The organism is Pseudomonas sp. UBA6753, from assembly GCF_002453565.1.
Lineage (GTDB): Bacteria > Pseudomonadota > Gammaproteobacteria > Pseudomonadales > Pseudomonadaceae > Aquipseudomonas > Aquipseudomonas putida_Z.
In genome coordinates, this window is record NZ_DKHD01000026.1 from 1,906 (window position 1) to 58,084 (window position 56,179).

Annotated in this window: 54 protein-coding genes (1 of these 54 cut by a window edge); 40 read left to right on the plus strand and 14 right to left on the minus strand. The window is 62.9% G+C overall.

The annotated features are described in order from the left end of the window. Positions 1–171 precede the first annotated feature (171 nt). The 8 genes from B2790_RS09650 (at position 172) to B2790_RS09685 (ending at position 9,755) form a co-directional block, all read left to right on the plus strand. On the plus strand, positions 172–1,260 hold the full coding sequence (locus B2790_RS09650; protein WP_085691465.1) for an efflux RND transporter periplasmic adaptor subunit: 1,089 nt from the start codon (positions 172–174) through the stop codon (positions 1,258–1,260). Further along, positions 1,257–2,324 (plus strand): efflux RND transporter periplasmic adaptor subunit, encoded by a 1,068-nt coding sequence (locus tag B2790_RS09655; RefSeq protein WP_286918720.1) that lies wholly within the window; start codon positions 1,257–1,259, stop codon positions 2,322–2,324. Before B2790_RS09650 ends, B2790_RS09655 begins: the two co-directional genes overlap by 4 nt. Then, a complete protein-coding gene (locus tag B2790_RS09660) occupies positions 2,321–5,374 on the plus strand; it encodes an efflux RND transporter permease subunit (protein WP_286918721.1) in 3,054 nt (1,017 codons plus the stop codon). Before B2790_RS09655 ends, B2790_RS09660 begins: the two co-directional genes overlap by 4 nt. A gap of 248 nt (positions 5,375–5,622) precedes the next feature. Next, positions 5,623–5,805 carry a sulfur starvation response protein OscA gene (oscA, locus tag B2790_RS09665; protein WP_003258557.1) on the plus strand — a complete coding sequence of 61 codons (183 nt, stop codon included), beginning with the start codon at positions 5,623–5,625 and terminating at the stop codon, positions 5,803–5,805. A 48-nt stretch (positions 5,806–5,853) separates the two neighbouring features. Next, positions 5,854–6,861, plus strand: a complete 1,008-nt coding sequence (locus B2790_RS09670) for a sulfate ABC transporter substrate-binding protein (RefSeq protein WP_085621607.1) — start codon at positions 5,854–5,856, stop codon at positions 6,859–6,861. A 198-nt stretch (positions 6,862–7,059) separates the two neighbouring features. After that, positions 7,060–7,878: a sulfate ABC transporter permease subunit CysT gene (gene cysT, locus B2790_RS09675; RefSeq protein ID WP_046613605.1), complete on the plus strand. Its 819-nt coding sequence runs from the start codon at positions 7,060–7,062 to the stop codon at positions 7,876–7,878. Positions 7,879–7,889: 11 nt separating this feature from the next. After that, positions 7,890–8,762, plus strand: coding sequence for a sulfate ABC transporter permease subunit CysW (gene cysW / locus B2790_RS09680; RefSeq protein ID WP_025341027.1), 873 nt, complete (start codon positions 7,890–7,892; stop codon positions 8,760–8,762). A gap of 3 nt (positions 8,763–8,765) precedes the next feature. Continuing rightward, a complete protein-coding gene (locus tag B2790_RS09685; protein ID WP_286918722.1) occupies positions 8,766–9,755 on the plus strand; it encodes a sulfate/molybdate ABC transporter ATP-binding protein in 990 nt (329 codons plus the stop codon). An 81-nt stretch (positions 9,756–9,836) separates the two neighbouring features. Here the strand turns inward: B2790_RS09685 and B2790_RS09690 are convergent, their stop codons facing one another. Then, positions 9,837–11,450: a hypothetical protein gene (locus B2790_RS09690; RefSeq protein ID WP_286918723.1), complete on the minus strand. Its 1,614-nt coding sequence runs from the start codon at positions 11,448–11,450 to the stop codon at positions 9,837–9,839. A 371-nt stretch (positions 11,451–11,821) separates the two neighbouring features. Then, positions 11,822–12,571, minus strand: coding sequence for a hypothetical protein (locus B2790_RS09695; RefSeq protein ID WP_286918724.1), 750 nt, complete (start codon positions 12,569–12,571; stop codon positions 11,822–11,824). Between the two features lie 369 nt (positions 12,572–12,940). On the opposite strand from B2790_RS09695, the gene B2790_RS09700 reads away from it, so the two are divergent. The 10 genes from B2790_RS09700 to B2790_RS09745 all read left to right on the plus strand — a co-directional run bounded on the left by B2790_RS09700 (position 12,941) and on the right by B2790_RS09745 (position 20,825). After that, the gene (locus tag B2790_RS09700) at positions 12,941–13,732 is read left to right on the plus strand and encodes an energy transducer TonB (RefSeq protein WP_025341026.1); all 792 of its coding nucleotides are present in this window, start codon (positions 12,941–12,943) and stop codon (positions 13,730–13,732) included. A 30-nt stretch (positions 13,733–13,762) separates the two neighbouring features. After that, entirely contained in the window at positions 13,763–14,482 is a 720-nt protein-coding gene (locus B2790_RS09705; protein ID WP_085615853.1) for a MotA/TolQ/ExbB proton channel family protein, read from the plus strand. A gap of 1 nt (position 14,483) precedes the next feature. Further along, entirely contained in the window at positions 14,484–14,885 is a 402-nt protein-coding gene (locus B2790_RS09710; protein WP_025341024.1) for an ExbD/TolR family protein, read from the plus strand. Positions 14,886–15,166: 281 nt separating this feature from the next. Then, positions 15,167–15,748: an alpha/beta hydrolase gene (locus tag B2790_RS09715; protein WP_286918725.1), complete on the plus strand. Its 582-nt coding sequence runs from the start codon at positions 15,167–15,169 to the stop codon at positions 15,746–15,748. A gap of 64 nt (positions 15,749–15,812) precedes the next feature. Then, positions 15,813–16,643: a sigma 54-interacting transcriptional regulator gene (locus B2790_RS09720; protein ID WP_274078254.1), complete on the plus strand. Its 831-nt coding sequence runs from the start codon at positions 15,813–15,815 to the stop codon at positions 16,641–16,643. 175 nt (positions 16,644–16,818) lie between these two features. Beyond that, positions 16,819–17,604 carry a MetQ/NlpA family ABC transporter substrate-binding protein gene (locus B2790_RS09725; protein WP_025341021.1) on the plus strand — a complete coding sequence of 262 codons (786 nt, stop codon included), beginning with the start codon at positions 16,819–16,821 and terminating at the stop codon, positions 17,602–17,604. A gap of 276 nt (positions 17,605–17,880) precedes the next feature. Further along, a complete protein-coding gene (locus B2790_RS09730; protein WP_075047059.1) occupies positions 17,881–18,546 on the plus strand; it encodes an amino acid ABC transporter permease in 666 nt (221 codons plus the stop codon). Beyond that, a complete protein-coding gene (locus tag B2790_RS09735; RefSeq protein ID WP_025341019.1) occupies positions 18,527–19,186 on the plus strand; it encodes an amino acid ABC transporter permease in 660 nt (219 codons plus the stop codon). Before B2790_RS09730 ends, B2790_RS09735 begins: the two co-directional genes overlap by 20 nt. Then, positions 19,183–19,956: an amino acid ABC transporter ATP-binding protein gene (locus tag B2790_RS09740; RefSeq protein WP_286918726.1), complete on the plus strand. Its 774-nt coding sequence runs from the start codon at positions 19,183–19,185 to the stop codon at positions 19,954–19,956. The genes B2790_RS09735 and B2790_RS09740 overlap by 4 nt, the downstream gene beginning before the upstream one ends. Beyond that, positions 19,953–20,825, plus strand: coding sequence for a transporter substrate-binding domain-containing protein (locus B2790_RS09745; RefSeq protein ID WP_286918727.1), 873 nt, complete (start codon positions 19,953–19,955; stop codon positions 20,823–20,825). Before B2790_RS09740 ends, B2790_RS09745 begins: the two co-directional genes overlap by 4 nt. 123 nt (positions 20,826–20,948) lie before the next feature. Here B2790_RS09745 and B2790_RS09750 read toward each other — a convergent pair whose 3' ends face one another. Beyond that, the gene (locus B2790_RS09750; RefSeq protein WP_286918728.1) at positions 20,949–21,767 is read right to left on the minus strand and encodes an alpha/beta fold hydrolase; all 819 of its coding nucleotides are present in this window, start codon (positions 21,765–21,767) and stop codon (positions 20,949–20,951) included. Positions 21,768–21,831: 64 nt separating this feature from the next. Further along, positions 21,832–24,195 (minus strand): penicillin acylase family protein, encoded by a 2,364-nt coding sequence (locus tag B2790_RS09755; protein WP_286918729.1) that lies wholly within the window; start codon positions 24,193–24,195, stop codon positions 21,832–21,834. An 86-nt stretch (positions 24,196–24,281) separates the two neighbouring features. Here B2790_RS09755 and B2790_RS09760 point away from each other — a divergent pair, with 86 nt between their 5' ends. Continuing rightward, entirely contained in the window at positions 24,282–24,848 is a 567-nt protein-coding gene (locus B2790_RS09760) for a sugar O-acetyltransferase (RefSeq protein WP_137162620.1), read from the plus strand. On the opposite strand, the gene B2790_RS09765 is transcribed toward B2790_RS09760, so the two are convergent. Next, positions 24,827–25,396, minus strand: a complete 570-nt coding sequence (locus B2790_RS09765) for a DUF6436 domain-containing protein (protein WP_286918731.1) — start codon at positions 25,394–25,396, stop codon at positions 24,827–24,829. The genes B2790_RS09760 and B2790_RS09765 overlap by 22 nt on opposite strands. Positions 25,397–25,612: 216 nt before the next feature. Between B2790_RS09765 and B2790_RS09770 the strand changes: the two genes are divergently transcribed. Next, entirely contained in the window at positions 25,613–26,539 is a 927-nt protein-coding gene (locus tag B2790_RS09770; protein WP_286918732.1) for an alpha/beta hydrolase, read from the plus strand. On the opposite strand, the gene B2790_RS09775 is transcribed toward B2790_RS09770, so the two are convergent. After that, positions 26,540–27,292, minus strand: coding sequence for a DUF2059 domain-containing protein (locus tag B2790_RS09775; RefSeq protein WP_003258544.1), 753 nt, complete (start codon positions 27,290–27,292; stop codon positions 26,540–26,542). 113 nt (positions 27,293–27,405) lie between these two features. Between B2790_RS09775 and B2790_RS09780 the strand changes: the two genes are divergently transcribed. After that, positions 27,406–28,038: a 2OG-Fe(II) oxygenase gene (locus B2790_RS09780; protein WP_084785356.1), complete on the plus strand. Its 633-nt coding sequence runs from the start codon at positions 27,406–27,408 to the stop codon at positions 28,036–28,038. Beyond that, a complete protein-coding gene (locus tag B2790_RS09785; protein ID WP_286918733.1) occupies positions 28,025–28,528 on the plus strand; it encodes a DUF523 domain-containing protein in 504 nt (167 codons plus the stop codon). The genes B2790_RS09780 and B2790_RS09785 overlap by 14 nt, the downstream gene beginning before the upstream one ends. Positions 28,529–28,650: 122 nt before the next feature. Here B2790_RS09785 and B2790_RS09790 read toward each other — a convergent pair whose 3' ends face one another. Further along, positions 28,651–29,139 carry a substrate-binding periplasmic protein gene (locus B2790_RS09790; protein WP_286918734.1) on the minus strand — a complete coding sequence of 163 codons (489 nt, stop codon included), beginning with the start codon at positions 29,137–29,139 and terminating at the stop codon, positions 28,651–28,653. A 223-nt stretch (positions 29,140–29,362) separates the two neighbouring features. Between B2790_RS09790 and B2790_RS09795 the strand changes: the two genes are divergently transcribed. Next, complete coding sequence (locus B2790_RS09795; protein WP_286918735.1) at positions 29,363–29,839, plus strand: DUF4399 domain-containing protein; 477 nt, start codon at positions 29,363–29,365, stop codon at positions 29,837–29,839. A 166-nt stretch (positions 29,840–30,005) separates the two neighbouring features. Here B2790_RS09795 and serA read toward each other — a convergent pair whose 3' ends face one another. Further along, positions 30,006–31,235, minus strand: coding sequence for a phosphoglycerate dehydrogenase (gene serA / locus B2790_RS09800; RefSeq protein ID WP_003258542.1), 1,230 nt, complete (start codon positions 31,233–31,235; stop codon positions 30,006–30,008). Between the two features lie 170 nt (positions 31,236–31,405). Between serA and B2790_RS09805 the strand changes: the two genes are divergently transcribed. The 4 genes from B2790_RS09805 (at position 31,406) to B2790_RS09820 (ending at position 35,590) form a co-directional block, all read left to right on the plus strand. Next, a complete protein-coding gene (locus B2790_RS09805) occupies positions 31,406–32,803 on the plus strand; it encodes an FAD-binding oxidoreductase (protein ID WP_286918736.1) in 1,398 nt (465 codons plus the stop codon). 25 nt (positions 32,804–32,828) lie between these two features. Then, positions 32,829–33,494 carry a fumarylacetoacetate hydrolase family protein gene (locus B2790_RS09810; RefSeq protein WP_019472496.1) on the plus strand — a complete coding sequence of 222 codons (666 nt, stop codon included), beginning with the start codon at positions 32,829–32,831 and terminating at the stop codon, positions 33,492–33,494. Positions 33,495–33,676: 182 nt separating this feature from the next. Next, the gene (locus B2790_RS09815) at positions 33,677–34,597 is read left to right on the plus strand and encodes an SdiA-regulated domain-containing protein (RefSeq protein ID WP_085614576.1); all 921 of its coding nucleotides are present in this window, start codon (positions 33,677–33,679) and stop codon (positions 34,595–34,597) included. Between the two features lie 90 nt (positions 34,598–34,687). Further along, entirely contained in the window at positions 34,688–35,590 is a 903-nt protein-coding gene (locus B2790_RS09820) for an SdiA-regulated domain-containing protein (RefSeq protein WP_075046682.1), read from the plus strand. 104 nt (positions 35,591–35,694) lie between these two features. Here the strand turns inward: B2790_RS09820 and rpiA are convergent, their stop codons facing one another. Then, positions 35,695–36,369, minus strand: a complete 675-nt coding sequence (gene rpiA / locus B2790_RS09825) for a ribose-5-phosphate isomerase RpiA (protein ID WP_013974672.1) — start codon at positions 36,367–36,369, stop codon at positions 35,695–35,697. Positions 36,370–36,503: 134 nt separating this feature from the next. Here rpiA and ilvA point away from each other — a divergent pair, with 134 nt between their 5' ends. Together ilvA and B2790_RS09835 are read left to right on the plus strand one after the other, a co-directional pair. After that, a complete protein-coding gene (gene ilvA / locus B2790_RS09830; RefSeq protein ID WP_085664328.1) occupies positions 36,504–38,018 on the plus strand; it encodes a threonine ammonia-lyase, biosynthetic in 1,515 nt (504 codons plus the stop codon). A gap of 148 nt (positions 38,019–38,166) precedes the next feature. After that, entirely contained in the window at positions 38,167–38,592 is a 426-nt protein-coding gene (locus B2790_RS09835) for a DUF2269 domain-containing protein (RefSeq protein WP_286918737.1), read from the plus strand. 130 nt (positions 38,593–38,722) lie between these two features. Here B2790_RS09835 and B2790_RS09840 read toward each other — a convergent pair whose 3' ends face one another. Next, on the minus strand, positions 38,723–39,379 hold the full coding sequence (locus tag B2790_RS09840) for an HAD family hydrolase (protein WP_286918738.1): 657 nt from the start codon (positions 39,377–39,379) through the stop codon (positions 38,723–38,725). A 141-nt stretch (positions 39,380–39,520) separates the two neighbouring features. Between B2790_RS09840 and B2790_RS09845 the strand changes: the two genes are divergently transcribed. Then, positions 39,521–40,000 carry an RNA pyrophosphohydrolase gene (locus B2790_RS09845; RefSeq protein ID WP_003249017.1) on the plus strand — a complete coding sequence of 160 codons (480 nt, stop codon included), beginning with the start codon at positions 39,521–39,523 and terminating at the stop codon, positions 39,998–40,000. 22 nt (positions 40,001–40,022) lie between these two features. Further along, a complete protein-coding gene (gene ptsP, locus B2790_RS09850) occupies positions 40,023–42,302 on the plus strand; it encodes a phosphoenolpyruvate--protein phosphotransferase (protein ID WP_013974668.1) in 2,280 nt (759 codons plus the stop codon). Positions 42,303–42,452: 150 nt separating this feature from the next. On the opposite strand, the gene B2790_RS09855 is transcribed toward ptsP, so the two are convergent. Further along, positions 42,453–43,199, minus strand: coding sequence for an NRDE family protein (locus B2790_RS09855; protein ID WP_286918739.1), 747 nt, complete (start codon positions 43,197–43,199; stop codon positions 42,453–42,455). Positions 43,200–43,328: 129 nt separating this feature from the next. On the opposite strand from B2790_RS09855, the gene B2790_RS09860 reads away from it, so the two are divergent. Genes B2790_RS09860 through B2790_RS09870 form a run of 3 tightly spaced genes read left to right on the plus strand, consistent with a single transcriptional unit; the run spans position 43,329 to position 45,957 of the window. Continuing rightward, on the plus strand, positions 43,329–44,111 hold the full coding sequence (locus B2790_RS09860; RefSeq protein WP_024087873.1) for a sulfite exporter TauE/SafE family protein: 783 nt from the start codon (positions 43,329–43,331) through the stop codon (positions 44,109–44,111). Between the two features lie 16 nt (positions 44,112–44,127). Then, a complete protein-coding gene (lgt, locus tag B2790_RS09865; RefSeq protein ID WP_013974665.1) occupies positions 44,128–44,934 on the plus strand; it encodes a prolipoprotein diacylglyceryl transferase in 807 nt (268 codons plus the stop codon). A gap of 51 nt (positions 44,935–44,985) precedes the next feature. After that, complete coding sequence (locus tag B2790_RS09870) at positions 44,986–45,957, plus strand: thymidylate synthase (protein WP_238067043.1); 972 nt, start codon at positions 44,986–44,988, stop codon at positions 45,955–45,957. Positions 45,958–46,075: 118 nt separating this feature from the next. On the opposite strand, the gene cadR is transcribed toward B2790_RS09870, so the two are convergent. Continuing rightward, a complete protein-coding gene (gene cadR, locus B2790_RS09875) occupies positions 46,076–46,519 on the minus strand; it encodes a cadmium resistance transcriptional regulator CadR (RefSeq protein ID WP_016712550.1) in 444 nt (147 codons plus the stop codon). A gap of 84 nt (positions 46,520–46,603) precedes the next feature. On the opposite strand from cadR, the gene B2790_RS09880 reads away from it, so the two are divergent. The 6 genes from B2790_RS09880 to B2790_RS09905 all read left to right on the plus strand — a co-directional run bounded on the left by B2790_RS09880 (position 46,604) and on the right by B2790_RS09905 (position 54,426). Next, on the plus strand, positions 46,604–48,817 hold the full coding sequence (locus B2790_RS09880) for a heavy metal translocating P-type ATPase (RefSeq protein WP_286918740.1): 2,214 nt from the start codon (positions 46,604–46,606) through the stop codon (positions 48,815–48,817). A gap of 9 nt (positions 48,818–48,826) precedes the next feature. Beyond that, complete coding sequence (locus B2790_RS09885) at positions 48,827–49,696, plus strand: LysR family transcriptional regulator (protein ID WP_238067041.1); 870 nt, start codon at positions 48,827–48,829, stop codon at positions 49,694–49,696. A gap of 219 nt (positions 49,697–49,915) precedes the next feature. Beyond that, on the plus strand, positions 49,916–50,974 hold the full coding sequence (locus B2790_RS09890) for a putative 2-aminoethylphosphonate ABC transporter ATP-binding protein (RefSeq protein WP_286918741.1): 1,059 nt from the start codon (positions 49,916–49,918) through the stop codon (positions 50,972–50,974). Position 50,975: 1 nt separating this feature from the next. Further along, complete coding sequence (locus tag B2790_RS09895) at positions 50,976–52,700, plus strand: putative 2-aminoethylphosphonate ABC transporter permease subunit (RefSeq protein WP_286918742.1); 1,725 nt, start codon at positions 50,976–50,978, stop codon at positions 52,698–52,700. A gap of 18 nt (positions 52,701–52,718) precedes the next feature. Next, the gene (locus B2790_RS09900; RefSeq protein WP_085592463.1) at positions 52,719–53,744 is read left to right on the plus strand and encodes a putative 2-aminoethylphosphonate ABC transporter substrate-binding protein; all 1,026 of its coding nucleotides are present in this window, start codon (positions 52,719–52,721) and stop codon (positions 53,742–53,744) included. Positions 53,745–53,877: 133 nt separating this feature from the next. Further along, positions 53,878–54,426: a phosphonate degradation HD-domain oxygenase gene (locus B2790_RS09905; RefSeq protein WP_286918743.1), complete on the plus strand. Its 549-nt coding sequence runs from the start codon at positions 53,878–53,880 to the stop codon at positions 54,424–54,426. Between the two features lie 109 nt (positions 54,427–54,535). On the opposite strand, the gene B2790_RS09910 is transcribed toward B2790_RS09905, so the two are convergent. Both B2790_RS09910 and B2790_RS09915 read right to left on the minus strand, forming a co-directional pair. Beyond that, positions 54,536–55,900, minus strand: a complete 1,365-nt coding sequence (locus B2790_RS09910; protein WP_286918744.1) for a GTPase/DUF3482 domain-containing protein — start codon at positions 55,898–55,900, stop codon at positions 54,536–54,538. After that, positions 55,893–56,179, minus strand: the 3' portion of a protein-coding gene (locus B2790_RS09915) for a DUF2868 domain-containing protein (protein WP_286918745.1). It continues 1,105 nt past the right edge of the window; 287 of the gene's 1,392 nt are visible here — the last part of the coding sequence; its start codon lies beyond the right edge, outside the window; its stop codon occupies positions 55,893–55,895. The genes B2790_RS09910 and B2790_RS09915 overlap by 8 nt, the downstream gene beginning before the upstream one ends.

Genomic DNA, 56,179 nt, shown 5'->3' on the forward strand with positions numbered 1-56,179 from the left:
TGGCTACTGACAGAAATGCCAGGTTTTCCACGAACAAGTTGCGCCGAGCCTGCCCTGTGACACCGGCCTCGAATGTCTCCCTTGCGCATGTGGCCAGTGCCGTTTGTCCAACCCTGAACTACGCTGACAGTCGCATCCCACGAATCATTTGCGCGCAAGCAAGGAGCCTGCATGACGTTGATACGTCCGCTGTTGGTCGTCTGCCTGGGGCTTGTGTCCCTGCTGTCGGGCTGTAGTAAGGAAGAAACCACCGAAACACTGCCACGCGTAGGCGTGCAACAGGTATCACCCACCGATTTCGCTGCCAGGGTCACCCTGACCGGCGATGTGCAGGCGCGGGTGCAGACCGACCTGTCGTTCCGGGTGGGCGGCAAGATCATTTCGCGCAGTGTCGATGTCGGCGACCACGTCAAGGCCAACCAGGTGTTGGCGCGGCTGGACCCGAAAGACCTGCAGAACAATGTCGACTCGGCCAAGGCCGAGGTGTTCGCCGCGCAGGCGCGGGTCACCCAGACCAGCGCTGCCTTCGTACGCCAGCAAAAGCTGTTGCCCAAGGGCTACACCAGCCAGAGCGAATACGATTCCGCCGAAGCCGCGCTGCGTAGCAACCAGAGCGCGCTCAAGGCCGCACAGGCGCAATTGGCCAATGCCAACGAACAACTGAGCTATACCGCGCTGGTCTCCGAGGCCGATGGCGTCATCACCGAGCGCCAGGCCGAGGTCGGCCAGGTGGTGCAGGCGACCATGCCAATCTTCAGCCTGGCCACCGATGGCGACCGTGATGCCGTGTTCAATGTCTACGAATCGCTGCTGGTGGCTCCGCCAAGCGACGCCGGCGTGATCGTCAGCCTGCTGGACGACCCCAAGGTCCAGGCCCGTGGCTTCGTGCGCGAAATCACCCCCACGGTGTCCGCGCAAAGCGGCACGGTACAGGTCAAGGTCGGGCTGAGGGATGTGCCGCCAGGGATGCAACTGGGTGCACCGGTGACGGCCACCACCAATGCCCAGGGCCGGCCAAGTATCGAGCTGCCATGGTCGGCACTGACCAAGGCCCTGCATGAGCCCGCCGTCTGGGTAGTGGGCGAGGGTGACAAGGTAGAGCTGCGCAAGGTCGAGGTCAGCCGTTACCTCACCGGCAGGATCGTGGTCGCCAGTGGCCTGAAAGGCGGCGAGACCGTGGTGGTCAATGGCGGGCAGTTGCTGCACCCCGGCATGCAGGTGCTGAAGATCGATGCCAAGGCCAACGGGGGTGAGCTATGAAGCGCCTGCTGCTGATGCTGTCGGCCGGCGTGCTGTTGGCCGGCTGCAGTAGCGAGGATGAAGTGCCGGAGCCGATTCGGCCGGTACTGTCGGTCAAGGTCGAACCCCAGGTGCAGTCGCAGCTGGGCCGTTTCGCCGGCAGTATCCAGGCACGTTTCGAAAGCACCTTGGGCTTCCGGGTATCCGGGCGTATCGCCCGGCGCTGGCTGGATGTGGGCGCCCAGGTTAAACCGGGGGACACCCTGGCCACCCTCGACCCGACCGACCAGCAGAACCAGTTGCGTGCCGCCGAAGGCGACCTGGCCAAGGTGCAGGCGCAGTGGATCAACGCCCAGGCCGATGCCCGCCGCCAGCAACAGCTGTACGACCGTGGCGTAGGCGCCCAGGCCCAGCTGGATATCGCCCAGACCAACCTTAAAACCACCAGTGCGGCGTTGGAGCAAGCGCGCTCTGCACTCAGCCAGGCGCGTGACCAGCTCGACTACAGCACCCTGCGCACCGACCACGCCGCGGTAATCACTGCCTGGCAGGCCGAAGCCGGGCAAACCGTCACCGCCGGCCAGGCCGTGGTAACCCTGGCCAGGCCGGATGTGAAGGAAGCGGTGATCGACCTGCCGATCGGCCTGGCCGAGCAGTTGAGCAAAGGCTTGACCTTCACCGTTGCTTCGCAGCTGGACCCGACCATCAACACCACCGCCAGCCTGCGGGAACTGGAACCCCAGGCCGACGCCACCACCCGCACCCGCCGCGCGCGCCTGACCCTGGCCAGCACCCCGGCGGCCTTCCACCTGGGCACCGCCATCAGCGTGACCCTGAGTTCGGAGGTGTCGCCGCGCAGCGAACTGCCCTTGAGTGCCTTGCTCGAGCGCGACGGCAAGACCCAGGTATGGGTGATCGATACGCAGCAGAAGACCGTGGCCACTCGTGACGTGGCCCTGATCGGCCGCACCACCGACAGCGTCGTCCTGAGCTCGGGCGTACAGCCCGGCGAGCGGGTGGTGACTGCGGGCGTGAACAGCCTCAAGCCTGGCCAGAAGGTCACCTTCGACGAGGATGCGCAATGAAAGGAAGCTTCAACCTGTCCGACTGGGCACTCAAGCATCAATCGTTCGTCTGGTACCTGATGTTCGTTGCCCTGCTGATGGGGATCTTCTCCTACTTCAACCTGGGCCGTGAGGAAGACCCGTCGTTCACCATCAAGACCATGGTCATCCAGACCCGCTGGCCCGGCGCGACCCAGGACGAAACCCTGTACCAGGTCACCGACCGTATCGAGAAGAAGCTCGAGGAACTCGACTCCCTCGACTACACCAAAAGCTACACCCGCCCCGGCGAATCCACGGTCTACGTGTACCTGCGCGACACCACCAAGGCCAAGGACATCCCGGAAATCTGGTACCAGGTGCGCAAGAAGATCCAGGACATTCGCGGTGAATTCCCTGCGGGAATCCAGGGGCCCGGGTTCAACGATGAATTCGGCGATGTGTTCGGTTCTATCTATGCCTTCACCGCCGACGGGCTGACCCTGCGCCAGCTGCGCGATTACGTGGAACAGGCGCGGGCCGAAGTGCGCGATGTGCCCAACATCGGCAAGATCGAGCTGATCGGCACCCAGGACGAAGTGCTTTACCTGAACTTCTCTACCCGCAAGCTGGCAGCCCTGGGCATCGATCAGCGCCAGGTCATGCAGGCGCTGCAATCGCAAAACGCCGTGACCCCTGCCGGTGTGATCGAGGCCGGGCCGGAACGTATCTCGGTGCGTACCTCCGGGCAGTTCACCTCGGAAAAGGACCTGCAAACCGTCAACCTGAAGATCAACGACCGCTTCTTCCGCCTGGCCGACATCGCCGATATCGAGCGCGGCTACGTCGACCCTCCTTCGCCGATGTTCCGCTACAACGGCCAGACGGCGTTGGGCCTGGCCATCGGCATGAAGGCCGGCGGCAATATCCAGGTGTTCGGCGCGGCGCTGAAAAAGCGCATGGACAAGGTGATCGAAGACCTGCCGGTGGGCGTTGGGGTGCACACTGTTTCCGACCAGGCGGTTGTGGTCAAGCAAGCGGTCGGCGGCTTCACCAGTGCGCTGTTCGAGGCGGTGGTGATCGTGCTGGCGGTGAGCTTCGTCAGCCTCGGCGTGCGTGCCGGGCTGGTGGTGGCCTGCTCGATCCCGCTGGTGCTGGCCATGGTGTTCGTGTTCATGGAATACAGCGGCATCACCATGCAGCGGATTTCGCTGGGGGCGCTGATCATCGCCCTGGGCCTGCTGGTGGACGATGCGATGATCACCGTGGAGGTGATGGTCACACGGCTGGAGATGGGCGAAAGCAAGGAGCAGGCGGCGACTTTTGCCTATACCTCCACAGCCTTCCCCATGCTTACCGGCACCCTGGTGACGGTGGCCGGCTTCGTGCCGATCGGCCTCAACGCCAGTTCGGCGGGTGAGTACACCTACACGCTGTTTGCGGTAATTGCCGTGGCGCTGATGGTGTCGTGGGTGGTAGCGGTGTTTTTCGCCCCGGTGCTCGGCGTGCACATTCTCAGCAGCGCCAAGCTCAAGCCCCACGAAGCCGAGCCGGGCCGTGTCGGCCGAATCTTCGAGCATGGTTTGTTGTGGTGCATGCGCAACCGCTGGCTGACCATCATCGGCACCGTGGTGCTGTTCGCCCTGGCGATCTTCTGCGAGCGCTTCGTGCAGAACCAGTTCTTCCCGTCCTCGGACCGCCCAGAAATCCTCGTCGACATCAACCTGCCGCAAAACGCCTCGATCGAAGAGACGCGCAAGGTGGTCGACCGCTTCGAGGCGCGGATCAAGGACGACCCGGACCTTGTGCACTGGAGTACCTATATCGGCCAAGGCGCGATCCGCTTCTACCTGCCCCTCGACCAGCAGCTGCAGAACCCGTACTACGCGCAGTTGGTCATCGTCAGCAAGGGCTTCGAGGAACGCCAGGCCATGATGGACCGCCTGCAGAAGATCCTGCATGAAGAGTTCGTTGGCGTCGGCACCAACGTGCAATCGCTGGAAATGGGCCCGCCAGTGGGCCGGCCGATCCAGTATCGGGTCAGCGGCGCCAATATCGACCAGGTACGCAAGCACGCCATCGAGCTGGCCACCTTGCTCGACCAGAACGAGCACATCGGCGAGATGATCTACGACTGGAACGAGCCGGGTAAGGTGCTGCGCGTGGAAATCGCCCAGGACAAGGCGCGCCAGCTGGGCCTGTCGTCGGAGGACGTGGCCAATGTGATGAACAGCATCGTCAGCGGCGTGCAGATCACCCAGGTCAACGACAACATCTACCTGGTCGACGTGGTCGCCCGTGCCGAGGACAGCGAGCGTGGCTCGCCCGATACCCTGCAGAACCTGCAGATACTGACGCCCAACGGCACCTCGATCCCGCTGCTGGCGTTCGCCACCGTGCGCTACGAGCTGGAGCAGCCGCTGGTGTGGCGCCGTGACCGCAAGCCGACCATCACCATCAAGGCATCGGTCAACGGCGACATCCAGCCCACCGACCTGGTGGCCCAGCTGAAGCCGAAGATCGACGAGTTCGCCAGCAAGCTGCCGGTGGGCTTCGAAGTGGCCACCGGCGGTACGGTGGAGGAGAGCGCCAAGGCGCAGGGGCCGATCCGCAAGGTCATCCCGCTGATGCTGTTCCTGATGGCGACGTTCCTGATGATCCAGCTGCACAGCGTGCAGAAGCTGTTCCTGGTGGTCAGCGTGGCGCCGTTGGGGCTGATTGGCGTGATCATTGCGCTGGTGCCAACAGGTACGCCCATGGGCTTTGTGGCGATTCTCGGCATTCTCGCGCTGGCGGGCATCATCATTCGTAACTCGGTGATCCTGGTGACCCAGATCGACGAGTTCGAGGCCCAGGGCTTGTCGCCGTGGGATGCGGTGGTGGAGGCCACCAACCACCGGCGCCGGCCGATTCTGCTGACCGCGGCGGCGGCGAGCCTGGGCATGATCCCGATTGCCCGCGAGGTGTTCTGGGGGCCGATGGCCTACGCCATGATTGGCGGGATCATCGTGGCGACCCTGCTGACGCTGCTGTTCCTGCCGGCCCTGTATGTGGCCTGGTACAAGATCCGCGAGCCACAGAAAAATTCCTGAGACCTTCACGGCCCTATCGCCGGCAAGCCAGCTCCCACAGGAAACTCACTGCTCTTGAGTATTGTGAGGCCCCTGTGGGAGCTGGCTTGCCGGCGATAGGGCCCTCACATCATAAAGATAATTCAGTTATATAAACATTCTTAAACAGTATTTTTAAGAATAACCCCACCTCACTACTATTGCCCTCAAGCCAGGCGCAAATCCCCTTCAAACCTCAGCCCGGCACCCTCACTCCAAGGAGAACGAGCATGAGTGCATCTCTGCGTAGCATCGACGGTCAGGACGAAGCCACCATTCTGCGTGAAATCCAGAGCGCTCTGCGCGACCTGCGATTCGGTGCGGTGGAGATTACCGTGCACAACGCTCAGGTCGTACAGATCGAGCGCAAGGAGAAGTTCCGCCTGCAGCAGCCCGGCAACAAGACCGGCTGATCGCACCACACATTCAAAACTAGAAAAATGCCAATCGGGAGCTTCACCATGTCCATCCGCCGTTATGCGCTCGCCGCCCTGGCCAGTGCTGTTTTTGCCGGTTCCGCCATCGCCAAGGACTACGAACTGCTGAACGTGTCCTACGACCCGACCCGCGAGCTGTACCAGCAGTACAACGCCGAGTTCATCAAGCACTGGCAACAGGCCCACCCGGGCGACAAGGTGAAGATCCAGCAATCCCACGGCGGTTCGGGCAAGCAGGCCCGTGCGGTGATCGATGGCCTGCGTGCCGACGTGGTGACCCTGGCCCTGGCCGGCGACATCGATGAAGTCGCCAAGCTTGGCAAGACCCTGCCGGACAACTGGCAGACCCGCCTGCCGGATGCCAGCACCCCGTACACCTCGACCATCGTGTTCCTGGTGCGCAAGGGCAACCCGAAAGGCATCAAGGACTGGGGCGACCTGATCAAGAAGGACGTGTCGGTCATCACCCCCAACCCGAAAACCTCCGGCGGCGCCCGTTGGAACTTCCTGGCTGCCTGGGCCTATGGCCTGAAGACCGGCGGTAGCGAAGAGAAAGCCAAGGCCTACGTGCAGGAGCTGTTCAAGCACGTGCCGGTGCTGGACACCGGCGCCCGTGGCTCGACCATCACCTTCGTCAACAACGGCCAGGGCGATGTGCTGCTGGCCTGGGAAAACGAAGCCTTCCTGGCACTGAAGGAAGACGGTGGCGCCGACAAGTTCGAGATCGTCGTGCCGTCGCTGTCGATCCTCGCCGAGCCGCCGGTGGCGGTGGTGGACAAGAACGCCGAGAAGAAGGGCAATACCGAGATTGCCAACGAATACCTCAAGCACCTGTACAGCCCGGCCGGGCAGAAGATCGCCGCCGAGAACTTCTACCGCCCGCGTGACGAGAAGGTCGCTGCCGAGTTCGGCAAGCAGTTCCCGAAACTGGACCTGGTGACCATAGACAAGGACTTTGGTGGCTGGAAGACTGCACAACCTAAATTCTTCAATGATGGCGGTGTGTTCGACCAGATCTATCAGGCACAGTAAGGGCCAAGGAAAAGCGGGGCCGCGCTGCGGCCCATCGCCGGCAAGCCAGCTCCCACAGGATTACCACAGGCCCCAGGGCTGCGCGATCCTTGTGGGAGCTGGCTTGCCTGCGATGGGCTGCAAAGCAGCCCCAGGATTCAGAAGCTTGCACCGGCCCGGGATCTGTCCCGGGTTTCGTGCGTTCAACCAGGGATATTTATGTCACGCCGCATTTCCCCCGTCATACCCGGCTTCGGGCTGACGCTGGGCTACACCTTGGTGTACCTCAGCCTGATCGTGCTGATACCGCTGGCCGCCATGTTCGTGCATGCCGCGCAGCTTACCTGGGAGCAGTTCTGGAACGTCATCAGTGCGCCGCGGGTGATCGCCGCGCTCAAGCTGAGTTTCGGCACCGCCCTGTTCGCCGCCATTATCAACGGAGTGATCGGCACCCTGCTGGCCTGGGTGCTGGTGCGCTACACCTTCCCCGGGCGCAAGATCATCGATGCGATGATCGACCTGCCGTTCGCCCTGCCCACGGCCGTAGCCGGTATCGCCCTTACCGCCCTGTACGCGCCTTCGGGCTGGGTCGGTCAGTTCGCCACCGACCTGGGTTTCAAGATCGCCTACACCCCGCTGGGCATCACCCTGGCGCTGACCTTCGTCACCCTGCCGTTCGTGGTGCGGACGGTGCAGCCGGTACTGGCCGACATTCCGCGTGAAGTGGAGGAGGCCGCCGCCTGCCTGGGCGCCAAGCCGCTGCAGGTGTTCCGCCATGTGCTGGCGCCAGCGCTGCTGCCTGCCTGGCTGACAGGCTTTGCCCTGGCCTTTGCCCGCGGCGTGGGCGAGTATGGTTCGGTGATCTTCATTGCCGGCAACATGCCGATGAAGACCGAGATCCTGCCGCTTCTGATCATGGTCAAGCTCGACCAGTACGACTACACCGGCGCGACCGCCATCGGCGTGCTGATGCTGGTGGTTTCCTTCATCCTGCTGCTGCTGATCAACCTTCTGCAGCGCCGCATCGAAACCCCTTGAAGGAGGCCGGCATGTCCAGTTCATCCCTGAATGCAACCGCCGCCGCCAACGCCGCCCGTCGGGGCAGCGCCACTTCGCGGCGTATCCTGATCGGCCTTGGCTGGCTGGTGTTCGCGCTGTTCCTGCTGCTGCCACTGGTGATTGTGGTATCGCAGGCGCTGAAGAACGGCTTTGGCACCTTCTTCGAAGCGATCTTCGAGCCTGACGCGTTGTCGGCGCTGAAGCTGACCCTGCTCGCCGTGGTCATTTCGGTACCGCTGAACCTGGTGTTCGGCGTCAGCGCCGCCTGGTGCGTGAGCAAGTACACCTTCCGTGGCAAGAGTATCCTGGTCACCCTGATCGACCTGCCGTTCTCGGTATCGCCGGTGATCGCCGGCCTGGTCTACGTGCTGATGTTCGGTGCGCAAGGCCTGTTCGGGCCGTGGCTGCAGGACCACGATATCCAGATCGTGTTCGCCCTGCCGGGCATCGTCCTGGCCACCATCTTCGTCACCGTACCGTTCGTGGCCCGTGAGCTGATCCCGCTGATGCAGGAGCAGGGCACGCAGGAAGAGGAGGCCGCGCGCCTGCTCGGCGCCAATGGCTGGCAGATGTTCTGGCACGTGACCCTGCCGAACATCAAATGGGGCCTTATCTACGGCGTGGTGCTGTGCACCGCGCGGGCGATGGGCGAGTTTGGCGCGGTGTCGGTGGTGTCCGGCCACATTCGCGGCGTGACCAACACCTTGCCGCTGCACGTGGAGATCCTCTACAACGAGTACAACCATGTCGCGGCCTTCAGCGTGGCCAGCCTGCTGCTGATCCTGGCGCTCTTCATCCTGCTGCTCAAGCAGTGGAGCGAGAACCGTATTAACCGCCTGCGCCACAGCGCCGCGGAGGAATGATTCATGTCGATCGAAGTTCGTAACGTCAGCAAGCGCTTCAACAGCTTCCAGGCCCTGGACAACATCAACCTGGACATCAACAGCGGCGAGCTGGTGGCCCTGCTCGGCCCGTCCGGCTGCGGCAAGACCACGTTGCTGCGCATCATCGCCGGCCTGGAAACCCCCGATCAGGGCAATATCGTGTTCCATGGCGAGGACGTGTCCGGCCATGACGTGCGCGACCGCAACGTCGGTTTCGTGTTCCAGCACTACGCGTTGTTCCGCCACATGAGTGTGTTCGACAACGTTGCCTTCGGCCTGCGCATGAAGCCCAAGGGCGAGCGCCCGAGCGAGAGCAAGATTGCCGAGAAGGTGCATGAACTGCTGAACATGGTGCAGCTGGACTGGCTGTCCGACCGCTACCCCGAGCAGTTGTCCGGTGGCCAGCGCCAGCGTATCGCCCTGGCCCGTGCGCTGGCGGTGGAACCCAAGGTGCTGTTGCTGGACGAGCCTTTCGGTGCGCTGGATGCCAAGGTGCGCAAGGAGCTGCGCCGCTGGCTGGCACGCCTGCACGAGGACATCAACCTGACGTCGGTGTTTGTCACCCACGACCAGGAAGAAGCCATGGAGGTGGCCGACCGCATCGTGGTGATGAACAAGGGTGTGATCGAGCAGATCGGCTCGCCGGGCGAGGTGTACGAGCACCCGGCCAACGATTTCGTCTACCACTTCCTCGGTGATTCCAACCGCCTGGCCCTGAGCGAAGGGCATCATGTGCTGTTCCGCCCGCACGAAGTGTCGCTGTCGCGACACGAGACCGAAGGGCACCATGCGGCCGAGGTGCGCGACATCCGGCCGTTGGGCGCGACCACGCGGGTGACCTTGAAGGTGGAAGGGCAGAGCGAGCTGATCGAGGCAGAGGTGGTCAAGGACCATGACAGCCTGACCGGGTTGGCGCGGGGGGAGACATTGTTCTTCCGGCCGAAGGTTTGGCAGAAGGTGGCGGATATGTGAGTGCTTTATAATAGTTATTGAGTTTAGGGCTCTTGAGATATAGGGGTTTCGCGGCAAGTTGCGCAACCCCTTTTTCTATCTCTATTCTTGCTCGACCTCAACAAACATTGGGAAGGATGTGAATGTTTTGCTGGACTCACCTAAGGAGCTAATAATTAAGTTTGGTAATTTTTGGCTGAGCTCAGAAGCATTTTTTTCGCTTTTTCTGTCGCATGGTTTTACAGTGACATCTTGATCGTTCTTTTGGATTTTATCTAGCCAAAAGCACTCTATGCCATGAGTGAGTTCTGCGTTATCGTTCCAGAATATTAATGGAAATAACGATAATGTGTTTTTGGTCTCTGTGTCATAGAGGAGTGCGGTCGTTCTGCTTATTTGTTTGTTGCACTCATAAGGGAAAGAGTGAATGAACGGAGGGACATCATTTGCTACTTTGAATATCCCTTGAAAAATGTTTTCTTCAAAGGCTTTTGGCTCTGTGTCCATGACATAACCAAATAATTTCTCGGATATTAATTTCGTGCATGCTGAGATTATCAAGGACAGATGTCCATGGTAGTCAAAATCCTTATCCTCCAATTTCTCATGCTTATGATTATTGAAGTCTTCAATGGCTTTGTTTAGGCTGGCATCATTTTTCTCTAAGAAGGTTCTTGTTGGCTTAGAGAATTTACAGTTTTTTCCAAGTTTTTCGATAGTTTGACGGAGAACCTGTTTCAGCGGCCCCATCGATCTATGTTGGTAGTTGCTAAATATACTGGCAGCATTTTTTGGATTTACTGAGAAAAGCTCGGCGGCCGCTACATAGGTTATGAATGCTAAAGCTGCTTCAAAAGCCTCTCGCGCAGCGGCTGCTGGCCGGCTTGTGCTTTTGATATCCAAGTATTTTTTAAGCGGGAACGCTACAGGGAAGGGTAACTTGTTAATTGATTCGCTTAAGTTGACCCAGCTAGTGTCGTTTGATCTTGCTGTTGTTAGCTTTACTTGGCTTTGGGTTAGCAGGCACAATGATGAGCAGCTTGAGCCAAAATCAAAGCCAATGTAGTTTTCAAGTGGTTTGGGATTTGATACGCCAGTAGTCATATCTATGGCAAAAGGGCGCCCGGTTACCCGGTATCCGCCATTCCCAGTGATTTCGTTTGGTGATTTATAAATAAAGGATGGTTCCGCCGTTCCATCTTCGCGAATTAATAGCTCAACAACTACGTAGGAGTCAAAGCTCTTGTTATCTCTGGTGTGGATTATTTGGCTCTCTAAGTTGTAGATTTGAATGTCGCTATCGCTATCGCTATCGCTGTCGCTGTCGCAGTTGTCAAGGCCGGGTTTAAAGTAAGTGTATTTCAATTGGCTTTTTGGCGGTCGAGACAGCTTTATTTTCCATTGGAGCTTCTCGTTGATGAAGTTGTGAAGTGCTTGGGCGGAGGGCATTAAATCGCCTGGCTTAGCCCCTGTCATATCGATCTTCTCACCAACGGATGTAAAGGTACGCCTTTGGTCTTGATCTTCGTCGTCGGGGCGTAAGTGTAGTTTCAACGGGTTATAAGTTACAGATACGAACTCGCTTTCTTCATCGTAATACCTGCGCGCGCATTCTATGGCTAGTCCATTTGAGACAACTTCTTGGAATGAATGAGAAATAGGGACTGGTATGGCTCCCTCCAGTTCGTCTGCGAAATCTCTCTCTAATAGCTCCATCAACCATCTTATGTTTGAGCTGCCCCCGGATATGAGTGTTACAGTTATCGCTTTCTCATTCAATTTTTCTTTGGCGGACTTAAAGACTTTAGAGATAACTTTCGACAGATTTTCGGTCCATATTTCTTGGGTGAATATTTTTTTAAATTGATGCGCAAAAAACTCCTCATCTATCCACTCACCAGTTTTGAATGGGTTGCTTGGGACTTTTAAGATGACCCGCTCATAAGGTTGTGCATCAAGTGACCAGTTTTTTATAGATTCAGTTAGCGTTATCTTGCTTGTCTCGACATCGGATTCAAGCTTCTTTAGATTTTCAATGAACGCTTGTTTTTTCTCTGCTAGGCCGCTTAGATTTAAATCCCCAGCTTTTACTCTTTTATATGCCGATATACACTGTTCGGCTTCTTTTTTTGTGCTCCCTCAAGGTTTTTCTTTAAAAGATATTCAGCGATCCGACTGTTAATGGCAAACCCACCGGTTGTGCATGAGTCTGCGGACAGAGGTTTAGCATGTTTTCCTGTCTGGCTAACATCACCTTGCTTGGTCGATTCTATGATGCAGGCATCAAACGTTCCGCCTCCAAAGTCAAGAACCAGTGCGACGTGTTTACGCTGGTCTTGCAAATGTGGAAGACGCTGCCCGTATCGATAGTATTGATAAACAGCAAATGGTTCCGGAAGAAACTCTACTTCCTCGTAATTGTGCAGGATCCTTCTTATGTTATCGCGGTAGTTTTGCATCCATGTTTTTGAATATTTTTCAGTTCCGCTTGATGTGAAGTTTAAAGGCTCTGCAACCAAAACTTTAGCAGGGATTTTTGTTCCTGGGGAATGCTGGGGTGATATTTCAGTTTTTAAGTTTTCAAAAGTGCCCTCTATGAATGTGGTTGCAATTTCGAATGCGCTTCTTTCATTTCCATCTTGGCATGGCCAAACTGGGTTTTTCATAGCTCCAGGACTATGCTCCCCTAGCCTGAGCTTGAAGTTGTTATTTACTATTTTTTCCTGCTGGTATCTAAGCGCATCATGCCCAAAGGAAGGGCTAGATGCATTCTCAAAAAGTACCGCCGTCGGTATATAACTTCCGCCCTCTAAAGAGTAAGGCTGGATGCTGGTCACCCATAAACTTCTTTTATTCGGAACCGCCACGACTCAACTCCCTGTATCAAAGATTTGGCTCTGTGCATTAGCCAACACAGATAACAAGAATCTCATATGTGAAGCTCGGTTGGTAGCCACGAGCCACTACCGATCGAAAAGGGACAAGAAGAACAGAGTCCATGCATATCGCGCATAATTTTTATGCCTTTCAGGCATGAAACCGTCTGGATGCCTATCTAAGCCGCGGAACAAGCCAGATTCAAAGTAAGTAGATTTTCATTATTCCATTTTTGACTTTATATAGATTTAATTATTCCTTTAAGAAATAAACTCTTGGCCACAATGATTCAGCCACACACCTGAATCGAGACCCCAGGAGTTTGATCAATGGGTAATGTCCAGTCGGCCGTCAGGGCCTACGACCAGCCATGGCGCCCGGCCCCGGGCGACCTGGTCGACCTTGGACGCACGCTTCGCCTCCCGCTTGGCCAGCTGCGCCTGCAACGCACGCCTGTCAGCGGGCTCAAGCGCCGCGACAAGCTGGTGTTGGGCCTGCTGGTGCTGGCCCTGCATGGCGCTGCAGCGTACTGGGTCAGCCAGGCACCAACGCCCGAGCTGCCGGTGGTGCCACCGCAAGTACCGCCGATGACCATCGAGTTCGCCGCGCCAGCACCGCCTGTAGTCGAGCCACCGCCACCAGCCCCGGCACCGCCGGTGGTCCAGCCGCCACCTCCGCCGGTGGTCGACGAGCTGGCCGCCAAGCCCAAACCCAAGCCAAAGCCCGTGCCCAAGCCGGTGGTCAAGCAACAGCCCAAACCGCAGCCCAAGCCGGTCGAAGCGCCGCCGCCAGCCCCTGTGGCTGCCCCGGCACCGCCAGCGCCACCCGCGCCGGCCCCGGTCACCCCGGCATCGGCCAACGCGGCGTACCTGAAGAACCCGGCGCCGGAGTACCCGCAGATGGCCCAGCGCCGCGGTTGGGAGGGCACCGTGCTGCTGCGCGTCGAGGTGCTGCCCAGCGGCAAGCCCGGGCAGATCCAGATCCAGAAGAGCAGCGGCCGTGATGCCCTCGACGCTGCCGCACTGGCCGCAGTCAAGCGCTGGAGCTTCGTGCCTGCCAAGCAGGGCGACGTGGCCCAGACCGGCTGGGTCAGCGTGCCGATCGATTTCAAGCTTCGCTAACTTTTTCGCAGAACACAGGAAGACATCATCATGAGCCTGCTGGCATCCCCCCTCGAATCCGTTGAAAGCGCAGTCATCTGGCTGCTGGTCGGTTTTTCTGTCGCCACCTGGGCCCTGGCCCTGGTCAAGGTCGTGCAGTTCGTGCGGCTGAAGAACCAGGACAAACGCTTCCACCAGCAATTCTGGGCCGCCTCGAGCCTGGACTCGGCTGCCGAGCCCAGCCACGACCTGCCTGGCCCTGCCGCCCGTGTTGCCCAGGCCGGTTATGCCGCCATCGCCGTCGGTGACAGCCAGGCCAATGACCTGAGCCATGCCATCAACCACCAGGACCGCCTGGAGCGCGCCCTGCGCCAGCAGATCGTGCGTGAGCGCCGTTCGCTGGAAACCGGCCTGGCGGTGGTCGCCAGTATTGGCAGTACCTCGCCCTTCATCGGCCTGTTCGGCACCGTATGGGGCATCATGGAAGCGCTCAAGGGCATCAGCGCGGCCGGTTCCGCCAGCCTGGAAACCGTGGCCGGGCCGATTGGCGCGGCACTGGTGGCCACCGGCGTGGGTATCGCCGTCGCGGTGCCGGCGGTGCTGGTCTACAACTACTTCCTGCGGCGCCTCAAGCTTACCGCCGCCGACCTTGATGACTTCGCCCACGACTTCTACAGCCTGGCGCAGAAGAGTGCCTTCCGCGTGCTGGTGCACCCGGCCGTGCACAGGCCCCAGGCCGGTTTCACCCAGCCGGTGAAGGAGGCGTCCTGACATGGCCTTTTCGACCCAGGACAGCGACGAAGTCCTCAGTGAAATCAACGTCACGCCGTTGGTGGACGTCATGCTGGTGCTGCTGGTGGTGTTCATCGTCACCGCGCCGCTGCTGACCAATGCCATCCCCATCAACCTGCCCAAGACCGAGGCCGTGGCCCCGGTGGAGCAGAAGGACCCGCTGGTGGTCAGCATCGATGGTGACGGCAAGTTGTTCATCAACAAGGACGAGATCCAGCCCGACCTGCTGGAAACCAGCCTAAAGGCCGCCAAGGACAAGGACGTGGACGTGCGCGTACAGCTGCAGGCCGATGACGGCGTGAACTACGGCGAAGTGGCGCGGGCCATGGCGGCTATCGAACGTGCGGGGATCAGCAAGCTGGCGGTGATTACCGCGCGCTGAACCCGTCAACTTTCTTCAGGCAAGTGCTTAGGGGCCATATCTCTTGGCAGGGGATGGCCCTTTTTTTTGCGTGATCCCTGTGGGAGCGGGCGTGCCCGCGAACACGGGCGAAGCCCGTGCCATCCACCGCGGTGCTTGCTTCGCGGGCATGCCCGCTCCCACAGGGGGCGCGCAAGATATTGAGTTTTTTGGTTATTAATAAATAGCTTCTTATTCCTTTACTGATATAACTCCCTCCCTATACTTGTCTCCAAGCACGCAAACTCACTGGAGGCGTCCCCATGCGCAATGAGTCGATTCGTTACCTGATTGTGCCGGGCTGGCAAGGATCGCCAGACAACCATTGGCAAAGTCACTGGCAGCGCACCCTGCCCAACACTGCCCGGGTCGAGCAGCACGACTGGCTGACCCCGCAACGTAAGGACTGGGTGCAGGCACTGGAGCTGGCGATTGCCGCCGAGCGCTCGCCGGTGATTCTGATTGCCCATAGCCTGGGCTGCATAACCGTCGCTCATTGGGCCGCGCAAGCCAGCCCGGCCCTGCTGCGGCGGGTACGTGGCGCGCTGCTGGTGGCGCCCGCTGACGTGGAGCGGCCAACCTGCGCGCCGGCTCTGCGCAACTTCGCACCGATCCCGACCGAAGCACTGCCATTCCCCAGCCAGGTGGTCAGCTCGGACAACGACCCGGCCGTAAGCGTGCCAAGGGCGTTGTACCTGGCCCAGGTCTGGGGCGCCGAAGCAGGGCTGCTGACCAACGCCGGGCACATCAACGTCAAGTCCGGCCATGAGCGCTGGGAACAAGGTTTCGCCTACTTGTATCGCTTGCAGAGCCGGGTCGAGCAGCGCGCACTGCGCCGCGCCTGATCGCCCTTACTGTTTACCGTTTGCCTGACGCCCGGCCATTGAAGGCCTGGGGCGGGAGTTTGTCATGACTTTTCAAAACCCTTTTGGCCAGCCGTTGCTGACCTTCCCTGAGCTGGACAAGAGCCCGTTGAGCATCCGCGCCAAGGCGCTGGTGTTCATCGACCCACGTTCGCAGCAGCTGCGCGAGGAGCTCGAGCACCTGGCGCCACAACCCTTGCCAGTGCTGATCCGTGGCGAAACCGGTACCGGCAAGGAACTGCTGGCTCGGCAGATCCACCGTGCCAGTGACCGCAGCGGGTTGTTCGTGTCGGTCAACTGCGCTGCCATCAGCCCCACCTACGCCGATGCCGAGCTGTTCGGCTACAGTGCCGGCAGCCAGGGTGGCACAGCCAGCAGCCGTGCCGGCTGGTTCGGCTCGGCCAACGGCGGCACGTTGTACCTGGACGAGATCGCCGACTTGCCGCTGGCCATCCAGGGCAAGCTGCTAGCCGCCCTGGAAAACCGCGAGGTTACCCGGGTGGGCGCGCCGCAGCCGCAACCGGTGGACGTGCGCCTGGTGGCCGCTACCAGTATCGACCTGGCGCGGGTGGTGCGCGCGGGGCGCTTCAACGAGCGCCTGTATCAATACCTGCGCGAGGGGGCGCTGGAGCTGCCGCCACTGCGCGAGCGGCCAGGCGATATCCTGCCGTTGGCCGAGTATTTCGTGGGCATCTACAGCGTGCGCCTGCAACGGCCTGTGCCGCTGGTGAGCGAGGCGGCGCAGCAGGCGCTGGAGGCACACCCATGGCCCGGCAACACCCGTGAACTGGAGAACGTCATCCACTTCGCCTTGCTGGTGAATGACGGCGAAGAGATCCTGGCTGAAGACCTCGACCTGCCAAACCCCGCGCGCTAGACATCGCTCATAAGCAAAGTGGCTGATGGCAGTTTGTTTTTGGAATAAGAAGCTAAATAAAAGATATTGTTACGGAATAAAAAATCTGGGTATTGTCCGCCTCACGCCCGCTGGTGAACCGGTTGGGCACCCGATTCGCCATCGTCGATGGCCCAGAACCAGAACAAGGACCACCATGAAGAAGACCCTGCTGACCACTGCCCTGGCTGCTGCCCTGTCGTTTGCCGGCCTGGCTGCCGCCGCCGAGAAACTGGTGGTTGCCGCCACCCCGGTACCGCACGCCGAAATCCTCGAGCTGATCAAGCCGACCCTGGCCAAGGAAGGTGTGGACCTGCAGATCAAGGTCTTCACTGACTACGTGCAGCCGAACGTGCAGGTTGACCAGAAGCGCCTGGACGCCAACTACTTCCAGACCCTGCCGTACCTGCAGAACTTCAACGAAGGCAAGGGCACCCACCTGGATACCGTGATCGGCGTGCACGTCGAACCCTTCGGTGGTTACTCGAAGAAGGTCAAGAGCCTGAGCGAACTGAAAGAAGGCGCTACCGTTGCCATCCCTAACGAGGGCAGCAACAGCGGCCGCGCCCTGCTGCTGTTGCAGAAGGCTGGCCTGATCACCCTGAAGGATCCGAAGAACGCCCTGGCCACCCCCAAGGACATTGCCGAGAACCCGAAGAAGCTGAAGTTCCGCGAGCTTGAGTCGGCCATGCTGCCGCGCGTGCTGGACCAGGTCGACCTGGACATGATCAACACCAACTACGCCCTGGAAGCCGGCCTGAACCCGGCCAAGGACGCGCTGGTGATCGAAGGCAGCGACTCGCCATACGTGAACTTCCTGGTCGCCCGCCCGGACAACAAGGACAGCGAAGCCATCCAGAAACTGGCCAAGGCCCTGACCAGCCCGGAAGTGAAGGAATTCATCGCCAAGAAGTACCAAGGTGCGGTGCTGCCGGCGTTCTGATGCGCTTGCATTACCTTGCATGACCCAACGCCGACACCCTTGTGTCGGCGTTTTTATTTGTGGGCATAGTTACCTGTGGGAGCGGGCGTGCCCGCGAAGCAGGCGACGCGGTGGATGGCANNGCTTTGCCGGTGTTCGCGGGCGCGCCCGCTCCCACAGGGTCCCTGCGCGACGTCTCGGTGATATGGTTATTCTATAAAGGTATTTATTAAAAAGTTTTTAGATCATTAGAGTCTAGCTATCGTGCCCACGCGCACCCTGCAGACCTGCTTCACCATGACCCTCGACACCGCATTCATCCTCGGCACGCTGCCCGCCTTCCTCAAGGCCGTGGGCGTGACCCTGCAGGTCGGCCTGATCGCCATCGCCACCTCGCTGCTGGTCGCCCTGGTCAACGCCACACTGTTGGTATTACGCACCCCGTACCTGTCGCGCCTGGTAAAAGCCTACGTGGAGCTGGCCCGCAACACGCCGCTGCTGATCCAGCTGTTCTTCGTCTACTTCGCCTTGCCCAGCCTGGGCCTGAAGATTTCCGGCTTTGCCGCAGCGATCATCACCATGACCTTCATGGGCGGTGCCTACCTCACTGAGGTGCTGCGTGCCGGCATCGAGGCCGTGCCTCGTGCCCAGCTGGAGTCCGGGCGCTCCATCGGCCTGTCCGAAGGCCAGCTGCTGCGCCATGTGGTGTTGCCCCAGGCCGGCATCCTCAGCCTGCCGGCACTGTTTGCCAACTTCATCTTCCTGCTCAAGGAAACCACCGTGGTGTCGGCGGTGGCCGTGCCGGAAATTCTCTACACCACCAAGAACTACATCGCGCTGTACTACAAGACCTATGAAATGCTCACCGTGCTGACCCTGCTCTGTGTGCTGCTGTTCCTGCCGCTGTCGTTGCTGCTGCGCTATGTCGAAAGGAGGCTGCAACATGGCCAGTTCGGCGTCTGAACTGCTGCTGCAGGCATTGCCGCAGCTGGCTGGCGGCGCGGCGCAGACCCTGGCCATCTCTGCGCTGGGCATCCTCTTCGCGACGCTGGGCGGTGTGCTTTATGGCGTGCTGGCAACCTTGGGCAACCGGGCCCTGAACATTGCCTTGCAGGTGTACCTGGAGCTGTTCCGTGCCATACCGGTGCTGGTCTGGCTGTACCTGGTGTTCTTCGGCCTGCCGATCTTCCTGGCATTGAGCATCCCCAGCTTCTGGTGCGCGGTGCTGGTGCTGGGCCTGTGGGGCGCCAGCGAGGTGGGCGAGGTGGTGCGTGGCGCGCTGCGCTCGCTGCCGCGCGGCCAGCGCGAGGCGGGGTTGTCGATCGGCCTGGCCGGCTGGCAGCTGTATGGCTACGTGCTGTTGCCACAGGCGCTCAAGCGCATGACCCCGCCGACCATCAACATTTACACGCGGATCATCAAGACCAGCTCGCTGGCGGTGCTGATCGGCGTGGTCGAGGTAATCAAGGCCGGCCAGCAGATCATCGAGCGCACCTACGAGTCGGTGCTGATCTACGGCGCTTTGTTCCTGTTCTTCTTCATCGTCTGCTATCCGCTGTCCGCCGCTTCACGCGTGCTGGAACGCCGCTGGGCCCACTCATGAGCGCATTGATCGAATTCCAGGGTTTCAACAAGTTCTTTGGCGAGCACCAGGTGCTCAAGGACGTCGACCTCCAGGTGGCGGCCGGCGAGGTGGTGGTCATCCTCGGCCCCAGCGGTTGTGGCAAAAGCACGCTGCTGCGCTGCCTCAACGGCCTGGAGCAGGCCCAGGGCGGCCATCTGCGCCTGGCCGGGCAGGAGCTGCTCGACCCGCGCACCGATTGGCGCGAGATCCGCCAGCGGGTCGGCATGGTATTCCAGAGCTATCACCTGTTCGGCCACATGAGCGTGATCGACAACCTGCTGCTTGGCCCGCTCAAGGTGCAAAGGCGCGAGCGCGCCGAAGCCCAGGCCCAGGCCGAGACGTTGCTGGCGCGGGTCGGCCTGCTGGACAAGCGCGACGCCTTTCCCCGGCAGTTGTCCGGGGGCCAGCAACAGCGCATCGCCATCGTGCGTTCGCTATGCATGAACCCCGAGGTGATGCTGTTCGACGAGGTTACCGCGGCCCTCGACCCAGAAATGGTCAAGGAGGTGCTGCAGGTGATCCAGGGCCTTGCCCGCGACGGCATGACCTTGCTTATCGTTACCCACGAAATGGCCTTCGCTCGCGCGGTGGCCGACCGCATCGTGTTCATGGAGGCCGGCAGGATCCTTGAACAGGGCGACCCCGAGAGCTTCTTCACACGACCGCGGACCGCACGCGCGCAGCAGTTCCTGGAGAAATTCTCCTTCGTAGAAAGCCTGCCGAAGACACTGCACAAGGAACTGTCATGAAAACTGCCAACCTCACCAAACTGCTGGCGCCGTTGTTCGGCCTGGCCCTGCTGGCCGGCTGCAACAAGGCTGAAGAACCACCCAAGCCCGCGGCGGCCTCGCCGGCCACCAGCTACCTGGAAACCATCAAGGCCCGCGACAAGCTGATTGTCGGGGTGTTCACCGACAAGCCACCGTTCGGTTTCGTCGATGAGCAGGGCCGCTACGTGGGCTTTGACACCGATATCGGCCGGCGCCTGGCCAAGGACCTGCTGGGTGATGAAAACAAGGTCGAGTTTGTTGCCGTGGAGCCGGCCAGCCGTATCCCGTTCCTGCAGAGCGACAAGGTCGACCTGATCCTCGCCAACATGACCGTGACCCCGGAGCGCAAGGAAGCGGTGGACTTCACCAACCCCAACCTGCGCGTTGCCGTGCAGGCCATCGTCGCGGATGGCAGCCCGGTGCAGAAGCTCGACGACCTGGCCGACAAGACCATCATCGTCACCACCGGCACTACCGCTGATATCTGGCTGACCAAGAACCACCCGGACTGGAAACTGCTCAAGTTCGAGAAGAACAGCGAGTCGCTGCAGGCGCTGGCCACCGGGCGTGGCGATGCCTATGCGCAGGACAACCTGATTCTGTTCAGCTGGGCCAAGCAGAACCCGGGTTACCGCGTGATGCCTGAGCTGCTGGGTGACGAGGCACCGATTGCACCGGCGGTTAAGAAGGGCAACACCGAGCTGCGTGACTGGGTGAATGCCGAGCTGGCCAAGCTGGGGGAGGAGAAGTTTCTGCTGAAGCTGTATGACCAGTATGTGCGCAAGGAACTGAGCGATGACACCAAGCCGGAAAGCGTGATTGTGGAAGGGGGCAAGTGGCAGGGGTGACTGTGCCATTGGGGCTGCTTTGCAGCCCTTCGCGGGCTTGCCCGCTCCCACATTGATCGGCGTATGCAGGACCCTGTGGGAGCGGGCGAGCCCGCGAAGGGCCGCAAGGCGGCCCCAATGACTTCAACGGTTTCGCGGTAGCCAATTCAGCAAGAACTCATTCACCACCCGCGGTTTCTCCAGGCTGGAGATATGCCCCGCAACCGGAATCTGCGCCGCCAGGCAGCCAATGATCCGCGCCATTTCATTGGACTCTTCCGGCGGCCGCGGAATGTCCTGGTCGCCGCACATCAGGATGGTTCTCCCGCTCGGCAGCTGTTTGAGTTGCTCCAGCAGGTCGTGTCGTCCAAAGATTATCCGCCCCATGGGATCGAGGCTCTCGCGAATGGTTTGTGCACTGCTTGCCTTCAGCTGAGCACGAAACCGCTCACGGATTTCAGGCACGGTCTGGCCGCCTGCGTGGAAAAAAATAGGCACGATGATGTCGAGCAGCAGGTCGCTGAATTCGCCGGCTTCGCTGGCGGCATCCAGCAAGGCGAAATACTTGAGCCGAGTCTCCTCCGGCTCGGCGCCCAGGTAAGTGTCCATGAGCACCAGGCGATCAATTCGTTCAGGATGGGTAGCGGCCAGCGGTGCGCCCCACATACCGCCTACCGACAGCCCGACCAGGTGGCACTTGGTAATTTCCAGTTTGTCCAGCAACGTCAGGTGCTGGCGGACCAGGCTGTTCATGTCGATGGTCGTGGCAGGCGGAGCATCGGAGCCGCCGTGGCCCCACAGCTCGGGGACGATGACGCGGAAGTGTGCTGACAAGGCTTCGATTTGTGGCTGCCACATCTCGGCGGACCACAGGTAGCTGTGGCCGAGCAGGACCGGAAAACCCTGGCCCTGGTCGATGTAGCTCATGCGGGCGCCGTCGATTTCGATGAAGTGTCTTTGCATGCAATGGGTCTCGGCTGGAAGTGTTGTAGAAAATTCGAAAATGTCGGGGGCCGCTTTGCGGCCCCTACGGTGCTGGCACCAGACGCAAGGTACTCTGCGCCGGAATCACCCCCATCTGCGCCTTCTGGTACTGCCCCTGCACATACCCTTCGGCCTGATCCGCAAAATGCCTGTCGAACGGCACGCCACTCTGCCCGACCGGGTTGGTGGTCAGCGCCTGCCCGGCATCGGCAAAGTCGACCAGCCGCCGCGTCGACGGCCCATAGGTCACCGGCCATGGCGCCGGGCCGATCTTCGCCGAGAGGTTGTTCGGCACTTCATGAGTGCCCGGTGCGGCGAACGGGCCGACGTTGAACAGCAGGTTCAGCGGCTTTTTAACCCCCAGCGGGTGGTTGTGGGTCAGGGTATGGGCCTTGCCCCACTGCCAGCTGGCCGGGTCACTGCCCAGGGTCTCCCGCAGGTGCTTCAAGCTGTTCTGCCACGCAGTGCGCACCACGGCGGTACGGTCGGTGCGCTGGTTGGCTCCGCGGGTGTTCCACCACGGGGAATCGGCATCCGCCGCCAGGCGCGGCAGGGCTGCGTCGATGGCGCGGGTGCTGATCAGCACCGGGAACCAGGTGTCGCCCAGCTCGTCATGCAGGGCCGCGAATGCCAGCTCGTAGAGGAACTGGTTGAACAGCGTGGCACTGGTCGAGTCGAGAGGGTAGTCGCCGCTCCAGGCTGCCAGTTGCTCGACCAGCTCCTTCTCTTCGTCACCTTCGGCCACTGCGCGCAGCGTTGCCAGCAGTGGTGCAAGGGTGCGCGGGCCATGGTCGCTGGCAGTGTCCAGCTGCAGCGCCTGGCTGTTTTGGGTATCCCACTTCACCTCGGCGTTGGCCAGGTGGCGGTCGAGCTGGCGGCCTCGGTCCGGCAGGTTGTAGTAACCGGGTATCGGCACCGCCGCCGGAGGCTGGTAGTTGGCCGAGACAATGTAGCCGCGCGCCGGGTTCTCCTGCTGCGGGTTGACGCTGAAGGGATAGAAGCCGAGCTTGTCGGCCTGCGCACTGGCACCGTCAAGGATGAACGCGGGGTCGACGCCGTCGGGGCGGATCGGCAACTGCGCCGCCGCCCACCAGCCGATATCGCCACGGGCATTGGCCCACACCAGGTTCAGCCCCGGCGCATGCACCTTGGCCGCGGCCTCGCGCATCTTGCCCAGGGTATCGGCGCGGTTGAGCTGGTAGAACCCTTCGAGGATCGGGTTTTCGGTTTCCAGGAACGCCCACCACATGGCGATTGGCGTGGGCCCGGCAGTGGCGCCCAGCACGTCGTTGACGATCGGGCCATGGGGCGAGCGGCGCAGGCTGAGGGTGACCGGTGCTTCGCCTTTGACGGCAATCTGTTGCTCGGTCTTTTCCAGCGCCTGCCATTTGCCATCGACCATCACCTGGTTGGAGTCGGTCGGGTTGGTGCGCTCGGCGATCAGGTCGACGTCGTCGTTCTGGAACATGGTCAGGCTCCAGCCGAAGTCGCGGTTGTGGCCGAGCAGGGCGAACGGGTTTAGCGCCTGGAAGTAGCCATACAGGTTGAAGCCCGGCGCCGACAGCTCTGCCTCGTACCACACTGCCGGCACCGCAAAACCGATGTGCGGGTCGCCGGCCAACAGCGGCCTGCCGCTGCGGGTGCGGCTGCCGGCCACGGCCCAGGCGTTGCTGCCCTCGAATTGCGGGATGCCCGCATCGCCCAGCGCGTCATGGCTGAGGCGGGCGAGGGCTTCCAGGCTTTGCCAGTCGGCAGCGGCCAGCGGTGTACCCAAGGCGCCCTCGGGCTGCCAGGCGAGATCGAAGATGTGCAGGTACTCAGGGCCCAGTTGGTCGCGGATGTAGGTCAGCGCGGGCTCGGTGCGAAACGCGGCGGCAAAGCTGTAGGCCAGGTAGCCGGCGATGCTCAGGGTGTCTTCGGCGCTGAATGGGCGCGGGGTAATGCCGAGCAGGTCGAATTCCATGGGCTTGGGGTGGCTGGCCTGCCAACTGTTCACCCCGTCGAGGTAGGCTTGCAGGGCTTGCCAGGCGGGCGATTGCCGGTCCTGACGCTTGGCCATCAGTGCCGCCTGTTCGCGAATGCGCAGGCTGCGGAACAGGGTGTCGGTGGGCAGCAGCTTGTCGCCCAGCACCTCGGCCAGCTCACCCCGGGCCAGGCGGCGCAGGATCTCCATCTGGAACAGCCGGTCCTGGGCATGCACGTAACCGAGGGCACGGTACAGGTCTGGCTCGCTCTGCGCCTGCAGGTGCGGCACGCCGCGGGCATCGTAGCGCACGCTGACCGGCGCCTGCAGGCCGGCAATGGCCACCTCGCCCTCGCGTTGCGGCAGCTTGCCCTGCACGTACCAGTATCCGGCGCCGGCGGCCACGGCAACCACCACGGCCAACAGGGTCAGGCTGCGCTTCATGCAGGCTCCTTGTGCGTTCAAGCGAAAAATGTGGTCCGATGATCGGCGGATTCGCGAACAGAGCATAGCCCCAGGAAGGAGTTTCCATGTCCCTCAGCGAAAAACAGAAAATGCTTACAGGCCAGCTCTATCACGCTGGCTGCCCCGAGCTGCAGGCCGAGCAGATCGCCAACAAGCACTGGATGCACCGCTACAACAGCAGTATCGAATTGCTCAACGACGCACGTCATGGGCTCCTGGTCGAGCACTTTGGCCAGGTCGGCGAAGGCGCGGTAATCCGCCCGCCGTTCTATTGCGACTATGGCTACAACATCAGCGTCGGCCGCAATACCTTCATGAATTTCAACTGCGTGATCCTCGATGTGCTGCCGGTGCATATCGGTGATGACTGCCAGATCGGCCCCAACGTGCAGATCTATACCGCCGACCACCCGCTCGACCCCGAGGTGCGCCGCACTGGTCTGGAGAGTGGCCGGCCGGTGACCATCGGCAACAACGTGTGGATCGGCGGCGCGGCAATCATCCTGCCGGGGGTGACCATTGGCGATAACGCCGTGGTGGGTGCCGGTAGTGTGGTCACCCGTGACGTGCCGGCAGGCGCGGTGGTGGTGGGCAACCCTGCGCGGGTGCGTCAGCCGGCCCAGGGGCAGTAGCAGCCCACCGCCAGGGTATTTGAGGCACTCACCTGGCGGCCGTCGAGTAGCGCCTTGAGGATCGGCTCGATGAAGCTGTTGCTGGCATTGCATACCGCACCTTCGCTGTAGGGGCCGAAGTAGGCCAAGTGGCCTTGCCGGTCCCAGATGGCCACGGCCGGGGAGGCGGGCAGGTGTTCGCTGCCGGGCACGCTGGCGAGTGGCTTGAGGGCGGTGAGGTTGGCGGGCAGCTGGCCGTGGCTGTCGGGCTTTTGCAGCACATGGAAGGTCACGCCCTGGCTGGCGAACTGGCTGACCAGGTCGCCCAAGTGCTGCTGGTTGCCGACGTTGCACGGGCACGCCGGGTCCCAGAAATGCACTACCCGGATCGGGCCGGGGCCGGCCAGCTCGGCGGGCAACTGCAGCTGGCTGCCGTCGAACAGCGTGGCCTTGTTGTCGAACGGGCGCAGGTAGCGGGCCTGGAAGGTGGTGTAGGCCTGCCAGACCAAAGTGGTGCAGAGCAGCAAGGCGAGGGCGATCAGGACTGGTTTGGCAAGGCGGGTCGGCATGGATGTCTGTAAGTTTCTTGTGGTGGGTCCACTGGCCCTATAGCCGGCAAGCCAGCTCCCACAGGATATCACCAGGCCTGAGGCCGGCAGGCAACCTGTGGGAGCTGGCTTGCCGGCGATAGGGCCGGTACAGGTGATACATAGCCCAAGCTTGCCACGACGCCAGCCAGAGCTGAATATCCCAGATCAATACTTGCTTCACTGTGGATGTACCCGATGCCCGCTGCCTTTCACCCAGACCTCCTGCGCACCAGCCTGGCGCCGTTGACCGCTCGCCAGCCGTTGTCGGCGCAGGCGCAGGACTACCAGCGCTTCTATGGCCTGAACCTTTCGGCCCACAGCTGGCTGGGCGGCTTCCAGGCCGCAGGCTTCGAGCTGGTCGGGCAGGCCTGGCTACCCGAGCAGCCGAGCGCGACGCTATTCCTGCTGCACGGCTATTACGACCATATGGGCCTCTACCGGCATGTGATCGATTGGGCGCTCAAACAGGGTTTCGCCGTGATCAGTTGCGACCTGCCCGGCCATGGCCTGTCCAGCGGCGAGCGGGCCAGCATCAGTGATTTCGCGGTTTACCAGCAGGTGCTGGAGGCTTTGTTCGAACAGGCGCGCACGCTGAAACTGCCGCGCCCTTGGCACCTGTGCGGGCAAAGCACCGGTGGCGCCATCGCCGTTGACCACCTGTTGTACCAAGGCGCGCGCAGCCCCATCGATGGCCAGGTCATCCTGTTGGCACCGCTGGTGCGGCCCTGTGCCTGGCGCTGGTCGAAGCTGAGCTATCGCGTGTTGCGTCACTTCGTGAATGGCATCGAGCGGCGCTTCAGCGAGAACACCAATGACCCGACCTTCCTGCCGTTCCTCGAAGCCGACCCGCTGCAACCGCGCCGCCTGCCAACGGCCTGGGTGGGGGCCTTGATTGCCTGGGTCAAACGCATCGAGGCCGCGCCGCGCAGCACGCGGCGGCCGTTGATCGTGCAAGGAGAAGCGGATGGCACAGTGGACTGGCCGTACAACCTCGAAGTACTCAAGGCCAAGTTTGCCGAGCCGCAGATTCTGATGCTGCCCGAGGCCCGTCACCACCTGGCCAACGAGCTGCCGGGCATTCGCCAGCGCTACTTCGACTTCATCGACCAGCGCCTGGGCTGATCACTTCAGGTCGCTGCTGCTCTGGCCAACCGCCAGGCCTGCGCGAACTGCGGCCAGGGCGGCCTGGTAGTAAGCCTTGCCGTCTGGCGACTCGGCAAAGGTGGCGAACTCTTCCAGCTCGGCATCGGACAGGTCGCGATAGACATACAGCAGGGTGTTGTTGAGGTCTTCGCCGATCTGGCCCATCAGGCGCTGGCGCTGGCCGTCGAGCAGGTTCTGGGCCTGACCGCCGCCGAACAGGCCGGGGATCATCGAGCTGAGGCTGTCGGCCGCCACGCCAGCGATGGCCAGGCTCACTTCGGCGCCGGCTTCGCGCGCCGGCAGGGCCTGGGCCAGGTGGCCGATTATCAGCAGGCGGTCATCGCTGGCCTGGATCTTCGGCAAGCCCTTGGCATTCCTGGCCAGTTCGTCCTTGCGGGTGGCCTTGAGCTCCGCAGCCACCACCTTGCGCCCCAGCGGCGACCGGAAGAAGGCCAGCGCTGGTGCCGGGTTGGCCAGGGTTGCGCGCAGCTGCGCCTGGGCGCGACGGTCCACCGCCTGGGCCTGGAAGCGCTGGTTGCTGTTGTTTACCAGCGCCTGGTACACGGCGGGTGGCAAACTGTTGCGGTAGCGTTCCTGGGCGGCGGTCAGGGCATCATTGAAATGGGCGCGCTGGTCGGGCCAGCCGGCGGCCTTGTACAGTTGATCCAGGTTGTCTGCCCAGACAGGCACGGTGCAGATCATCAGCAGAATCAGGGAAAACAGACGGCGCATTCAGGACTCCTGTCGGCAGGTGGCTATTGTCCGTGGCCGGGCGCCGGTTTGTCGAGATATCCGCGTGCTTCTCGGCCAAGTGGCGCTGTGCGCCGACATGGCTAATGGATATGATGCGCGCCATGCACATCTCCCCTGAACACCCGATGCTTGCGGCCGTCGTCGACGATCTGGTCACCCATGGCTGGTCCCAGCAGGCGCTTTTTCTGCCTGCCGACCTGGTGCGCGCGCTCGCGGCTGAGTGCCGGCGCCGTGATGCCGAAGGCGAACTCAACCCCGCAGGGGTTGGGCGCGGTGCTGCCCAGGAGGTGCGCGAGGCCATTCGCGGCGACCAGATCCAGTGGATCGACCCCGGCCAGGCCGAGGCCTGCGACCAGTACCTGAGCGCCATGGACCAGCTGCGCCAGGCCATCAACCAGGGCCTGTTCCTCGGCCTGGAAGACTTCGAGTGCCATTTTGCCTTGTACCCGCCGGGGGCGTTCTATCGCCGGCACCTGGACCGCTTCCGCGATGATGACCGGCGCATGGTGTCGGCAGTCCTGTACCTGAATGAAGGCTGGCAGCCGCAGGACGGTGGCCAGTTGCGCATGTTCCTGGCGGACGGTGTCGAGCATGATGTCGAGCCGGTGGCGGGCTGCCTGGTGGTGTTCCTGTCGGGCGAGGTGCCCCATGAGGTGCTGCCGGCAGGGCGTGAGCGGCTTTCGTTGACCGGCTGGTTCCGGCGCCGTGGCAATGACCCGTTCTGACCTGCCCAAGGTGCTGGTCAGTGCTTGCCTGCTGGGGCAGCCGGTGCGCTATGACGGCCGCGCCAGTGGCCACCCCGACCTGTTGCAGCGCTGGCAGGCCGAAGGGCGCGTGGTGCCGTTGTGCCCGGAAGTGGCCGGTGGCTTGCCGACCCCACGGCCGCCTGCAGAGATACCGGGCGGGCAGGGTGGGGAGGTGCTCGACGGTGGCGCGCAGGTGCTGACGGTGACGGGCGAGGATGTCAGCGCCGAGTTCCTGGCCGGGGCGCAGCGGGCGCTGGAGCTGGTGCGCCGGCATGGCATTCGTGTGGCCGTGCTGAAGGCCGGAAGCCCTTCGTGTGGCAACCGGTTGACCTATGACGGCACGTTCAGTGGTGTGAAGGTGGCCGGGGAAGGAGTGACCACGGCATTGCTGCGGCGGGCGGGGGTGCTGGTGTTCAGCGAGCTGGAGCTGGACGAGGCACAGCAGGCTCTGGCCGGGCTTTCAGCTTAAGCCTGTACCGGCCGCTTCGCGGGCTCGCCCGCTCCCACAGGGATAGCACCCGCTCCCGGGCCTGTGATTAACCTGTGGGAGCGGGCGTGCCCGCGAAGAGGCCAGTACAGGCAATAAAGAACTTACTGCCCGGACGCAGTCTCAGGCACACCCTTGAACCACTTCTGCTCAAGCTCGGCAGTCCGCCCGCTGTCCTTGAGCCGCTGCAGTGCATTGTTCACCGCGCTCTCGAACGCCGGGTTGTTCTTCTGGAACGGGATCACCAGCTGCTTCTCGCCAAACGGCAGGCTCACATCGAGCTGGCCGTCACCTTTGGGCGATTCGCTCGACGGGGTCAGTGCGATGTCGTACTTGCCACTCTCGACACCGGGCAGTACCTCTGCCGCAGGGGCTTCGATGAACTCGGCGCGCAGGTCCAGTTCCTTGGCCAGGTCCTGGCCAAACTCGATCTCGAAACCGGTCAGGTGGTCATTTTCCTTGAAAGCGTACGGCGAGTTGTCGGCCTGTACGGCAATGCGCAGTTCGCCCCGGTCGGCAATTTCGTCTATCAGCTCGGCCTGAGCCAATGGCGTGATCAGTACCGCCAGCATTACTCCGATGATCGAACGCATTAAAGCCCCTTTCTCTTTGGCAGATGAATAACCTTCGCCACGGCTTTCTTCCTCGCCGTGGTCGAGCGCAGCCTATGACCTTGAAGCCTCGGCATTGTTTAACCCGGATTGAAATATTTCTGCCTGACGATGTGAACATCTGGGCAAACATATCAACTAAGGTGAACCACCGCCGCCACTGGAATACTGGCGGCGGTCAATAAGTGAATCACAGGAGAAGTGAATGAACAGCCTATTTTCGCGTGCTGCCGTTGCTGGTCTGTTGATGGGAGCGTCAATGTTCGCCAGTGCCGCAGATGCCCTGAAGAGCCAGGAGCGGCCCAAGGATGCCAAGGTCTTCATCGTTTCCCCCGCCGATGGCGCCACGGTCGACAAGACCTTCACCGTCAAGTTCGGCATCGAGGGCATGGCGCTCAAGCCTGCGGGCGACAGCACCCCGCACACCGGGCACCACCACCTGCTGGTGGACGTGGATAAAGAGCCGGTGGCCGACATGGCGCTGCCATCCAGCCTGATGCCACAGGCCGGCACCGCGCTGCCGGATGGCCCGCAAGTGCTGCACTTCGGCAAGGCGCAGACCGAGACCAGCATTACCCTCACCCCGGGCAAGCACACCCTGCAACTGGTGCTGGGTGACCAGTATCACGTGCCGTTCAAGCCGAGCGTCGTGTCGCAGAAGATTACTGTCGACGTGAAATAGGTGTCGGGTTCTTCGCGGGCTCGCCCGCTCCCACATGATCACCACTGGCTTCAAGGCTGGTGTGGACCCTGTGGGAGCGGGCAAGCCCGCGAAGCAGGCGACACCAATGTCACAGGCAAAAAAAGGGAGGCCACCAGGGCCTCCCTTTTTCATGCCGCCAGCGAACTTAGAACAGGACGCGGGAACGGATGGTGCCCTTGACCTGTTGCAGCTTCTCTTGCGCCAGGTCGGAGTACTCGGCGTCAACGTCGATCACCACGTAACCGACTTTCTCGTTGGTCTGCAGGAACTGACCGGAGATGTTGATGCCGTTCTCGGCGAAGACCTTGTTGATCTCGCTGAGCACGCCCGGGATGTTTTCGTGGATGTGCAGCAGACGGTGCTTGCCTGGGTGCGCCGGCAGGGCCACTTCCGGGAAGTTGACCGAGGATACCGAGGTACCGTTGTCGCTGTACTTGACCAGCTTCTCGGCCACTTCCAGGCCGATGTTGGCCTGGGCTTCGGCAGTGGAACCACCGATGTGCGGGGTCAGAATCACGTTGTCCAGGCCACGCAGCGGGCTTTCGAACTGCTCGTCGTTGGAGCGCGGCTCCACCGGGAACACGTCGATGGCGGCGCCGATCAGGTGCTGGTCCTTGATGGCGGCGGCCAGGTGGTCCAGCTCGACCACGGTGCCGCGTGCGGCGTTGATCAGGATCGCGCCCTTCTTCATCGCGCGGATTTCCTTCTCGCCGATCATCCACTGGGTGGACGGCAGCTCAGGCACGTGCAGCGAAACGATGTCGGCCAGGCCCAGCAGCTCGTGCAGGCTGGTGACCTGCACGGCGTTGCCCAGTGGCAGCTTGGTCAGCGGGTCGTAGAAATACACCTGCATGCCCATATTCTCGGCCAGGACCGACAGCTGGGTGCCGATCGAGCCGTAACCGACGATACCCAGCTTCTTGCCGCGGATTTCGAAGGAATTGGCCGCGCTCTTGATCCAGCCGCCACGGTGGCAGGAAGCGTTCTTCTCGGGGATGCCGCGCAGCAGCAGGATGGCTTCGGCCAGTACCAGTTCGGCTACCGAACGGGTGTTGGAATATGGCGCGTTGAACACGGCGATACCGCGCTCGCGGGCAGCTTCCAGGTCGACCTGGTTGGTGCCGATGCAGAAGCAGCCAACAGCGACCAGTTTCTTGGCGCAGTCGAAGATCTCTTCGGTCAGCTGGGTGCGCGAACGGATACCGATGAAGTGGGCATCGGCGATCTTTTCCTTCAGCTCGGCTTCCGGCAGCGAACCAGTGAGGTATTCGATGTTGGTGTAGCCGGCGGCCTTGAGGGTATCGACCGCGTTCTGGTGCACACCTTCAAGAAGAAGGAACCGGATCTTGCTCTTGTCGAGAGAAGTCTTGCTCATCTGCGTAAACCTGTATCCCGGAGAAAAAATGGCGAGGGTGATGCCAGGCGCAAAGGCAGCCTTAGCATGAACAGCGGGAGGGCTATGCTAGCATACGCGACACAATCTGAGCTTATCCCGACAGGTGAAGAGTGCTCAGGGTGACTATGAATAAGTCGAGAGTTCCAGCGATGACCCACCCCGCTGCTATTGATGAACTGATGACCCTTGTCGACCCTGGCAAGGTCCTGACCGACGCAGCTTCCCTGGAAGTCTATGGCAAGGACTGGACCAAGCATTACCCACCGGCGCCCAGCGCCATCGTCTTCCCCAAGACGGTGGAGCAGGTGCAGGCGATCGTGCGCTGGGCCAACACGCACAAGGTGGCGCTGGTGCCGTCGGGCGGGCGTACCGGGCTCTCCGCAGGCGCCGTGGCGGCCAATGGCGAAGTGGTGGTCGCCTTCGACTACATGAACCAGATTCTCGGCTTCAATGCCTTCGACCGCACCGTGGTCTGCCAGCCAGGGGTGATTACCCGCCAGCTGCAGGCCTACGCCGAAGAACAGGGCCTGTATTACCCGGTGGACTTCGCCTCCAGCGGTTCCAGCCAGATTGGCGGCAATATCGGCACCAATGCCGGCGGGATCAAGGTGATTCGCTACGGCATGACCCGCAACTGGGTGGCCGGCTTGAAGGTGGTCACCGGCAAGGGTGAGCTGCTGGAGCTGAACAAGGACCTGATCAAGAACGCCACCGGCTACGACCTGCGCCAGCTGTTCATCGGTGCCGAAGGTACCCTGGGCTTTGTGGTCGAGGCCACCATGCGTCTGGACCGTGCGCCGCGCAACCTCACCGCGATGGTGCTGGGGACCCCGGATTTCGACTCGATCATGCCGGTGCTGCATGCCTTCCAGGGCAAGCTGGACCTGACCGCCTTCGAGTTCTTTTCCGACAAGGGCCTGGCCAAGATCCTGGCGCGTGGTGATGTGCCGGCGCCGTTCGAGACCGACTGCCCGTTCTATGCGCTGCTGGAATTCGAGGCCAGCACCGAGGAGGTGGCCAACGAAGCCCTGGCCACCTTCGAGCACTGCGTCGAGCAAGGCTGGGTGCTGGACGGGGTGATGAGCCAGAGCGAGACCCAGCTGAAAAACCTGTGGAAACTGCGCGAGTACCTGTCGGAAACCATCTCGCACTGGACCCCGTACAAGAACGACATTTCTGTCACGGTATCGAAAGTGCCAGCGTTCCTGCGCGATATCGACGCCATCGTGGCCGAACATTACCCGGATTACGAAGTGGTGTGGTACGGCCACATCGGCGACGGCAACCTGCACCTGAACATCCTCAAGCCCGAGCACATGAGCAAGGATGACTTCTTCGCTTCGTGCACCAAGGTCAACAAGTGGGTGTTCGATATCGTCAAGCGCTACAACGGCTCGATCTCGGCCGAGCACGGCGTGGGCATGACCAAGCGAGACTACCTGGGCTACAGCCGCTCGCCCGAAGAAATCGCCTGCATGAAGGCAATAAAGGCCGTGTTCGACCCTAACGGCATCATGAATCCGGGTAAGATCTTCGCACCTGAATAGAAAGCAGTATCCAGAGGAGTCGGCCATGAGTTACCAGCACCAGTACGTAGACGGCACACGCATTCACTTCCCGCTGGGCAAGGTGGTGTGCATCGGCCGTAACTATGCCGAGCATGCCAAGGAGCTGGACAACCCGATCCCCACCGAACCGCTGCTGTTCATCAAGCCGGGCAGCTGCGTGGTGCCGGCCGAGGGCGGCTTCAAGATTCCGGTCGAGCGTGGCTCGGTGCACTATGAGGCGGAAATTGCCGTGCTGCTGGGCAAGCCGTTGTCGACTCATCCGAGCGAGGAAGAGGTGCTGGACGCCATTTCCGGTTATGCCCCGGCGCTGGACCTCACCCTGCGCGATGTGCAGGCCAAGCTGAAAGAGAAGGGCCTGCCATGGGAGTTGGCCAAGTGCTTCGACGGCGCCTGCGTACTGCCGCCGTTCGTGTCAGCCGCCAGCTTCGAGGATGTGACCGACATTCCGGTGCGCCTGACCGTCAACGGCGAAGTTCGCCAGGACGGTAACAGCGCGATGATGCTCAACCCGATCGTGCCGATGATTCAGTACATGGCGGCACATTTTTCGCTGCAGGCGGGGGATGTGATCCTCACCGGCACCCCGGCGGGCGTGGGGCCGTTCAATGTCGGTGACGAACTGGTGCTGGAGCTGCCGGGTGTGAGCCGCTTCGAAAGCCGGGTGCTCTGATTCGAGACCGCGTCGCCTTCTTCGCGGGTAAACCCGCTCCCACAGGAATATCACAAGCTTCAAACCTGTGGAGAACCCTGTGGGAGCGGGCATGCCCGCGAAGAGGCCGGTCCTGTTTACCGATTTTTCACACCTGATCCGGATAATGCGCGAACCTACGCCCATTTCCCCAGGACCCCCGCATGCCATCTCCCTCCAGCGCCCCGGCAACCCCCAAGCGTCGTTTCTTCCTGCGCTGGCCCTTCGGCCTGGCCGCGGCGGCGGTAATCGGCTATGGCGTGGCTGTGGCCATGCACTGGGATGACCGCGGCGCGCTGTGGGTCAAGGAAAGCTTCGAAAGCACCGCCGAGCGCAGCGAAAGCGTATGGCTGCCGGACTACCAGGTCGACATCGATGCCAAGCCGCTGCCGGGCATGGACGACGATGAAGCTTCGGATGTGGCCTTCAACCCGCGTACCCGCACCCTGTTCGCAGTCATGGGCAAGAACCCGATCCTGGTCGAACTGAGCCTGGATGGCGATGTACTGCGCAAGATCCCCCTCAACGGCTGGAACAACCCGGAAGGCGTCGCCGTGTTGGAAGACGGCTTCCTGGCAATCACCGATGAGCGCCTGCACGACCTGACTGTGGTCAAGGTGGATGCGCAGACCACCTCGTTGAACCATGATGATTTCCAGAGCCACGACCTGGGCCAGTCGGTGAAGAGCAACAAGGGCTTCGAGGCGGTGGCCTGGGACCCGCTGCGCCAGCGCCTGGTCATCGGTGAGGAGCGCCCGCCAAGGCTGTACACCTGGAACACCGATGGCCGCAGCCCGCTCACGGGCGAAAAGCAGCCGTTGCCCAACGATGAACTGGACCTGCGCAACCTCTCGGCGCTGGGCGTCGACCCGCGTACCGGCCACCTGCTGGCGCTGTCGGCCGATTCCAACATGCTGCTGGAGCTGGACGAGCAGGGGCAGCAGGTCAGCTTCATGACCTTGCTCGGCGGTTTCAACGGCCTGCAGGACACCATTCCGCGTGCCGAAGGGGTGGCCATGGACGACAAGGGCAACCTGTACATGGTCAGCGAGCCGGCCCTGTTCTATCGCTTCAGAAAGAACTGAACCCAATATCCGACTTTTCGGATGCTGGCATTAAGCTTTAATTCAGTGGTTCATGGTTAGATTCGCCACCCCTATGTCGAGTCTGCCTTCATGCGCCGTTCTGTTCGCCTGTTCCTTGTTTTGGCCGCCATCGGCCTGCTGCTGCTCGGCCTGGCCGGGCAGGAGTTCCGCCTGTTCGAGCGTGGCTGGTTCAACCTCAAGGCCTGGTGGCAGCCCGCCGAGCAGAGCATCGGCCTGGACCGCTACCGGGTGGTGGTGGAGGCGCAGCCGGTCGAAGGGCTGGATGACGACATATCGGCGCTGACCTACGACCCCGACCGCAAGACCCTGTTTACCGTCACCAATGCCCGCTCGGAGCTGATCGAGCTGTCGCTGGACGGCCGCATCCTGCGCCGGGTGCCGCTGACCGGCTTCGGCGACCCGGAAGCGGTAGAGTACGTCGGGCCCAACAGCTATGTGATCACCGACGAGCGTCAGCAGCGGCTGATTCGCGTGCGCCTGGAGGACGACACGATGTTCCTCGATGCCGGCGATGCCGAGCAGCTGACCCTGGGCATTGGCCTGAACGGCAACAAGGGTTTCGAGGGGCTGGCTTACGATTCGGCGGGCAAGCGCCTGTTCGTGGCCAAGGAGCGTGACCCGATGCTGATCTACGAGGTGCATGGCTTCCCGCACGACAACCCTGAGCAGCCCTATGCGGTGCATGTGGTGCAGGACCGCAAGCGCGATTCGCGGCTGTTCGTGCGGGACCTGTCGAGCTTGCAGTTCGATGAGCGCAGCGGGCACCTGTTGGCGCTGTCGGACGAGTCGCGGCTGGTGCTGGAACTGGATGTGGAGGGCCGGCCGCTGAGTACCTTGTCGTTGCGCAAGGGGTTCCAGGGATTGCAGGCGACGGTGCCACAGGCGGAGGGGATTGCGATGGATGAGGCAGGGACCATCTATCTGGTCAGTGAGCCGAACCTGTTCTATGTGTTCAAACAGCCAGCGGAGTGAGTGCCTGTGAGGACCTATTCGCGGGCATGCCCGCTCCCACAGGTACGCCACAGGTTTCGGACCCTGTGCAATACCTGTGGGAGCGGGCGCGCCCGCGAAGAAGGTTACTCAGCCTTCAGGCTTTTCACGCCCTCAGAGGTACCCAGCAGCAGCAAATCCGCCGGACGCGCCGCGAACAGGCCGTTGGTCACCACGCCAACGATGGCGTTGATCTGTGCTTCCAGCTCCACCGGGTTGGTGATCTGCAGGTTGTGCACATCGAGGATCACGTTGCCGTTGTCGGTAACCACGCCCTCACGGTACACCGGGTCACCACCCAGCTTGACCAGCTGGCGCGCCACGTGGCTGCGGGCCATCGGGATCACTTCGACCGGCAGCGGGAAGGCGCCCAGCACCGGTACCAGCTTGCTGGCGTCGGCGATGCAGATGAAGGTCTTGGCCACGGCGGCGACGATCTTCTCGCGGGTCAGGGCTGCGCCGCCGCCCTTGATCAGGTTCAGGTGCGCGTCGCTCTCGTCGGCGCCGTCCACGTAGAACTCCAGTTCGCTGACGCTGTTCAGCTCGTAGACCGGGATGCCATGGCCCTTCAGACGCTGGGCAGTGGCTTCGGAGCTGGCGACCGCGCCGTCGAAGGCGGTCTTGTGCTGAGCCAGGGCGTCGATGAAGAAGTTGGCGGTCGAACCGGTGCCGACGCCGACGACGCTCTTTTCATCCAGCTTGGGCAGAATGAAGTCGACAGCGGCCTGGGCGACGGCCTGTTTGAGTTGGTCCTGGGTCATGCGGGCTCCGAGAGGGGCAGGGCGGTTTTGAAAAGAGCCTAGTATAACGGCTCGGGCGGCTTTGCTGTGGTCGCCCGACGTAGCGCTGGGGTAGACTCCCAGCCCTTGTCCCGCGGCCCAGTGATGCATTCCCGATGCTCGAACAGTACGTCAAGAAGATCCTCACCTCGCGCGTCTACGACGTTGCGGTCGAAACCCCGCTGCAGAGCGCCGGGCAGCTGAGCAAGCGCCTGGGCAACCAGATTCTGCTCAAGCGCGAAGACCTGCAGCCGGTGTTCTCGTTCAAGATCCGCGGGGCCTACAACAAGCTGGCCCAACTGACCCCGGAAGAACTGGCCCGTGGCGTGGTCACCGCCTCGGCCGGCAACCACGCCCAGGGCCTGGCCCTGGCTGCGCGCGAGATGGGCATCAAGGCCACTATCGTGATGCCCAAGACAACCCCGGAAATCAAGGTTGAAGGCGTGCGTTCGCGGGGCGGCAAGGTGGTGCTGCATGGCGACTCGTTCCCCGAGGCGCTGGCCTATTCGCTGAAACTGGTCGATGAAAAGGGCTTCGTCTACGTGCACCCCTACGACGACCCGCACACCATCGCCGGGCAGGGCACCGTGGCCATGGAGATCCTGCGCCAGCACCCAGGCCAGTTGGACGCGATCTTCGTGCCGGTGGGTGGCGGTGGCCTGATCGCCGGCATTGCTGCCTACGTGAAGTACCTGCGCCCGGAAATCAAGGTGATTGGCGTCGAGCCGGACGACTCCAACTGCCTGCAGGCGGCCATGGCGGCCGGCGAGCGCGTGGTGCTGCCGCAGGTCGGGCTGTTCGCCGATGGCGTGGCGGTGGCTCAGATCGGCCAGCACACCTTCGATATCTGCCGCCATCATGTGGATGAAGTGGTCACCGTCAGTACCGACGAGATCTGCGCGGCTATCAAGGATATCTACGATGATACCCGCTCGATCACCGAACCTGCCGGTGCCCTTGGCGTGGCGGGCATCAAGAAGTACGTCGAACTGTACGGCGTGGCCGGGCAGACCCTGGTGGCCATCGACTCCGGTGCCAACGTCAACTTCGACCGCCTGCGCCATGTGGCCGAGCGTGCCGAGCTGGGTGAAAAGCGCGAAGCGATCATCGCCGTGACCATCCCCGAACGCCCGGGCAGCTTCAAGGCCTTCTGCGAGGCTATCGGCAAGCGCCAGATCACCGAGTTCAACTACCGCAAGCACACCTCCGACGAGGCGCATATCTTCGTCGGCGTGCAGACCCACCCGGAAAACGACCCGCGTGCGGCACTGGTACAGCAACTGACCGAGCAGGGCTTCCCGGTTACCGACCTGACCGACAACGAGCTGGCCAAGCTGCATATTCGCCACATGGTCGGTGGCCATTCGGCCGGTGCCAGTGACGAGATGGTGCTGCGCTTCGAGTTCCCCGAGCGGCCGGGGGCGCTGTTCAACTTCCTCAACAAGCTGGGCGGGCGCTGGAACATCTCGATGTTCCATTACCGCAACCATGGTGCCGCTGACGGGCGCGTGGTGGCGGGGTTGCAGGTGCCGGAGGACGAGCGCCACCTGGTGCCGGCGGCGCTGGCGAAGATCGGCTACCCGTACTGGGACGAGACTGACAACCCGGCTTACAAGCTGTTCCTGGGCTGAGCGGCTAAGCTGGGGCTGATGGCCCTTTCGCGGGCTTGCCCGCTCCCACAGGTACTGCGCAGGCTTCAGGGCCTGTGATATCCCTGTGGGAGCGGGCAAGCCCGCGAAGAAGCCTGCACAAAATGGCCTGCTTAAGGACAACCGAGACATGGAACACCTGACCACCCTCAAGACCCTGCACATCCTCGCCACCGCGCTCCTGCTGCTGGGTGCTCTGGGCCTGGCGCTCTGGACCGTGCGCGCCCGCCGCCAGGGCGATGCCGAGGCCTACGCCAAGCTGCTGCGTCGGCCGCTGGTGTTCGTCTGGCTGGTGATGGGCCTGTGCCTGGTGAGCATGCCGTTCACCGGCTGGTGGCTGGTGCACCTGGTGGGCTGGCCGCTGGGGCAGACCTGGGTGCTGGCGTCCAGCTTCATCTATACGCTGGGCGCGTTTGCCGTGTGGTGGCTGCTGGTGCGGCTGAACCGGCTGCGCAAGGCCGAGGTGGTGGGGTTGCGCTTTACCTTGGCACTGGCGGTGTTCAGTGGGGTTTGCTTCCTGTCCATCGCCGGGTTGATGGGGGCCAAGCCGGTCTGACAGCTTTGTGCTGTATGTGCCGGCCTCTTCGCGGGCGCGCCCGCTCCCACAGGTACGGCGCAGCCCTCCAGGCTTGTGGGGATCCCTGTGGGAGCGGGCATGCCCGCGAAGAGGCCGCTACAGGAAAACCTCAATCCCGCAGCGAAACCACCGGCCACCCACGCATCTCGGCCTCCGCCCGCAGCTTCGGGTCGGGGTCTACCGCCACCGCATGCGCCACCCGCTGCAACAACGGCAAATCGTTCATCGAGTCGCTATAGAAATAGCTGTCCTCAAGATCGAAGCCGTTCTCCAGCATCCAGCGCTCCAGCCGCGTCACCTTGCCTTCACGGAAACACGGTATATCGGTACTACGCCCGGTATAGCGGCCATCACGCATCTCGCATTCGGTCGCCAGCAACACGCGAACTCCCAGGCGCCGGGCAATCGGTGCGGTGACGAAACGGTTGGTGGCGGTGATGATCACCAGCTGGTCGCCGACCTCGCGGTGCTGCTGCAGCAAGGTCAGCGCCTTGGGCAGGATGATCGGCTCGATGCAGGCGCGCATGAAGTCGCGGTGCCATTCGTCGAGCTGGGCTACCGGTGTTGCCGCAAGGATCTCCATGGAAAAGGCCAGGTAGGCCTGCAGGTCCAGGGTGCCGTTCAGGTAGTCCTGGTAGAAGCCATCGTTGCGTTGCTTGTAGGTAACCGGGTCAAGGATGCCGCGCTGGCAAAGGTAGTCACCCCAGGCATGGTCGCTGTCGCCACCGAGGAGGGTATTGTCCAGGTCGAATAAAGCCAGGCGCATCGCGGTCACTCGCATAAGCCACAGGGTAGGCCCGCAGAATACGGAGTTTTCACGCTGCTGCACATAAGCTTGGCGGGCGCGTTGCTGCGCTCGCAAGCTTTGTGGAACAATGCGGTGACATGCGTTTGCGAGGTTGCTGCCGTGATCGACCCGGATGGTTTTCGCCCCAATGTCGGGATCATTCTCACGAATGATGCCGGGCAGGTGCTATGGGCTCGACGGATCAACCAGGATGCCTGGCAGTTTCCCCAGGGTGGCATCAACCCTGACGAGACGCCGGAAGATGCCCTGTACCGCGAGCTGAACGAAGAAGTTGGCCTTGAACGCGATGATGTGGAAATTCTTGCCTGCACCCGTGGCTGGTTGCGTTATCGTTTACCCCAGCGACTGGTGCGTACGCATAGCCAGCCGCTGTGCATCGGCCAGAAGCAGAAGTGGTTCCTGCTGCGTCTGGTCAGCAACGAACAACGGGTGCGGATGGATCTGACCGGCAAGCCGGAATTCGACGGCTGGCGCTGGGTCAGCTATTGGTATCCGCTGGGCCAGGTTGTGACATTCAAGCGCGAGGTCTACCGACGCGCCCTGAAAGAGCTAGCACCGCGTCTGCTGACGCGCGACTGACGACGGAGTTCGACCCCGAGCCATGCTCAATACGCTGCGCAAGATCGTCCAGGAAGTAAACTCCGCCAAAGATCTCAAGTCGGCGTTGGGGATCATTGTCTTGCGTGTCAAGGAGGCCATGGGCAGCCAGGTCTGCTCGGTCTACCTGCTCGACCCGGAAACCAACCGCTTCGTGCTGATGGCCACCGAAGGCCTGAACAAGCGCTCCATCGGCAAGGTCAGCATGGCCCCCAACGAAGGCCTGGTCGGCCTGGTCGGTACCCGGGAAGAGCCGCTGAACCTGGAAAACGCTGCCGACCACCCGCGTTACCGCTACTTTGCCGAAACCGGCGAGGAAAAATTCGCCTCCTTCCTCGGTGCGCCGATCATCCACCACCGCCGCGTGGTCGGGGTATTGGTCATCCAGCAAAAGGAGCGCCGCCAGTTCGACGAGGGCGAAGAAGCCTTCCTGGTCACCATGAGCGCCCAGCTGGCAGGGGTTATCGCCCACGCCGAGGCCACCGGCTCGATCCGTGGCCTGGGCCGCCAGGGCAAGGGTATCCAGGAGGCGCGCTTCGTCGGTGTACCGGGCTCGCCTGGCGCCGCCGTGGGGCGCGCAGTGGTGATGCTGCCGCCAGCCGATCTGGAAGTGGTACCGGACAAGACCGTCGATGACATCGACGCCGAGCTGAAGCTGTTCCAGAACGCCCTCGAAGGTGTGCGCGACGATATGCGCAAGCTGTCGGCCAAGCTGGCCACCCAGCTGCGCCCGGAGGAGCGTGCACTGTTCGATGTGTACCTGATGATGCTCGAAGACGCGGCCCTGGGCGGTGAGGTGACCGAAGTCATCAAGACCGGCCAGTGGGCCCAGGGCGCCCTGCGCCAGGTGGTGGGCGAGCACGTCAACCGCTTCGAGCTGATGGACGATGACTACCTGCGCGAGCGCGCCTCCGACGTCAAGGACCTGGGCCGGCGCCTGCTGGCCTACCTGCAGGAAGCCCGCGCGCAGTCGCTGGTGTATGCCGACAACACCATCCTGGTCAGTGAAGAGCTGACCCCGGCGATGCTCGGCGAAGTGCCGGAAGGCAAGCTGGTCGGCCTGGTCTCGGTACTGGGCTCGGGCAACTCCCACGTCGCCATCCTGGCTCGCGCCATGGGCATCCCCACGGTGATGGGCCTGGTCGACTTGCCTTATTCCAAGGTCGACGGCATCGAGATGATCGTCGACGGCTACAAGGGCGAGGTGTTCACCAACCCCAGCGAAGTGCTGCGCAAGCAGTACAGCGACGTGGTCGAGGAGGAGCGCCAGCTGGCCCAGGGCCTGGATGCCCTGCGCGAACTGCCGTGTGTTACCCCGGACGGCCACCGCATGCCGCTGTGGGTCAACACCGGTCTGCTCGCCGACGTGGCCCGTGCCCAGCAGCGTGGCGCCGAAGGGGTGGGGCTGTACCGCACCGAAGTGCCGTTCATGATCAACCAGCGCTTCCCCAGCGAAAAAGAGCAGCTGGCCATCTACCGCGAGCAGCTGGCGGCCTTCCACCCGCTGCCGGTGACCATGCGTACCCTCGACATCGGTGGCGACAAGTCGCTGTCGTACTTCCCGATCAAGGAAGAAAACCCGTTCCTCGGCTGGCGCGGGATCCGCGTCACCCTCGACCACCCGGAAATCTTCCTGGTGCAGACCCGCGCCATGCTCAAGGCCAGCGAGGGGCTGAACAACCTGCGTATCCTGCTGCCGATGATTTCCGGCATCCACGAGCTGGAAGAGGCGCTGCACCTGATCCACCGCGCCTGGGGCGAGGTGCGTGACGAAGGCACCGATGTGCCGATGCCACCGGTTGGCGTGATGGTGGAAATTCCTGCGGCGGTGTACCAGACCAAGGAGCTGGCGCGGCAGGTGGACTTCCTGTCGGTCGGTTCCAACGACCTGACCCAGTACCTGCTGGCGGTGGACCGCAACAACCCGCGGGTCGCCGACCTGTACGACTACCTGCACCCGGCGGTGTTGCAGGCGCTGAACACGGTGGTGCGCGACGCCCATGGCGAAGGCAAGCCGGTGAGTATCTGCGGTGAGATGGCCGGTGACCCGGCAGCGGCGATTCTGTTGATGGCCATGGGCTTCGACAGCCTGTCGATGAACGCCACCAACCTGCCGAAGGTGAAGTGGATGCTGCGTCAGGTGAATATGAGCAAGGCCAAGGAGCTGCTGGTGGAGGCCTTGAGCCATGACAACCCGCAGGTTATCCACAGCTCGCTGCAACTGGCCCTGAAAAACCTTGGGTTGGCGCGGATGATCGGGCCTGGGGCCAATAAAACCCTCTGAGTGTGAGGTGGCCTGTTCCGGCCTCTTCGCGGGTTTGTGGGAGCGGGCTTGTGGGAGCGGGCGTGCCCGCGAAGCAGGCGACTCGGTGTATGGCACCGGCTTCGCCGGTGTTCGCGGGCTCGCCCGCTCCCACAAAGGCCAGCACAGTGATCAGACTGAAAGCTCGACTTCTCCCAAATGCCCACCAAATGGCCCGAAACTGCGCTCAATAAGCAGCCTTTTCCCCTGATCATCCACAATCAGCACCGTACTCGCCCGCGTCCCGTAGTTCTGGCTGGCAATGAACACACTCGACAGCAGCTTCTCGGTCGCCAACCCCACGCCCGTCTCCGGCAACTCGCCCTCCGGCGCCGGTTCGGCATCGGCCAGCAACGCCAGCAAGCGCTGTGGCTCCGGCGTTTCCAGTAGCCCCTCCAGCCCACTGCGCGCCTTCACCAGCTTCGGCCAAGGCGTATCCAGCCCGGCATTGGAAAGCCCGTAAACCCCGGCCTCCAGCAAGCGCGGCGCCGCGTCCCGGGCATGCAGATAGCCCAGCTGTCGCCCATCGCCCACCAGCAGGTTGAACCCTGAATACTGCCTGCTGCGGCTGGCCACCTGGTCCAGATAGGCCTCGACCCCCAACTCACCCAGCAGATACGCCGCCACCAGCTCGCCCCGCGAGCGCGGCCCCAAAGCCTGCGCCGGGTCGCGAATATTGGTCAGCGCCGCGAACCGCCCCTGCGGGCCGACGCCCAGCCAGGTGCCGCCGGCCTCCAGGTCGCGCCCGGCATATACCCCGGGAGCATCCTCCCAGGCCGCCAGGGCCTGGGTGGGGCGGGCATAGAACTCATCGCGGTTGGCCGCCACGATCAGCGGCAGGGCATGCCCCGGCCGCCAGGCGAATACGATCAGGCACATCGGTCGGGCCTCTGGGTTTTTTGCCACTGTACCCACAGCGGCGGGGAGGATCCATCCTGACACACTGTTCACTAGAGCCCCGAGCCCGGCTTCCGTTACCATGCCGCATTGTTTTTTCGGGGAAGACGAATGGAATTCGTGCTCTATCTGCTGTTGGGCGCCTGCGCCGGTGTGCTGGCCGGGCTGTTCGGCGTGGGCGGCGGTATCATCATCGTGCCGGTGCTGGTGTTCAGCTTCACCTTGCAAGGTTTCGATGCCTCGGTGCTGACCCACCTGGCTGTCGGTACATCGCTGGCAACCATCGTCTTCACCTCGATCAACGCCGTGCTCGAGCACCATCGCAAGGGCGCGGTGCAATGGCCGATCTTCGCCTGGATGACCCTCGGCATCCTCCTCGGGGCCGGTGTCGGCGCCAAGACCGCCTCGCTGATCCAGGGGCCACTGCTGCAAAAGATCATCGGTGTGTTCGCCCTGGTCATCGCCGCGCAGATGGCCCTGGACCTCAAGCCCAAGGCCAGTCGCGGCATCCCCGGCAAGCCCGCGCTGATCGGTGCAGGTGGGGTGATCGGCTGGGCTTCGGCCATTTTCGGCATCGGCGGCGGTTCGCTGACCGTGCCGTTCCTGACCTGGCGCAGCCTGCCCATGCAGCAGGCAGTGGCCACGTCTTCGGCCTGTGGCCTGCCGATTGCCTTGGCCAGTGCCCTGAGTTTCATGCTGCTGGGTTGGCACGAGGAGCACCTGCCGGCCCACAGCCTGGGTTACGTGTACCTGCCGGCGCTGCTCGGCATTGCCGTGACCAGCATGTTTTTCGCCCGCTTCGGCGCGCGCCTGGCGCACAAGCTGTCGCCACGTTTGTTGAAACGCCTGTTCGCAGCCCTGCTGTTCTGTGTCGGCCTCAGCTTTTTGATTTGAATCGAGAGGAAGTTCCATGCTGCCTTACCCGCAGATAGACCCCGTGGCCGTGGCCATCGGGCCGCTGAAAATCCATTGGTACGGCCTGATGTACCTGGTCGGCATCGGCGGTGCCTGGCTGCTCGCCTCGCGCCGGCTGAACCGCTTCGACCCCACCTGGACGCGCGAAAAGCTCTCCGACCTGGTGTTCTGGCTGTCGATGGGTGTGATCGTCGGTGGTCGCCTGGGTTACGTGCTGTTCTACGACCTGCACGCCTACCTGGCCAATCCGACGCTGATCTTCGAGGTGTGGAAGGGTGGCATGTCGTTCCACGGCGGTTTCATCGGCGTGATGCTGGCGGCCTTGTGGTTCGGCAAGCGCAACAACAAGTCGTTCTTCGAGCTGATGGACTTCGTCGCGCCGCTGGTGCCGATCGGCCTGGGGGCCGGGCGCATCGGCAACTTCATCAACGCCGAGCTGTGGGGCAAGGCCACCGACGTGCCATGGGCGATGGTCTTCCCGCCGTTCAGCGACCCGGCGCAGCTGCCGCGTCACCCATCGCAGCTGTACCAGTTCGCACTCGAAGGTGTGGCGCTGTTCCTGATTCTCTGGGCGTTCTCGCGCAAGCCGCGGCCGACCATGGCGGTATCCGGCATGTTCGCGCTGTTCTACGGCATCTTCCGCTTCATCGTCGAATTCGTCCGCGTACCGGATGCCCAGCTTGGCTACCTGGCCTGGGGCTGGCTGACCATGGGTCAGATTCTGTGCGTGCCGATGATCCTGGCTGGCCTTGGCCTGATCTGGTGGGCTTATAATCGCAAGCCTACGGCGAAACCCGCCTGATTAATCCCACGGCAGAGGCGATCCCCCTGCCGTTTTTGCTACAGGTAAGCCATGAAACAGTATCTGGACCTGGTCCGCGACGTCATCGACAACGGCACGCTGCAGGGCAACCGCACCGGCATCCGCACCATCAGCCTGCCGGGCGCCATGCTGCGTTTCGACTTGCAGAAGGGCTTCCCGGCCATTACCACGCGCAAACTGGCGTTCAAGTCGGCGATCGGCGAAATGGTCGGTTTCCTGCGTGGCGTGAAGAACGCCGGTGAATTCCGCGAACTGGGCTGCAAGGTCTGGGACCAGAACGCCAACGAGAACGCACAGTGGCTGGCCAACCCGTTCCGTCAGGGCCATGACGACCTTGGCGAGATCTACGGCGTGCAATGGCGCCAGTGGCCGGGCTACAAGCGCATCCCGCTGAGCAACCCGGCGGCCATCGAAATGGCCGAGAAGGCGGGCTTCCGCCGCATCGCCCAGGACGAGGAGGACGGCGTCGCGTTCGTCATCCTGTACAAGGCCATCGACCAGGTGCGCCAGTGCCTGGACACCATCGCCAACGACCCGGGCAGCCGCCGTATCCTGTTCCACGGCTGGAACTGCGCGCAGCTGGACGAAATGGCCCTGCCGCCGTGCCACCTGCTGTACCAGTTCCACCCGAATGTGGAGACCAGGGAAATTTCCCTGACCCTCTACATCCGCTCCAACGACCTGGGCCTGGGTACGCCGTTCAACCTCACCGAAGGCGCGGCGCTGCTGTCGCTGTTCGGCCGCCTGACCGGCTACACCCCGCGCTGGTTCACCTACTTCATCGGCGATGCCCATGTATATGAGAATCACCTGGACATGCTCAACGAGCAGCTCAAGCGTGAGCCGCTGGAAGCGCCGAAGCTGGTGATCAGCGACCGCGTGCCGTCGTTTGCCGAGACGGGCAAGTACGAGCCGGAGTGGCTGGAGAAGATCGAGCCGAGCGATTTCTGGCTGGAAGGGTATGAGCACCATGCGCCGATGACGGCGCCGATGGCGGTCTGACAGATCTCCATTGCCTGAACTGGCCTATTCGCGGGCACGCCCGCTCCCACAGGTACTCCACAGGGCCAAGCCTTGTGCGGTCCCTGTGGGAGCGGGCGTGCCCGCGAATGCTTTCGGCTTAATGCCCATGACTTCGCCCCACATGCGAATGCTCGGTATCCGGCACCGATACCGCCCCGTTCGTCTCCAGTTGCTGCAAGATCGCGCATTCCGCCCCTTGCGCATTGCAGCGCCGTCGCAGCTCTACCAGCTGTTCCTGCAACGCCACCAGACCATCGATCCGTGCCTGTACATGCTCGATATGCTCGTCGATCAGCGCATTGACGCTGCCGCACGAATCATCGGGGCTGTCGCGCAGGCGTAGCAGGCTGCGGATTTCATCCAGGGTCATGTCCAGGGTGCGGCAGTTGCGGATGAACGTCAGCCGCTCGACGTGGGCCTGGGTGTACAGCCGGTAGTTGCCGTCGCTTCGCGCCGGCTCCGGCAGCAGCTGTTCACGCTCGTAGTAGCGGATGGTTTCCACGGCGCAGTCGGTGGCTTTGGCCAGTTCTCCGATCTTCATCACGAAATTCTCCAGCAAGTGGCTTGACCCTATAGTGGCTACAGGGTGTTCACTTGGCAACAGGCTCAAATTAAGGATGACCCCATGAACCAGCCTGTCAGCCACGAACACAAGCACGATCACCACGCCCACAGCTGCTGTGGCAGCGCTGCTGCGCCAGCCTTGATCCAGCTGAGCGAAAAGGCCAGCAGCCACGCCCAGTTCAGCCGTTTTCGCATCGAGGCCATGGACTGCCCTACCGAGCAGACCCTGATCCAGGACAAGCTGGGCAAGCTGGCCGGTATCGAGCAGCTGGAATTCAACCTGATCAACCGTGTGCTTGGCGTGCGCCACACCCTGGGTGGCACTGCTGAAATCGAGCAGGCCATCGACAGCCTGGGCATGAAGGCCGAGCCGCTTGGCGCCGAAGACGATGGCACGGCCAGCGCGCCACAAGTGGTCAAGACCCGCTGGTGGCCGCTGGCGCTGTCCGGTAATGCCGCGATCGCCGCCGAAATCGTGCACTTTGCCGCGCTGGCCCCGGAGTGGGTGGTGGCGGCGCTGGCGCTGGCAGCGATCCTCGGCTGTGGCCTGGGCACCTACAAGAAGGGCTGGATCGCCCTGAAAAACCGCAACCTCAACATCAACGCGCTGATGAGCATTGCCGTGACTGGCGCGGTGCTGATCGGCCAGTGGCCGGAAGCGGCCATGGTGATGGTACTGTTCACCGTCGCCGAGCTGATCGAAGCCCGCTCGCTGGACCGCGCGCGCAACGCCATTGGCGGCCTGATGCAGCTCACCCCGGACATGGCCACCGTGCGCCAGGCCGATGGCCAGTGGCGGGAAGTGGAGGTGCGGGAGGTGGCCATCGGGGCCCTGGTGCGGGTACGCCCCGGCGAACGCATTGGCCTGGACGGTGAAGTGACCAGCGGGCAATCCACCGTCGATCAGGCGCCGATCACCGGCGAAAGCCTGCCTGTGGAGAAGGCTGTGGGCGACAAGTTGTTCGCCGGCACCATCAACCAGGCAGGGGCGCTGGAGTTCCGCGTTACCGCTGCTGCCGGGCAATCGACCCTGGCGCGGATCATCAAGGCCGTCGAGGAAGCGCAAGGCGCGCGGGCGCCTACCCAGCGTTTCGTCGACCGCTTCTCGCGCATCTACACTCCGGTAGTGTTCGCCATTGCCCTGGCTCTTGCGGTGATACCGCCGCTGTTCATGGCCGGTGCCTGGTTCGACTGGGTCTATCGCGCTCTGGTGCTGCTGGTGGTGGCCTGCCCATGCGCCCTGGTGATCTCGACCCCGGTGACCATCGTCAGCGGCCTGGCTGCCGCCGCGCGCAAGGGCATCCTGATCAAGGGTGGCGTGTACCTGGAAGGCGGGCGCCAGCTGGACTTCCTGGCCCTGGACAAGACCGGCACCATCACCCACGGCAAGCCGGTGCAGACCGACGCCAAGGTACTGGAGCCGCTGTTCGAAGGCCGCGCGCAAGCCCTGGCCGCCAGCCTGGGCGAGCGTTCGGACCACCCGGTTTCCCGCGCCATTGCCCAGTTCGGCAAGGAGCAAGGCCTGGCCTTGAGCGAGGTCGATGACTTCGTCGCCCTGGCCGGGCGCGGCGTGCGCGGTACCATCGCGGGTAAGGTTTACCACTTGGGTAACCACCGTCTGGTCGAGGAGCTGGGGCTGTGCTCGCCCGAGCTCGAGGCCCAGCTGGATGCGCTGGAGCGCCAGGGCAAGACCGTGGTGCTGCTGCTCGACCGCTCCGGCCCGTTGGCGCTGTTCGCGGTGGCCGACACGGTCAAGGAAAGCAGTCGCCAGGCCATCGCCGAGCTGCACGAGCTGGGCATCAAGACTGTCATGCTGACCGGTGACAATCCGCATACCGCCCAGGCCATCGCCACCGTGGTGGGCATCGACCGTGCCGAGGGCAACCTGCTGCCTGCCGACAAGCTCAAGAGCATCGAAACGCTGTACGCCCAGGGCCATCGGGTGGGCATGGTCGGTGACGGCATCAATGACGCCCCTGCGCTGGCTCGGGCCGAGATCGGTTTTGCCATGGCGGCGGCCGGTACCGACACCGCCATCGAGACCGCCGATGTGGCGCTGATGGACGACGACTTGCGGAAAATCCCGGCCTTCGTCAGGCTGTCGCGCCAAAGTGCGGCGATCCTCATGCAGAACATCGTTCTGGCGTTGGGCATCAAGGCGATATTCCTGGCGATCACCTTTGCCGGCATGGCCACCATGTGGATGGCGGTGTTCGCCGACATGGGCGTGAGCCTGCTGGTGGTGTTCAACGGCTTGCGCCTGTTGCGCAAATAGAGGACGTGCATGCTGAGTTCGGAGCTTAAAGCCTTCTACATGGTGGCCCGCCTGGGCAGCATCACCCTGGCGGCGAAGAAGCTCGGCCTCAGCCAGCCCACGGTGACCACGCAGATTCGCAACCTGGAGAGCCAGTACGCGGTGGAGCTGTTCTACCGCGGCGGGCGGCGCCTGGTGCTGAGCGAGGAGGGCGTGCGCCTGCTGCCGATGGTCAAGGCACTGCTGCAGCAGGAGGCCGACATCGAGTTCGAGCTGCGCAACAGCGGCCAGGCCCAGGGCAGCTTGCGCATTGCGGCCACGGCGCCTTACTACATTCTCGACCTGGTGAAGATCTACCGCGAACGCCTGCCGCAGGTGGAAGTGGCGGTGGAAATCGGCAACTCGCAGCAGGTGCTGGAGATGCTCGAGGACTACCGGGTGGATATCGCCGCTTCGTCGCAACTGCTGGAAGACGCGCGGCTGGTGCGGCGGGTGCTGGGGACTGACCCGTTGGTGGTGGCGGTGCATCGCAACCACCCGCTGGCACACCGCCAGGCGGTGTCCATTGATGTGGTGGCCGGCCATTGCCTGCTGATGCGCGAGAAGGGCTCGACCACACGCAAGCTGACTGAGCAGATGATGCAGGAGGCCGGGGTGAAGGCCGGCGCCTTGCTGGAGATTGGCAGCCGCGAATCGATCCGTGAGGCGGTACTGCGCAATATCGGCATCAGCGTGATTGCCCGGCACGAGGTGCCGCACAACCCTGAGTTGCGGGTGCTGGCGCTGGAGAACGCGCCGGTGATGCATGAGTACCTGTATTGCCTGAAGGAGCGGCGCCAGGCCCGGTTGCCGGCGGCCTTCCTTGGGGTGGCGCAGGAAGTGGCCGGTTCACAGTTCTAGACCTGTGTTGGCCTCTTCGCGGGCTTGCCCGCTCCCACAGGTACTGCGCAGGTTTTGAATTTTGTGAAGATCCTGTGGGAGCGGGCGTGCCCGCGAAGAGGCCAACACAGGCCACTACAAAATCTGCCTATACCACTATCACCCGCTTTTGCCCTAAAGCCACAGAACCTTCGCACAGCCTTCCTAGCATGGCCCCCATCTCTTCGATGAGGCCCTGCCATGAACCACACCACCCCCGGCGCACAGATGAAAGTGCGCAACATCCACAAGCGCTTCGGCGCCTTCACGGCGCTGAACGATGTCTCGCTGGACATCGCCGCCGGCGAACTGGTGTGCCTGCTCGGGCCGTCCGGCTGCGGCAAGACCACGCTGCTGCGCTGCATCGCCGGCCTGGAGCGCCAGGACCGCGGTACGTTGTACATCGGCGAGCGCGATATCTCGGAGCTGCCACCCCAGGCCCGTGACTACGGCATCCTGTTCCAGTCCTACGCGCTGTTCCCCAACCTCACCGTCGAAGCCAACATCGCCTATGGCCTGACTGGCAGCGGCCGCGATCAGGCCCGCCAGCGAGTGGCCCAAATGCTCGAACTGGTGGGCCTGGCCGGCAGCGAGAAGAAATACCCCGGTCAGCTTTCCGGTGGCCAGCAGCAGCGTGTGGCCCTGGCCCGCGCGCTGGCACCGTCGCCGTCGTTGCTGCTGCTGGACGAGCCGATGTCGGCGCTGGACGCCCGGGTGCGCGAGCACCTGTGCACCGAACTGCGCCAGCTGCAGCGCCAGCTGGGTATCACCACGCTGATGGTCACCCATAACCAGGACGAGGCCATGCTGATGGCCGACCGCATTGCGGTGATGAACAACGGCCAGGTCGAGCAGTACGCCACCCCGCAGGAAATCTACGACCAGCCGGCCACGCCGTTCGTTGCCGAGTTCGTCGGCCAGGGCAACTGGTTGCCGTTCCAGCGCAGCAGTGACAGCCATGCCCAGGTCGGTGGCATGAACATGCGTCTGGCACCAGGTTCGGCCCGACCCAGCAGCGGCCGGCTGTTCTGCCGCCCGGAGGCGATCACGGTCAACCCGGCGGTGCACGAAGAAAACCTGTTCCCGGCCATGGTCCGTGAAATCACCTTCCTCGGTAACCGCTGCCGCATGAGCTTCGAGCTCAAGGCGCTGCCTGGCCATGCACTGCTGGCGGAGCTGGCCCCCGAGGCCATGCCGCGGCTGGGCTCGCAGGACATCTGGGTGGCGCTGCCGCCGCAGAGCCTGCAGGTGTTTGCCTGAGATGGCCGCGCCAATGTCCCTGCCGCTGAGCCAGGCCAAGGCCACGCCGCGTGCTGGCGTCGCCCTGGGCGACCGGTTGTTCGTCGTCGGCGGCAAGAGCCTGCTGCTGATCCTTCTGGTGCTGGCGGTGCTGATGCCGCTGCTGGCGATCTTCTGGCGCGGCTTCAGCGCAGAAGCGGGCCAGGGTGGTGGCCTGCTGGCGGCCCGCGAACTGTTGGCCAGTGAAAACTTCCACTGGCTGCTGGGCAACAGCCTGTCGGTGGCCTTCACGGTGGCAGCCATCGTGGTGCCGCTGGCCTACATGTTCGCCTATGCCCTGCAACGCACGCTGATTCCGGGCAAAGGCCTGTGGCGGGGGATTTCGTTGCTGCCGCTGCTGGCGCCGTCAATGCTGCCGGCCATCGCCCTGGTCTACCTGTTCGGTAACCAGGGGCTGCTGCGCGGGTTGCTCAGCGACAACATCTATGGCTTCTGGGGCATTGTGCTGGGCGAGGCCATCTACACCTTCCCGCATGCCCTGATGATCCTGCTGTCGGCGCTGTCGCTGGCCGATGCACGCCTGTTCGACGCAGCGTCCAGCATGGGTGCCGGCCCTTGGCGAGCGTTCACCAGCATCACCTGGCCGGCCACGCGCCAGGCAGTATTCGCAGCGTTCTGCCTGGTGTTCACCCTGACCATCACCGACTTCGGTGTACCGGTCGTGGTCGGTGGCGACTATCAGGTGCTGGCGCTGGAAGCCTACAAGGCGGTGGTCGGCCAGCAGCAGTTCGGCCGCGGCGCGTTGATCGGCATGGTGCTGCTGTTGCCGGCGCTGTTCAGCTTTACCGTCGATGCCTGGCTACGCCGGCGCCAGGGCGAGGCCATGAGCGGCCGTGCCCAGGTGTTCGAGCCCAAGCCGTCGCGGGGCCGTGATGCCTGCTTCCTGGCGATCGTGCTGCTGGTGTGCGCGGCATTGCTGCTGGTGATCGGCATGGCGGTGTATTCGTCGCTGGTCACTTTCTGGCCCTACAACCTGTCGTTGTCGCTGCGTCACTACAGGTTCGAGGACACCGCCGGTGGTGGCTGGCTGGCCTACCGCAACAGCGTGACCATGGCCATCGGCACCGCGCTGATCGGCAGCATCGTGATCTTTACCGGGGCCTACCTGATGGAGAAGACCCAGGGCCAACGCCTGCTCAACCAGGCGCTGCGCCTGCTCAGCTTCATCCCCATGGCCGTGCCGGGCCTGGTGCTGGGCCTGGGCTACGTATTCTTCTTCAACCTGAACGGCAACCCGCTGCATGTGTTCTACGGCGGCATGGGGCTGCTGGTGGTGTGCACCGTCGCCCACTACCTGACCACCGCGCAGATGACCGCGACCACCGCCCTGCGCCAGCTCGACGGCGAGTTCGAGGCCGCCGCGCTGTCGCTGAAGGCGCCGCTGTACAGGCACTTTCTGCGGGTGACCGTGCCGATCTGCCTGCCGGCGCTGCTGGACATCATTCGCTACCTGTTCGTCTCGGCGATGACCACCGTGTCGGCGGCAATCTTCCTGTACAGCCCCGACACCATCCTGGCTGCCGTCGCCGTGCTGAACATGGATGACGCCGGCAACGTCGGTGGTGCCGCCGCCATGTCCACCCTGATCCTGCTGACCAGTGCCGGCGCTTCACTGCTGCTGGCCGCAGCCTCACGCGGCCTGCTGCGCCGCTCCCAAGCCTGGCGCCAACGCGCCGCGACCGTCTGACCTGTAAGGAACCTACCCATGTACAAGCACCTTGCACTTGCCGCTGCCGTTTCCGCCGTGTTCAGCCTGCAGGCTTCGGCCGCTGGTACCCAGCTGACGGTCTACACCGCCCTGGAAGCCGAACAGCTGAAGAGCTACAAGCAGGCCTTCGAGAAGGCCAACCCGGACATCGAGATCAAGTGGGTTCGTGACTCCACCGGCATCATCACCGCCAAGCTGCTGGCCGAGAAAGACCGCCCGCAAGCCGACGCAGTGTGGGGCCTGGCTGCTTCCAGCCTGGCCATCCTCGACCAGAACGGCATGCTCGAAGCCTACGCACCGAAGGACCTGGGCAAGATTGCCGCCAATTACCGCGATGCTGCCAACCCTCCAGCCTGGGTCGGTATGGACGTGTGGGCCGCGACCATCTGCTTCAATACCATCGAGGCCGAGAAGCAGGGCCTGAGCAAGCCGGTGAGCTGGCAGGACCTGACCAAGCCCGAGTACAAGGGCAAGATCGTCATGCCGAACCCGGCTTCGTCCGGCACCGGCTTCCTGGATGTCAGTGCCTGGTTGCAGACCTTTGGCGAGCCGCAGGGTTGGGCATACATGGATGCACTGCACCAGAACATCGGCCAGTACGTTCATTCCGGTTCCAAGCCGTGCAAGCTTGCCGCAGCGGGTGAATTCCCGATCGGTATCTCGTTCGAGTACCCGGCCGTGCAGCTCAAGCGCCAGGGCGCGCCGCTGGACATCGTGCTGCCGAAGGAAGGCCTGGGCTGGGAGATCGAGGCGACTGCGGTGATCAAAGGTTCGCCAAAAGCGGATGCGGCCAAGCGCCTGGCTGATTTCTCGGCAAGCCCGGCGGCCATGGAGCTGTACAAGGAGAACTTCGCCGTGCTGGCTGCACCGGGTATTGCCAAGCCGCAGACCGAACTGCCGGCGGACTATGAACAGCGCCTGATCAAGAACGACTTTGCCTGGGCCTCGAAGAACCGTGACCAGATCCTGGCCGAGTGGCGCAAGCGCTATGACGGCAAGTCGGAGAAGGTGGCTCAGCAGTAGCCTGCACCGGCCGCTTCGCGGGCTCGCCCGCTCCCACAGGTACCGCGCAGTCGTTCAGCTGTGTGCGATCCTTGTGGGAGCGGGCATGCCCGCGAAGAAGCCACTGCTGCAATCCAGCCAGGAATAAACAGTGATGCCCACCCCAGCCCAGATCATCGACAGCACCTTCGCGCTGTACGAACGCCACGGTAGTGACGACTACATCGGCGAAGCCATCACCCAGCTCGAACACATGTCCCAGGCCGCGCAACTGGCCATGGCCGAAGGCTTCGACGACGAAGTGGTGCTGGCGGCGTTCTTCCACGACATCGGCCACCTGTGCGGCGGTGACGCCAGCATGGGCGGCTATGGCGTGGTCAGCCATGAGCGCATCGGCGCCGAGTATTTACGCCGCTGTGGTTTTGGCGAACGTATGGCGCGGCTGGTGCAGTATCACGTGGAGGCCAAGCGCTACCTGACTTTGCGCCAGCCTGGGTATTACCAGCGTTTGAGTGAGGCGAGCCGGCGGACCTTGGAGTATCAGGGGGGCGTGATGAGCGAGGGCGAGGCGGATGTGTTCGAGCGGGATCCGCTGTTCGAGGTGAGCTTGCGGATGAGGGAGTGGGATGAGCGGGCCAAAGTGGTCGGGGTGGCGGTGATTGACCTGGATGGGTTGAAGCAGAGGGCTTTGGCACTGCTTTGAGAGATGGGCTGCCTGTGCCGGCCTCTTCGCGGGCACGCCCGCTCCCACAAGTACCACGCGCAAACCCTGTAGGAGCGGGCATGCCCGCGAAGAGGCCAGACCTGCCCACTCAAAATTGTGAAACCAGCGCCTCCAGCTGTTCCTGCCGCTCAGCCTGGTTCAGCTTCGCCCCAGGGTTCAGAGTGGACCACTGCGGATGCGCCCGCGCCTTGGTCAGCGCCTCCGGCAACTTGCCCTCCCGCCAGGCCTTCTCATCCAGTTCCCCCAGCCGAATGCTGTCCTGCGCCGCATGCCCGCGGTTTTCCAGCGCCACCATCAACTGCTGCTGACGCAACGCCAGCAGGCGCAGCACCGTGTCGTCCACCGTCAGCTCGCGCTTGCCCTTGAGCTTGCCCATCAACCGCGACCCATAGTTGCGCGCCGTCTGCAGCGCGCCGCCGGCAATCGCCCCGGCCAGGGCGGCAGCCCCCAGTGTCAGGCCGCCGACCAGCAGGTCTACCCCGGCACCCGCCGCAGCACCGGCGGCCACACCACTGCCCAAGCGCACGCCCAGCAGCTTCAAGGTTTCGGGATTGAACAGGTCATCGCCCCAACGGCCATCCAGCAACGGCAGGTCGCTGGCATGGGCGTCCTCGCGGCGGAAGGCATACAGCTTGAGCAGTGCCTCGACACAGCGCTGCTCGCGCTGGCGCACCTCTTGCCGCAATGCCTCGATGGCCCGGGCTTCGGCAGCCGGTTCGGCCTCGACGCTGCGCCGGCAGGCAGCGCAGTCCAGCAGCAGCTCGGCAATCAGGCGCTTGCCGCTGTGCCGACGCGCCAGGCGCTGTGCCTGCTGGTCGTCGATCAGCCGCTGCAGGGCCGGGCGGGCGTCTTCCAGCAGCAGGGCCAGGCTTTCGTACAACCGGCGCTCGCCATCCTCTGGCGGGGCCACGCTGTCGAACCGCACCAACGCGTGAAGCCCAAGCCTGGCAAGGGCTTCACGCCATTGCGGCTCGCGGTGCTGGTGGCTGGCGACGAAGTTGAGCACCGGTAGCAGCGGCTTGCCGCAGCTGGCCAGCACTTCCAGTTCGTCGCGGTATTTGGCCAGTACCGGTTCGCGGGCGTCGATCACATACAAACCGGCATTGCTGGCCAGCAACTGGCGCAGCACCTTGGCCTCCTGCTCGAAACGCTGGCGTGCCTCGCTGCCTTGCAGAAAGCGCTCGAGGCGGGCCGGGCCGTCCAGGCGCTCGCCCGGGCGCTCCAGGCGTTCGAGGTAGTCGAGCAGGGCGATGGCGTCTTCCAGGCCCGGGGTATCGTACAGCTCGAGCAAGGGTTCGCCGTCCACCGACAGCCGCGCACCTTCCACATGGCGGGTGGTGCTGGGGCGGTGGGAAACCTCGCCAAAGCCGACGTCACGGGTCAGGGTGCGCAGCAGCGAGGTCTTGCCGACGTTGGTGTGGCCGACCACGGCCAGTTTCAGCGGCTCAGTCATGGCCATGCTCCAGCCAGGTCAGCGGCGAGGTATCGGCATGCGCCAGGCCAAGGCGGTCGAGGGCTTCGTGCCAGTCGCCCAGGCGCTGGGCGTCCAGGGCCTCGCCCGGTGCGGCCTGCAGTAGCCAGATGCGGGTGGCGCCGGCATTGCGTGCCAGCTCGGCGAGCAGCGCCAGGCTGCCGCGGTCGGGCGAACGGCGCGGGTCGCAAGCGATGGCCAGGCGTGCCGGCGGAAAACGGCTGAGCTGTTCGAGCAGGCGGTTGCGCGATTCGCGGCTGT

Coding starts and splice junctions, on each gene's coding strand:
- B2790_RS09650 (WP_085691465.1), top strand. CDS start 172: ATGACGTTGATACGTCCGCTGTTGGTCGTCTGCCTGGGGCTTGTGTCC.
- B2790_RS09655 (WP_286918720.1), top strand. CDS start 1,257: ATGAAGCGCCTGCTGCTGATGCTGTCGGCCGGCGTGCTGTTGGCCGGC.
- B2790_RS09660 (WP_286918721.1), top strand. CDS start 2,321: ATGAAAGGAAGCTTCAACCTGTCCGACTGGGCACTCAAGCATCAATCG.
- oscA (WP_003258557.1), top strand. CDS start 5,623: ATGAGTGCATCTCTGCGTAGCATCGACGGTCAGGACGAAGCCACCATT.
- B2790_RS09670 (WP_085621607.1), top strand. CDS start 5,854: ATGTCCATCCGCCGTTATGCGCTCGCCGCCCTGGCCAGTGCTGTTTTT.
- cysT (WP_046613605.1), top strand. CDS start 7,060: ATGTCACGCCGCATTTCCCCCGTCATACCCGGCTTCGGGCTGACGCTG.
- cysW (WP_025341027.1), top strand. CDS start 7,890: ATGTCCAGTTCATCCCTGAATGCAACCGCCGCCGCCAACGCCGCCCGT.
- B2790_RS09685 (WP_286918722.1), top strand. CDS start 8,766: ATGTCGATCGAAGTTCGTAACGTCAGCAAGCGCTTCAACAGCTTCCAG.
- B2790_RS09690 (WP_286918723.1), bottom strand. CDS start 11,450: ATGGAGCTATTAGAGAGAGATTTCGCAGACGAACTGGAGGGAGCCATA.
- B2790_RS09700 (WP_025341026.1), top strand. CDS start 12,941: ATGGGTAATGTCCAGTCGGCCGTCAGGGCCTACGACCAGCCATGGCGC.
- B2790_RS09705 (WP_085615853.1), top strand. CDS start 13,763: ATGAGCCTGCTGGCATCCCCCCTCGAATCCGTTGAAAGCGCAGTCATC.
- B2790_RS09710 (WP_025341024.1), top strand. CDS start 14,484: ATGGCCTTTTCGACCCAGGACAGCGACGAAGTCCTCAGTGAAATCAAC.
- B2790_RS09715 (WP_286918725.1), top strand. CDS start 15,167: ATGCGCAATGAGTCGATTCGTTACCTGATTGTGCCGGGCTGGCAAGGA.
- B2790_RS09720 (WP_274078254.1), top strand. CDS start 15,813: ATGACTTTTCAAAACCCTTTTGGCCAGCCGTTGCTGACCTTCCCTGAG.
- B2790_RS09725 (WP_025341021.1), top strand. CDS start 16,819: ATGAAGAAGACCCTGCTGACCACTGCCCTGGCTGCTGCCCTGTCGTTT.
- B2790_RS09730 (WP_075047059.1), top strand. CDS start 17,881: ATGACCCTCGACACCGCATTCATCCTCGGCACGCTGCCCGCCTTCCTC.
- B2790_RS09735 (WP_025341019.1), top strand. CDS start 18,527: ATGGCCAGTTCGGCGTCTGAACTGCTGCTGCAGGCATTGCCGCAGCTG.
- B2790_RS09740 (WP_286918726.1), top strand. CDS start 19,183: ATGAGCGCATTGATCGAATTCCAGGGTTTCAACAAGTTCTTTGGCGAG.
- B2790_RS09745 (WP_286918727.1), top strand. CDS start 19,953: ATGAAAACTGCCAACCTCACCAAACTGCTGGCGCCGTTGTTCGGCCTG.
- B2790_RS09750 (WP_286918728.1), bottom strand. CDS start 21,767: ATGCAAAGACACTTCATCGAAATCGACGGCGCCCGCATGAGCTACATC.
- B2790_RS09755 (WP_286918729.1), bottom strand. CDS start 24,195: ATGAAGCGCAGCCTGACCCTGTTGGCCGTGGTGGTTGCCGTGGCCGCC.
- B2790_RS09760 (WP_137162620.1), top strand. CDS start 24,282: ATGTCCCTCAGCGAAAAACAGAAAATGCTTACAGGCCAGCTCTATCAC.
- B2790_RS09765 (WP_286918731.1), bottom strand. CDS start 25,396: ATGCCGACCCGCCTTGCCAAACCAGTCCTGATCGCCCTCGCCTTGCTG.
- B2790_RS09770 (WP_286918732.1), top strand. CDS start 25,613: ATGCCCGCTGCCTTTCACCCAGACCTCCTGCGCACCAGCCTGGCGCCG.
- B2790_RS09775 (WP_003258544.1), bottom strand. CDS start 27,292: ATGCGCCGTCTGTTTTCCCTGATTCTGCTGATGATCTGCACCGTGCCT.
- B2790_RS09780 (WP_084785356.1), top strand. CDS start 27,406: ATGCGCGCCATGCACATCTCCCCTGAACACCCGATGCTTGCGGCCGTC.
- B2790_RS09785 (WP_286918733.1), top strand. CDS start 28,025: ATGACCCGTTCTGACCTGCCCAAGGTGCTGGTCAGTGCTTGCCTGCTG.
- B2790_RS09790 (WP_286918734.1), bottom strand. CDS start 29,139: ATGCGTTCGATCATCGGAGTAATGCTGGCGGTACTGATCACGCCATTG.
- B2790_RS09795 (WP_286918735.1), top strand. CDS start 29,363: ATGAACAGCCTATTTTCGCGTGCTGCCGTTGCTGGTCTGTTGATGGGA.
- serA (WP_003258542.1), bottom strand. CDS start 31,235: ATGAGCAAGACTTCTCTCGACAAGAGCAAGATCCGGTTCCTTCTTCTT.
- B2790_RS09805 (WP_286918736.1), top strand. CDS start 31,406: ATGACCCACCCCGCTGCTATTGATGAACTGATGACCCTTGTCGACCCT.
- B2790_RS09810 (WP_019472496.1), top strand. CDS start 32,829: ATGAGTTACCAGCACCAGTACGTAGACGGCACACGCATTCACTTCCCG.
- B2790_RS09815 (WP_085614576.1), top strand. CDS start 33,677: ATGCCATCTCCCTCCAGCGCCCCGGCAACCCCCAAGCGTCGTTTCTTC.
- B2790_RS09820 (WP_075046682.1), top strand. CDS start 34,688: ATGCGCCGTTCTGTTCGCCTGTTCCTTGTTTTGGCCGCCATCGGCCTG.
- rpiA (WP_013974672.1), bottom strand. CDS start 36,369: ATGACCCAGGACCAACTCAAACAGGCCGTCGCCCAGGCCGCTGTCGAC.
- ilvA (WP_085664328.1), top strand. CDS start 36,504: ATGCTCGAACAGTACGTCAAGAAGATCCTCACCTCGCGCGTCTACGAC.
- B2790_RS09835 (WP_286918737.1), top strand. CDS start 38,167: ATGGAACACCTGACCACCCTCAAGACCCTGCACATCCTCGCCACCGCG.
- B2790_RS09840 (WP_286918738.1), bottom strand. CDS start 39,379: ATGCGCCTGGCTTTATTCGACCTGGACAATACCCTCCTCGGTGGCGAC.
- ptsP (WP_013974668.1), top strand. CDS start 40,023: ATGCTCAATACGCTGCGCAAGATCGTCCAGGAAGTAAACTCCGCCAAA.
- B2790_RS09855 (WP_286918739.1), bottom strand. CDS start 43,199: ATGTGCCTGATCGTATTCGCCTGGCGGCCGGGGCATGCCCTGCCGCTG.
- B2790_RS09860 (WP_024087873.1), top strand. CDS start 43,329: ATGGAATTCGTGCTCTATCTGCTGTTGGGCGCCTGCGCCGGTGTGCTG.
- lgt (WP_013974665.1), top strand. CDS start 44,128: ATGCTGCCTTACCCGCAGATAGACCCCGTGGCCGTGGCCATCGGGCCG.
- B2790_RS09870 (WP_238067043.1), top strand. CDS start 44,986: ATGAAACAGTATCTGGACCTGGTCCGCGACGTCATCGACAACGGCACG.
- cadR (WP_016712550.1), bottom strand. CDS start 46,519: ATGAAGATCGGAGAACTGGCCAAAGCCACCGACTGCGCCGTGGAAACC.
- B2790_RS09880 (WP_286918740.1), top strand. CDS start 46,604: ATGAACCAGCCTGTCAGCCACGAACACAAGCACGATCACCACGCCCAC.
- B2790_RS09885 (WP_238067041.1), top strand. CDS start 48,827: ATGCTGAGTTCGGAGCTTAAAGCCTTCTACATGGTGGCCCGCCTGGGC.
- B2790_RS09890 (WP_286918741.1), top strand. CDS start 49,916: ATGAACCACACCACCCCCGGCGCACAGATGAAAGTGCGCAACATCCAC.
- B2790_RS09895 (WP_286918742.1), top strand. CDS start 50,976: ATGGCCGCGCCAATGTCCCTGCCGCTGAGCCAGGCCAAGGCCACGCCG.
- B2790_RS09900 (WP_085592463.1), top strand. CDS start 52,719: ATGTACAAGCACCTTGCACTTGCCGCTGCCGTTTCCGCCGTGTTCAGC.
- B2790_RS09905 (WP_286918743.1), top strand. CDS start 53,878: ATGCCCACCCCAGCCCAGATCATCGACAGCACCTTCGCGCTGTACGAA.
- B2790_RS09910 (WP_286918744.1), bottom strand. CDS start 55,900: ATGACTGAGCCGCTGAAACTGGCCGTGGTCGGCCACACCAACGTCGGC.